Origin of the sequence: Spinactinospora alkalitolerans (assembly GCF_013408795.1) — a bacterium.
In the GTDB taxonomy this organism is placed as follows: Bacteria; Actinomycetota; Actinomycetes; order Streptosporangiales; family Streptosporangiaceae; genus Spinactinospora; species Spinactinospora alkalitolerans.
Genome location: NZ_JACCCC010000001.1, coordinates 1,769,042 through 1,825,754, shown reverse-complemented (window position 1 = coordinate 1,825,754; position 56,713 = coordinate 1,769,042). Strand labels below are relative to the sequence as shown.

48 protein-coding genes and 5 tRNA genes (2 of these 53 cut by a window edge) are annotated in these 56,713 nt (G+C 72.3%); 23 read left to right on the top strand and 30 right to left on the bottom strand.

Annotated elements, in window-relative coordinates; genetic code table 11:
• From pgsA to HDA32_RS08125, 4 genes are all read right to left on the bottom strand, one after another.
• A protein-coding gene (gene pgsA, locus HDA32_RS08140; protein WP_179642613.1) for a phosphatidylinositol phosphate synthase crosses the window boundary here: on the bottom strand, positions 1–176 show its beginning. 448 nt of this gene lie to the left of the window's left edge; only the first 176 of its 624 coding nucleotides appear in the window; it begins with the start codon at positions 174–176; its stop codon lies off the left edge, out of view.
• Positions 177–344: 168 nt separating this feature from the next.
• A complete protein-coding gene (locus HDA32_RS08135) occupies positions 345–899 on the bottom strand; it encodes an HIT family protein (RefSeq protein WP_179646545.1) in 555 nt (184 codons plus the stop codon).
• A 165-nt stretch (positions 900–1,064) separates the two neighbouring features.
• On the bottom strand, positions 1,065–1,874 hold the full coding sequence (locus HDA32_RS08130; protein ID WP_179642612.1) for a TerC family protein: 810 nt from the start codon (positions 1,872–1,874) through the stop codon (positions 1,065–1,067).
• Between the two features lie 136 nt (positions 1,875–2,010).
• A complete protein-coding gene (locus HDA32_RS08125; RefSeq protein WP_179646544.1) occupies positions 2,011–3,657 on the bottom strand; it encodes a DUF885 domain-containing protein in 1,647 nt (548 codons plus the stop codon).
• A 295-nt stretch (positions 3,658–3,952) separates the two neighbouring features.
• Between HDA32_RS08125 and HDA32_RS08120 the strand changes: the two genes are divergently transcribed.
• Positions 3,953–4,618 (top strand): cyclase family protein, encoded by a 666-nt coding sequence (locus tag HDA32_RS08120; RefSeq protein WP_179642611.1) that lies wholly within the window; start codon positions 3,953–3,955, stop codon positions 4,616–4,618.
• 40 nt (positions 4,619–4,658) lie between these two features.
• On the opposite strand, the gene thrS is transcribed toward HDA32_RS08120, so the two are convergent.
• A complete protein-coding gene (gene thrS / locus HDA32_RS08115; protein ID WP_179642610.1) occupies positions 4,659–6,632 on the bottom strand; it encodes a threonine--tRNA ligase in 1,974 nt (657 codons plus the stop codon).
• Between the two features lie 434 nt (positions 6,633–7,066).
• Between thrS and HDA32_RS08110 the strand changes: the two genes are divergently transcribed.
• A complete protein-coding gene (locus HDA32_RS08110; protein WP_312863088.1) occupies positions 7,067–7,339 on the top strand; it encodes a PGPGW domain-containing protein in 273 nt (90 codons plus the stop codon).
• A 183-nt stretch (positions 7,340–7,522) separates the two neighbouring features.
• On the opposite strand, the gene HDA32_RS08105 is transcribed toward HDA32_RS08110, so the two are convergent.
• Positions 7,523–7,596: transfer RNA gene (locus HDA32_RS08105), tRNA-Val, on the bottom strand.
• 438 nt (positions 7,597–8,034) lie between these two features.
• Between HDA32_RS08105 and HDA32_RS08100 the strand changes: the two genes are divergently transcribed.
• Positions 8,035–8,454, top strand: a complete 420-nt coding sequence (locus HDA32_RS08100) for an SsgA family sporulation/cell division regulator (protein ID WP_179642609.1) — start codon at positions 8,035–8,037, stop codon at positions 8,452–8,454.
• A gap of 424 nt (positions 8,455–8,878) precedes the next feature.
• On the opposite strand, the gene HDA32_RS08095 is transcribed toward HDA32_RS08100, so the two are convergent.
• Positions 8,879–9,721, bottom strand: a complete 843-nt coding sequence (locus HDA32_RS08095) for an aminotransferase class IV (protein ID WP_179642608.1) — start codon at positions 9,719–9,721, stop codon at positions 8,879–8,881.
• A gap of 367 nt (positions 9,722–10,088) precedes the next feature.
• On the opposite strand from HDA32_RS08095, the gene HDA32_RS08090 reads away from it, so the two are divergent.
• The 5 genes from HDA32_RS08090 to HDA32_RS08070 all read left to right on the top strand — a co-directional run bounded on the left by HDA32_RS08090 (position 10,089) and on the right by HDA32_RS08070 (position 11,056).
• Positions 10,089–10,520, top strand: a complete 432-nt coding sequence (locus HDA32_RS08090; protein WP_179642607.1) for a roadblock/LC7 domain-containing protein — start codon at positions 10,089–10,091, stop codon at positions 10,518–10,520.
• Positions 10,521–10,663: 143 nt separating this feature from the next.
• Positions 10,664–10,736: transfer RNA gene (locus HDA32_RS08085), tRNA-Gly, on the top strand.
• A 40-nt stretch (positions 10,737–10,776) separates the two neighbouring features.
• Positions 10,777–10,849 (top strand) — tRNA-Gly (locus HDA32_RS08080).
• A 46-nt stretch (positions 10,850–10,895) separates the two neighbouring features.
• Positions 10,896–10,970, top strand: a tRNA-Cys gene (locus HDA32_RS08075).
• Positions 10,971–10,981: 11 nt separating this feature from the next.
• Positions 10,982–11,056, top strand: a tRNA-Val gene (locus HDA32_RS08070).
• Here HDA32_RS08070 and HDA32_RS08065 read toward each other — a convergent pair.
• The 5 genes from HDA32_RS08065 to HDA32_RS08045 form a co-directional block, all read right to left on the bottom strand.
• Positions 11,027–11,248, bottom strand: coding sequence for a fumarylacetoacetate hydrolase family protein (locus HDA32_RS08065; protein ID WP_179642606.1), 222 nt, complete (start codon positions 11,246–11,248; stop codon positions 11,027–11,029). The two genes, HDA32_RS08070 and HDA32_RS08065, sit on opposite strands and share 30 nt — an antisense overlap.
• Positions 11,249–11,378: 130 nt before the next feature.
• A complete protein-coding gene (locus HDA32_RS08060; protein WP_376766944.1) occupies positions 11,379–13,679 on the bottom strand; it encodes a rhamnogalacturonan lyase in 2,301 nt (766 codons plus the stop codon).
• 403 nt (positions 13,680–14,082) lie between these two features.
• Positions 14,083–15,387, bottom strand: coding sequence for an SGNH/GDSL hydrolase family protein (locus HDA32_RS08055; RefSeq protein ID WP_179642604.1), 1,305 nt, complete (start codon positions 15,385–15,387; stop codon positions 14,083–14,085).
• 24 nt (positions 15,388–15,411) lie between these two features.
• Positions 15,412–16,143: a polysaccharide deacetylase family protein gene (locus HDA32_RS08050; RefSeq protein WP_312863087.1), complete on the bottom strand. Its 732-nt coding sequence runs from the start codon at positions 16,141–16,143 to the stop codon at positions 15,412–15,414.
• 106 nt (positions 16,144–16,249) lie between these two features.
• A complete protein-coding gene (locus HDA32_RS08045) occupies positions 16,250–17,281 on the bottom strand; it encodes a LacI family DNA-binding transcriptional regulator (protein WP_179642603.1) in 1,032 nt (343 codons plus the stop codon).
• Positions 17,282–17,448: 167 nt separating this feature from the next.
• On the opposite strand from HDA32_RS08045, the gene HDA32_RS08040 reads away from it, so the two are divergent.
• Positions 17,449–18,585, top strand: coding sequence for an endo-1,4-beta-xylanase (locus HDA32_RS08040; protein WP_179642602.1), 1,137 nt, complete (start codon positions 17,449–17,451; stop codon positions 18,583–18,585).
• A 95-nt stretch (positions 18,586–18,680) separates the two neighbouring features.
• Here the strand turns inward: HDA32_RS08040 and HDA32_RS08035 are convergent, their stop codons facing one another.
• Positions 18,681–19,472 (bottom strand): carbon-nitrogen hydrolase family protein, encoded by a 792-nt coding sequence (locus HDA32_RS08035; RefSeq protein WP_179642601.1) that lies wholly within the window; start codon positions 19,470–19,472, stop codon positions 18,681–18,683.
• A 138-nt stretch (positions 19,473–19,610) separates the two neighbouring features.
• On the opposite strand from HDA32_RS08035, the gene HDA32_RS08030 reads away from it, so the two are divergent.
• The gene (locus HDA32_RS08030) at positions 19,611–20,240 is read left to right on the top strand and encodes a GntR family transcriptional regulator (RefSeq protein ID WP_179642600.1); all 630 of its coding nucleotides are present in this window, start codon (positions 19,611–19,613) and stop codon (positions 20,238–20,240) included.
• A 47-nt stretch (positions 20,241–20,287) separates the two neighbouring features.
• Here the strand turns inward: HDA32_RS08030 and HDA32_RS08025 are convergent, their stop codons facing one another.
• Positions 20,288–21,640, bottom strand: coding sequence for an MFS transporter (locus HDA32_RS08025; protein WP_179642599.1), 1,353 nt, complete (start codon positions 21,638–21,640; stop codon positions 20,288–20,290).
• Positions 21,641–21,726: 86 nt separating this feature from the next.
• Between HDA32_RS08025 and HDA32_RS08020 the strand changes: the two genes are divergently transcribed.
• Positions 21,727–22,419, top strand: coding sequence for a DUF2848 domain-containing protein (locus tag HDA32_RS08020; RefSeq protein ID WP_179642598.1), 693 nt, complete (start codon positions 21,727–21,729; stop codon positions 22,417–22,419).
• An 85-nt stretch (positions 22,420–22,504) separates the two neighbouring features.
• Here the strand turns inward: HDA32_RS08020 and HDA32_RS08015 are convergent, their stop codons facing one another.
• Positions 22,505–23,134 (bottom strand): TetR/AcrR family transcriptional regulator, encoded by a 630-nt coding sequence (locus tag HDA32_RS08015; protein WP_179642597.1) that lies wholly within the window; start codon positions 23,132–23,134, stop codon positions 22,505–22,507.
• Between the two features lie 133 nt (positions 23,135–23,267).
• Here HDA32_RS08015 and HDA32_RS08010 point away from each other — a divergent pair, with 133 nt between their 5' ends.
• From HDA32_RS08010 to HDA32_RS08000, 3 genes are read left to right on the top strand one after another with little or no spacing between them, the layout of a single operon-like run.
• Entirely contained in the window at positions 23,268–24,419 is a 1,152-nt protein-coding gene (locus HDA32_RS08010; protein WP_179642596.1) for an acyl-CoA dehydrogenase family protein, read from the top strand.
• An 8-nt stretch (positions 24,420–24,427) separates the two neighbouring features.
• Positions 24,428–25,960 (top strand): long-chain-fatty-acid--CoA ligase, encoded by a 1,533-nt coding sequence (locus tag HDA32_RS08005; RefSeq protein ID WP_179642595.1) that lies wholly within the window; start codon positions 24,428–24,430, stop codon positions 25,958–25,960.
• Between the two features lie 3 nt (positions 25,961–25,963).
• The gene (locus tag HDA32_RS08000; RefSeq protein ID WP_179642594.1) at positions 25,964–27,139 is read left to right on the top strand and encodes an acyl-CoA dehydrogenase family protein; all 1,176 of its coding nucleotides are present in this window, start codon (positions 25,964–25,966) and stop codon (positions 27,137–27,139) included.
• Positions 27,140–27,200: 61 nt separating this feature from the next.
• On the opposite strand, the gene HDA32_RS07995 is transcribed toward HDA32_RS08000, so the two are convergent.
• Together HDA32_RS07995 and HDA32_RS07990 are read right to left on the bottom strand one after the other, a co-directional pair.
• The gene (locus tag HDA32_RS07995; RefSeq protein WP_179642593.1) at positions 27,201–27,575 is read right to left on the bottom strand and encodes an FKBP-type peptidyl-prolyl cis-trans isomerase; all 375 of its coding nucleotides are present in this window, start codon (positions 27,573–27,575) and stop codon (positions 27,201–27,203) included.
• 78 nt (positions 27,576–27,653) lie between these two features.
• The gene (locus tag HDA32_RS07990) at positions 27,654–28,706 is read right to left on the bottom strand and encodes a YeiH family protein (protein WP_179642592.1); all 1,053 of its coding nucleotides are present in this window, start codon (positions 28,704–28,706) and stop codon (positions 27,654–27,656) included.
• Between the two features lie 82 nt (positions 28,707–28,788).
• Between HDA32_RS07990 and HDA32_RS07985 the strand changes: the two genes are divergently transcribed.
• Positions 28,789–29,700: a LysR family transcriptional regulator gene (locus HDA32_RS07985; protein WP_179642591.1), complete on the top strand. Its 912-nt coding sequence runs from the start codon at positions 28,789–28,791 to the stop codon at positions 29,698–29,700.
• Between the two features lie 680 nt (positions 29,701–30,380).
• On the opposite strand, the gene manA is transcribed toward HDA32_RS07985, so the two are convergent.
• A complete protein-coding gene (manA, locus tag HDA32_RS07980) occupies positions 30,381–31,580 on the bottom strand; it encodes a mannose-6-phosphate isomerase, class I (RefSeq protein ID WP_179642590.1) in 1,200 nt (399 codons plus the stop codon).
• A gap of 218 nt (positions 31,581–31,798) precedes the next feature.
• Between manA and HDA32_RS07975 the strand changes: the two genes are divergently transcribed.
• Positions 31,799–34,840: an alpha-mannosidase gene (locus HDA32_RS07975; RefSeq protein WP_179642589.1), complete on the top strand. Its 3,042-nt coding sequence runs from the start codon at positions 31,799–31,801 to the stop codon at positions 34,838–34,840.
• 201 nt (positions 34,841–35,041) lie between these two features.
• Positions 35,042–36,418: a GntP family permease gene (locus HDA32_RS07970; protein WP_179642588.1), complete on the top strand. Its 1,377-nt coding sequence runs from the start codon at positions 35,042–35,044 to the stop codon at positions 36,416–36,418.
• 84 nt (positions 36,419–36,502) lie between these two features.
• Here HDA32_RS07970 and HDA32_RS07965 read toward each other — a convergent pair whose 3' ends face one another.
• Entirely contained in the window at positions 36,503–37,207 is a 705-nt protein-coding gene (locus HDA32_RS07965; RefSeq protein ID WP_179642587.1) for a FadR/GntR family transcriptional regulator, read from the bottom strand.
• A gap of 134 nt (positions 37,208–37,341) precedes the next feature.
• Here HDA32_RS07965 and HDA32_RS07960 point away from each other — a divergent pair, with 134 nt between their 5' ends.
• Positions 37,342–37,857: a gluconokinase gene (locus tag HDA32_RS07960; protein ID WP_179642586.1), complete on the top strand. Its 516-nt coding sequence runs from the start codon at positions 37,342–37,344 to the stop codon at positions 37,855–37,857.
• Here the strand turns inward: HDA32_RS07960 and HDA32_RS07955 are convergent.
• The 3 genes from HDA32_RS07955 to HDA32_RS07945 all read right to left on the bottom strand — a co-directional run bounded on the left by HDA32_RS07955 (position 37,854) and on the right by HDA32_RS07945 (position 42,025).
• Positions 37,854–38,603: an IclR family transcriptional regulator gene (locus HDA32_RS07955; protein WP_312863086.1), complete on the bottom strand. Its 750-nt coding sequence runs from the start codon at positions 38,601–38,603 to the stop codon at positions 37,854–37,856. The genes HDA32_RS07960 and HDA32_RS07955 overlap by 4 nt on opposite strands.
• A 201-nt stretch (positions 38,604–38,804) precedes the next feature.
• Positions 38,805–39,383, bottom strand: coding sequence for a sarcosine oxidase subunit gamma (locus HDA32_RS07950; RefSeq protein ID WP_179642584.1), 579 nt, complete (start codon positions 39,381–39,383; stop codon positions 38,805–38,807).
• Between the two features lie 167 nt (positions 39,384–39,550).
• Positions 39,551–42,025, bottom strand: a complete 2,475-nt coding sequence (locus HDA32_RS07945; RefSeq protein ID WP_179642583.1) for a GcvT family protein — start codon at positions 42,023–42,025, stop codon at positions 39,551–39,553.
• Between the two features lie 254 nt (positions 42,026–42,279).
• Between HDA32_RS07945 and purU the strand changes: the two genes are divergently transcribed.
• Positions 42,280–43,161, top strand: a complete 882-nt coding sequence (purU, locus tag HDA32_RS07940) for a formyltetrahydrofolate deformylase (RefSeq protein ID WP_179642582.1) — start codon at positions 42,280–42,282, stop codon at positions 43,159–43,161.
• Between the two features lie 61 nt (positions 43,162–43,222).
• Here the strand turns inward: purU and HDA32_RS07935 are convergent, their stop codons facing one another.
• Complete coding sequence (locus tag HDA32_RS07935; protein ID WP_179642581.1) at positions 43,223–44,425, bottom strand: glycine cleavage T C-terminal barrel domain-containing protein; 1,203 nt, start codon at positions 44,423–44,425, stop codon at positions 43,223–43,225.
• Between the two features lie 261 nt (positions 44,426–44,686).
• Here HDA32_RS07935 and HDA32_RS07930 point away from each other — a divergent pair, with 261 nt between their 5' ends.
• Both HDA32_RS07930 and HDA32_RS07925 read left to right on the top strand, forming a co-directional pair.
• A complete protein-coding gene (locus tag HDA32_RS07930) occupies positions 44,687–45,058 on the top strand; it encodes a methylenetetrahydrofolate reductase C-terminal domain-containing protein (RefSeq protein ID WP_179642580.1) in 372 nt (123 codons plus the stop codon).
• A gap of 1 nt (position 45,059) precedes the next feature.
• Positions 45,060–45,998, top strand: coding sequence for a methylenetetrahydrofolate reductase (locus tag HDA32_RS07925; RefSeq protein WP_179642579.1), 939 nt, complete (start codon positions 45,060–45,062; stop codon positions 45,996–45,998).
• Positions 45,999–46,056: 58 nt separating this feature from the next.
• Here HDA32_RS07925 and HDA32_RS07920 read toward each other — a convergent pair whose 3' ends face one another.
• From HDA32_RS07920 to HDA32_RS07905, 4 genes are read right to left on the bottom strand one after another with little or no spacing between them, the layout of a single operon-like run.
• Positions 46,057–47,385 (bottom strand): MFS transporter, encoded by a 1,329-nt coding sequence (locus HDA32_RS07920; protein WP_179642578.1) that lies wholly within the window; start codon positions 47,383–47,385, stop codon positions 46,057–46,059.
• Complete coding sequence (locus HDA32_RS07915; RefSeq protein WP_179642577.1) at positions 47,382–49,088, bottom strand: amidohydrolase; 1,707 nt, start codon at positions 49,086–49,088, stop codon at positions 47,382–47,384. The genes HDA32_RS07920 and HDA32_RS07915 overlap by 4 nt, the downstream gene beginning before the upstream one ends.
• A 43-nt stretch (positions 49,089–49,131) precedes the next feature.
• Complete coding sequence (locus tag HDA32_RS07910) at positions 49,132–50,820, bottom strand: urease subunit alpha (protein WP_179642576.1); 1,689 nt, start codon at positions 50,818–50,820, stop codon at positions 49,132–49,134.
• Positions 50,817–51,395 carry an urease subunit gamma gene (locus HDA32_RS07905; RefSeq protein ID WP_179642575.1) on the bottom strand — a complete coding sequence of 193 codons (579 nt, stop codon included), beginning with the start codon at positions 51,393–51,395 and terminating at the stop codon, positions 50,817–50,819. Before HDA32_RS07905 ends, HDA32_RS07910 begins: the two co-directional genes overlap by 4 nt.
• A gap of 182 nt (positions 51,396–51,577) precedes the next feature.
• Between HDA32_RS07905 and HDA32_RS07900 the strand changes: the two genes are divergently transcribed.
• Positions 51,578–52,807: an RsbRD N-terminal domain-containing protein gene (locus tag HDA32_RS07900; protein ID WP_179642574.1), complete on the top strand. Its 1,230-nt coding sequence runs from the start codon at positions 51,578–51,580 to the stop codon at positions 52,805–52,807.
• Positions 52,808–52,912: 105 nt separating this feature from the next.
• Here the strand turns inward: HDA32_RS07900 and HDA32_RS07895 are convergent, their stop codons facing one another.
• Positions 52,913–53,461 carry a TetR/AcrR family transcriptional regulator gene (locus HDA32_RS07895; RefSeq protein WP_179642573.1) on the bottom strand — a complete coding sequence of 183 codons (549 nt, stop codon included), beginning with the start codon at positions 53,459–53,461 and terminating at the stop codon, positions 52,913–52,915.
• Positions 53,462–53,574: 113 nt separating this feature from the next.
• Here HDA32_RS07895 and HDA32_RS07890 point away from each other — a divergent pair, with 113 nt between their 5' ends.
• On the top strand, positions 53,575–55,122 hold the full coding sequence (locus HDA32_RS07890; protein ID WP_179642572.1) for an MFS transporter: 1,548 nt from the start codon (positions 53,575–53,577) through the stop codon (positions 55,120–55,122).
• Between the two features lie 60 nt (positions 55,123–55,182).
• On the opposite strand, the gene HDA32_RS07885 is transcribed toward HDA32_RS07890, so the two are convergent.
• Positions 55,183–56,124, bottom strand: a complete 942-nt coding sequence (locus tag HDA32_RS07885; protein WP_179642571.1) for a LysR family transcriptional regulator — start codon at positions 56,122–56,124, stop codon at positions 55,183–55,185.
• 308 nt (positions 56,125–56,432) lie between these two features.
• Positions 56,433–56,713 carry the final stretch of a GntR family transcriptional regulator gene (locus HDA32_RS07880; RefSeq protein ID WP_179642570.1) on the bottom strand. The gene runs 418 nt beyond the window's last position, so the window shows 281 of its 699 coding nt (coding positions 419–699); its start codon lies beyond the right edge, outside the window — the gene reads right to left on this strand; it ends in the stop codon at positions 56,433–56,435.

Here is a 56,713-nt window from a genome sequence, read left to right as displayed (position 1 = left end):
GTGATGACGACGGTGCCGACGTAGAGGTCGCCGCGCGGATAGAAGAACAGGGAGCCGGCGACGACGCCGACGGTACCCACGAGCGTGACCATGTTCGGGGTGACGCCGAGCCGTGCCAGACCTCTGCCGACGGGTTGCAGCACCCGGGCGGTCACAGGACGCAGGATTTTCAACATGGCTTCTCAAGATCGTAGAGCGCTCGAACCGCTGCGGGGACGAGCATCCGCCGCTTCACGGAATGGACTTCCCCACGAGCGGCGCCGAAACGGCCGGTCCGGTGGGGATGCGACCCGGACCTCATCCCCGGGCGGCCCGCCGGAACGCGCGGGCGGCCTCCGCTGCCGTCATCGGCTCTCGGGCCAGTGCTCGGCGAGCAGGTCGCGCGTCTGGCGCAGGAGCTGGGGAAGCACCCTGGTCTGCCCCACCACCGGCATGAAGTTGGTGTCGCCGCCCCAGCGCGGAACGATGTGCTGATGCAGGTGGGCGGCGATCCCGGCGCCGGCGACGGAGCCGAGGTTCATGCCGACGTTGAATCCCTGCGGGCCCGAGGCCGAGCGCAGCGCGGTGATGCCGGCCTGGGTGAGGGCGGCGAGCTCGGCGACCTCGGCCCCCTTGAGCTCGGTGTAGTCGGCGACGTGGCGGTAGGGGCAGACCAGCAGGTGGCCGCTGTTGTAGGGGTAGAGGTTGAGCACGGCGAAGACCGCCTTGCCCCGCGCCACGACGAGCCCCTCCTCGTCGGGCTGCGAGGGCACGTGGCAGAACGGGCAGCCGTCCTCGGGGGAGGAGCCGGTGGGCTTGTTCTCCCCTTTGATGTAGGCCATGCGATGGGGTGTCCACAGCCGCTGGAACCCGTCGCCGACACCGGCACCGCCCTGGGCCTCCTGCTCCGCGCCGCCCATTCGCTCGCTCACCTCTCCTCGACGACCGCCCCCGCCGCGCGGGGAGCATGGTGACGGACCCCGCTCCGCCCGCGACCGCCCCGATCGCGGCTCATAGGCCAGCATAGGAGCTCGGGCCGCCCCGCGCCTGCGGGACGGCCCGGTGCGCCGTGTGAGGTCGGTCGGTCAGTCGGCGACGGGCTGCCTGTCGTCCTGCCTGCCGCCGTCCGCGGGCCGCTGCTCCTCGCTGTAGCGGCTGCTGAGCTTGACCGGCGCGGCCTGGTCCTGCTCGCTCCGCTTCCGCTTGCGGCGCTTGCTCGCCATCAGGTTGAGGACCTCGACGAACAGGGAGAAGCCCATCGCGGTGTAGATGAGGGCCTTGTCGATGTGGAAGCCGAGGCCGTCGGCCACCAGGGTCATGCCGATGAGCAGCAGGAACGCCAGCGCCAGCATCTTGACGGTGGGGTGGTTCTGCACGAACCGGCCCAGCGGGCCCGCGGAGACCAGCATGACGATCACCGCGATGACCACGGCGGCGACCATGACCCAGATGTTGTCCACCATGCCGACGGCGGTGATCACCGAGTCCAGCGAGAACACCAGGTCGAGCAGCACGATCTGGGTGACGACGACGCCGAAGGCCGCCTTGACCTTGGAGCCGGCGTGGTTCTCCTCGCCCTCCAGGCTGTCGTGGATTTCGTAGGTGGCCTTGCCGATGAGGAAGAGGCCGCCGATCAGCAGGATGAGGGACTGGCCGGTGAACTCGAAGCCGAAGACCGAGAACAGCGGTGTCGTGAGGCTCATGATCCAGGAGATCGAGGCGAGCAGCAGCAACCTGGTGATCAGGGCCAGCGCGATGCCCAGGTTGCGGGCCTTGGTCCGCTGCGACTCAGGGAGCTTGCCGGACAGGATCGAGATGAAGACGAGGTTGTCGATCCCGAGCACGATCTCCAACGCCAGCAGCGTCAGAAATCCAACAATGAGGTCGGTGGGCATGGGGGTTCGTCAGCTCCGGGAAGAGGTGGGTCGCGGCGGTCGCGGCAATGGCCACAGAAATCTAGGGAACGCCGGATAAGCATCGCATAAACGCGCATCGGCACGCGGGCCGGTGCGCCGGAGCTCCGGCCGGTCCCTAGACGCCGAGCAGCGCGCGCAGGTGGCGGGGCGAGGGCGAGGCGTGCGCGAGCATCTCGTCGTGGACGGCGCGCTGCCCCGTCCGGGGCCGGGCCGCGCTCAGGTCGCGCGCGATGCCGTTGACCTCGCGGTAGCCGACGTAGTATGTGGAGAGCTGGGCGCTGGTGAGCCGGGCCCTGCGCCACTTCCCCGCGGCCTCGCCCTCCTCCTGGTGGCCGCGCTCGACGAGCAGGTCCATCGCCTCGGCCTCGGTGATCGAACGGGTGTGCGTGCGCACGTCCAGGATCGCGTTGAGGATCATCCGCAGCCGCATCTTGAGCTGCACCAGGCGCAGCGGCAGGTCTCCGGCGTCGTCCCAGCCGGCGTAGGCCAGCAGCTCCTCGGTGTAGACGGCCCAGCCCTCGATGAAGGAGCCGCTGGGCATCGCCTGGCGGACGCGGGTGCCGCCCCGGTAGCGGGCGGCGTGCGCGAGCTGGAGCGCGTGCCCCGGCACGCCCTCGTGCGCCATGAGGTTGCGCAGCATGTGGCCGTTGTACTCGCGGTAGAACGACGCCTGCCGCTCGGTCGACCAGTCGGCGGGAGGGGGTGCGACGGCGATCAGGGTCGGCTCGCCGGTGGCCGGGCTGAGCGGGCCGGGCGGATCGCAGTAGGCGACCGCGACGCCGCGCCGGGACTCCGGCATGGGGATGATCCGCACCGGGTCGTCGAGCACGCTGACCAGGTCGAGTTCGGCCGTGCGCGCGAGGAGGCGCTCGAACGCCTGCTCGCACAGCGGCCCGATGTCGTCGGCGCCGGTGGCGGCCTCGGCCGCGAGCCGGTCCAGGACCTCGCGCACCTGGCCCCGATAGCGGGGCCGGCCGTCGTACTCCGCGGCGACCTCGGCGATCTCCTCCTCGGTGGCGATGAGGTCGCTCTCGGCGCGGGTCAGCAGCGTCTCGGGGGACAGCTCGGAGTCGAGGGTGTACCAGAGCTGGGCGGCGTACTCCCGTTCCCCCAGACGGGGGTCTGCGGTGGCGGAGTCCAGTTCGGCCTCCAGCCATTCGGCGTGGGAGGCCAGGGCCTCGCGGGCCGCGTCGCGGGCCGGCTCGACCTTGGCGCGCAGGCCGGGTTCGGCCTCCAGCAGCGCGTCGAGGTCGGCGCCCAGCAGCGAAGCGGCGCCGCGGGCCTGGGCGATCGCCGTCTCCACGTGCACGCGCGGCATGCCCGGGCCGTTGCCGAGGACGTCACGCGCCACGGCGAGGAAGCCGGGGACGGCGCGGCAGCGCGCAGCCAGCGCCTCCAGCCGGTCGCCGACCGGGAGGGCCTCGCGGGCGATCAGACCGTAGAGCGCGTCGCCCGGCAGGTGCCGGAGGGGGTCCCAGGTGTGCGGACGCAGCTCGGTGAGCCGCCACAGGTCGGCGCTGACCCGGGTGCGCAGCGTCTCCAGGTCCACGTGGTCGGCCGGGGGCAGCATCGCGTCGTCGATCTCGTCGAGCGCGCCCAGGGCGTCGGTGAGCACCCCCGCGCGGCGGACGTCGGCGTCGGGCGAGTGGTCGCTGAGGCGGTCGCGGAACCGGTGGTCGCCGAGCTCGTCGGCCCACTCGGGAGCGTCGGCGAGCAACGTGTCGAGCACCTTGCCGGCCACGTCGCGGAACCGGTCGGTCATGGCGTTGGCGCCCGGGTCGGGCTGCTGGGGGCCGGGTGTGGAAGTCATCGCCCTTCATCGTGCCCCGTCACGGGGCCGGATGCACCTCGCTCGCGCGTCGTCTGCGAACTCCCCGGTGCCGACGGTCGCCTTGAATGGCCCGAGAAGGCCGATGTGAAAGGCTTGGCCCCCCAAGAGGCGGGCGACACGGCGATGCTCTCTCCGAGCCCTCCGACGGTCTCGCCCCGTCCCCCTCTCCGCCGACGGTTCAAGCGAATCACCGCAGGGAACGACCGGATCGCTCGATGGGAGCTCCATGCGCATCAGCCGGATCATCGATCTCAGCCGTTCGATCGGCCCCGGCACCCAGGTCTATCCCGGTGACCCGGTCCCCCGGCTCTCCCCCGCCGCGACGGTCGCCGAGGACGGCTACAACCTGCTGCACGTGTCGATGGGGTCGCAGAGCGGCACGCACGCCGACGCGCCGCGCCACTTCTTCGACGGCGGCGCGCGCATCGACGAGCTGCCGCTGGAGCTGTTCACCGGTCCGGCCGTCGTGGTGGAGGCGGCCGGCCGCACCGACCGCTCCCCCATCACCCGGGCCGACCTGGAGCCGTGGGATCCGGAGTTCGGGCCCGGCGCCGTCGTGCTGCTGCGCACCGGCTGGTCCCGCCACTACGGGACGCGGCGCTACTTCGCCCACCCCCATCTGACCGGGGAGGCCGCCCGCCACCTGGTGGACGCGGGCGTGCGGACCATCGGAATCGACGCCCCGAACCCGGACCCGACGCCGGACGAGGACCATCCGAGCCAGGCGTGGCCGGTCCACCGCGCGGTCCTGGGCGCGGGCGGCGTCATCATCGAGAACCTCTGCGGCCTGGAGCGGATCGACTTCCCCGCCCCGCTGTTCAGCGCTCTGCCCATCGCCCTGGAGGGGGCCGACGGCGCGCCGGTGCGGGCGGTGGCGATGCGGATGGAGTAGGCCACCCGCACCGCCTCGCGGGACCCGGGCCCGAGGTCGGCTAGCGCCGCTCGCGCACGGCGGTCACGATCTCGGCGACCGCGTCGTCGATGGGGACGCCGTTGTTCTGCTCCCCGTTGCGGTAGCGGAAGGACACCGCGTCCTTGCCGGCGTCCTCGTCGCCCGCCAGGAGCATGAAGGGGACCTTCTGCTTCTGGGCGTTGCGGATCTTCTTCTGCATGCGGTCGTCGCTGCCGTCGACCTCGACGCGGATGCCCTCGGCGCGCAGCCGCTCGGCCACCCGCTCCAGGTAGGGCACGTGCTCGTCGGTGATCGGAATGCCCACGACCTGCACCGGGGCCAGCCACGCCGGGAACGCGCCGGCGTAGTGCTCCAGCAGCACCGCGAAGAACCGCTCGATCGAGCCGAACAGGGCGCGGTGGATCATCACCGGGCGCTGCCGCGAGCCGTCGGGGGCCTGGTACTCCAGGTCGAACCGCTCCGGAAGGTTGAAGTCGACCTGGATGGTCGACATCTGCCAGGTCCGGCCGATGGCGTCGCGCGCCTGCACCGAGATCTTCGGGCCGTAGAACGCCGCGCCGCCCGGGTCCATGACCAGTTCGAGCCCCTGCTTCTCCGCCGCCTCGCGCAGCACCCGGGTGGCCTCGTCCCAGATCTCGTCCGATCCGATGGACTTCTCCGGATCGCGGGTGGACAGCTCCAGGTAGAAGTCGTCCAGGCCGTAGTCGCGCAGCAGGTTCAGGACGAAGGTGAGCAGCGAGTCCAGCTCGCCGGCCATCTGGTCGGGGGTGCAGTAGATGTGCGCGTCGTCCTGGGTGAAGCCGCGCGCGCGGGTCAGGCCGTGCACCACGCCGGACTTCTCGTACCGGTACACGGTGCCGAACTCGAACAGCCGCAGCGGCAGCTCGCGGTACGAGCGGCCCCTCGCCCCGAAGATCAGGTTGTGCATGGGGCAGTTCATGGGCTTGAGGTAGTAGTCCTGGCCCTCGTCGAGCTGCATGGGCGGGTACATGCCCTCGGCGTACCAGTCGAGGTGGCCGGACTTCTCGAACAGCCTGCCCTTGGTGGCGTGCGGGGTGTAGACGAACTCGTAGCCCGCCTCCTCGTGCCGCTTGCGCGAGTAGTCCTCCATGACGCGGCGGACGACGCCGCCCTTGGGGTGGAAGACGGCGAGCCCCGACCCGATCTCCTCGGGGATCGAGAACAGGTCCAGCTCGGCGCCGAGCCTGCGGTGGTCGCGCTTCTCGGCCTCCTCCAGGAAGGTGAGGTAGGCCTTGAGGGCGTCCTTGGACTCCCATGCGGTGCCGTAGACGCGCTGCAGCTGCGGGTTCTTCTCGCTGCCGCGCCAGTAGGCCGCCGCCGAGCGCATCAGCTTGAACGCCGGGACGGCCCTGGTGGTGGGCAGGTGCGGACCGCGGCACAGGTCCTTCCAGCACAGCTCGCCGGTGCGCGGCTGGAGGTTGTCGTAGATGGTCAGCCCGCCTGCGCCGACCTCGACGCCGGCGCCCTCGGCGGCGTCGCCGGCGCCGCCCTTGAGGCCGATGAGCTCCAGCTTGTAGGGCTCGTCGCGCAGCTCCTCGCGGGCGTCGTCGTCGGAGACTGCGCGGCGGGAGAACCGCTGCCCCTGCTTGACGATCTGCTGCATCCTCTTCTCGATGCGCTTGAGGTCGTCGGGGGTGAAGGGCTCCGCGACGTCGAAGTCGTAGTAGAAGCCGTTGTCGATGGGCGGGCCGATGCCCAGCTTGGCCTCGGGGAACAGCTCCTGGACGGCCTGGGCCATGACATGGGCGGTCGAGTGGCGCAGGATCGCGCGGCCGTCCTCGGAGTCGATGGCGATCGCCTCGACGGCGTCGCCCTCGGCGACCTCGTGGGCGAGGTCGCGGGGCTCCCCGTTGACCCGGGCGGCGATGACGGTCCGGCCGTCGGCCTCAAGGGCGTCGCCGGCCGTCGTCCCCGCCGCCACCACACGCTCGGTTCCGGCGAGGGTGATATGCAGCTCAGGCACTGCGGACACGGTGACTCCTCAAGGGTGTGGGATGGTCGTGCGCGGTTCCCTCGCGCGCCGCCGCTCCTGCGGCGCGGGGTCCCTTCGATGCTATCGGGGTTCGGGCACGCGCTCACCCGGACCGGTCCGGTTCCGCGCGCCTCCCCGCCCGATCGGGGCCCGTCGGCCACGGGAGGCGCCGTGCGGGTGGCGAAACCGAGAAAACGGGGGTGGACCGGCACCCCAGATCATGATCGGATGGAACCGTTCCCGGAAATCAGGTCGTCCGGAAAGGTCGGGCGACGCGTGACTCGTCTGAGACCAGCTCTTGATCAGGCCGATATTGTGAGCTCATGTCACCGAGCCCCGTAACCGACACGAACCCACCGGACCCGGCGGCATCCCCCACGAAGCGCAGGCCCAACCGCTGGCGGCGGCTCCGCGCCCGCCTCCGGATCTGGCGCATGCGCATGCACTCGCATCCGGTCCTGCACTGGACCTGGCGCACCGCCGTCGCCGTGGTCGGCGGCTTCACCCTGCTGGCCGGAATCATCATGTGCGTGACCCCCGGGCCGGGGATCGGCGGGATCATCCTGGGTCTGGTGATTCTTTCCACCGAGTTCGCCTGGGCGCGCGGCCTGCTGCGGCGCGCCCGCCGCTACGCGCACAACGCCAAGGAGACCGCCGTGCGGACGCGGCGTCGGCGACGGGCCCGCAAAGGGCTGTCCCGCGGTTAGCCACGGCCGGATCCGGATAGCGGATGGGGAAAATCCACGGCGGCGAGTAGACCGAATGCCCTCGCTCCGCTCGCCTCGGGCTCGCGTCCTTCGGCGGGTCGCCGATCGGCCGCGGGGCCGAAACCCGGAGGGGCAAAGAAGAAGGGACCGATTCCGTGGTTTGGAACCGGCCCCTCGGGAGTGTGGGCGATACTGGACTCGAACCAGTGACCTCGTCGGTGTGAACGACGCGCTCTAGCCAACTGAGCTAATCGCCCCGGCGGTTTCGCCCTGTTTGGCGGGCGAACAAGAAAAACTCTAGCGCATCCGACGGAGTGGATGACGCACTCGCACCACACGGGAGAAGATCAAGGGATGTGATCGACGTCTCACTCGCTGGTCAGCGAGGTCGTCTCGCGGTACACAAACGTGAAACCCCCTCACATGAGGGCGGTGCGGAGACGGCGCCGCCGTGCGGCCGCCGACCTTCGACCGTGCTGGTGACGCGGCACACAGATCAACTGGAAATTCTTGGTTTCCGCAGCTCATTAAAGTTACGGAGGGCTGAGGCGATGCGGCGGGCCGCCGCCTCGCGGCCCGAGAGAAGAAGCCCCACGGTTGCGCTTCATGGAAACATCGACCGGCCGCGCCGGAAGCGGGTGAAACCGCAACCCACCCGCATAGCGCGAAGCCGGACGAGAAAAGGTTTGGCGAACATGAACAGTAGCGACACCACTGCCACCGCCGAGCTCGGCCTTCGGCTCGTCGTCCCCGATCGCACGGCGGTCCCCCTGGTCGCACGGCTCGACTACACCGCGAACGACCCCTACGCCATCAAGGTGGCCTTCCACGTCGGCGAAGACGAGCCGGTCGAGTGGATCTTCGCCAGGGAACTGCTGACGGTCGGCATCGTGCGCCCGGTCGGCGAAGGCGACGTCCGGGTGTGGCCGTCCAAGGGCGACGGCGAGCGGACCATCAACATCTCGCTGTCCTCGCCGTTCGGGCAGGCCCAGTTCGACGCCGCGATCTCCCCGCTGGCGGAGTTCCTGCACCGCACCTACGAGATCGTGCCGGCCGGGCAGGAAGCGGACTACGTCGACCTCGACGCGGAGATCGAGCAGCACCTCTACCAGTGAGACCCGGTGCCGAAGGCGCCCGGTGACAGCGGAACACAGCCCGACCGGTCACTCGGAAGACATGGGGTGATCGAGCGATCCGCCGTGCCCAAGGCAGGGGGAGCATGCCCAGGACCTCGGTGATGGCCTACCCAACCGCATAACCACCAAACGCCCTCCGCGTGGTGATTCGGGAAAATGCCGCGACCGCTGGAAGTCGCGGCATTTTTCGTTCCCCGGTCCCGCCCCCGCCCCGCGAACGCGGCGGTCAGAGCACGATGAGCGCCCCACCTCACACCAGGTCGCTGACGGGAGTCGGGAGGACTGCGGCCGCAGTCCTCCTGTTCACCAGCGCATGACCCCGGGAAGGCTGCCGTCAGCCCACCAGGCCCGCACAGCCACAGCAGGGACCGGAAGACAATCCCGGCCCTCTCCCATCAGCGGTCTAGGGGTCGATGTCGGCCGCGCTGTGCTCGGCGAAGACCGCCGCCGCCTTGCGGGTGACCGGGCCGGGCGCCGCGGGGAGCGCTCGACCGTCGATGGCCCGGATCGACTGGACGTCGCGGCCGGTCGAGGCCAGGAACGCCTCGGAGGCATCGGCCAGCGCCGACATCGGCAGGTCCGCCTCCTCGCCACCGGACCACTCCAGGACCAGCTCGCGGGTGATGCCGGCGAGCGGCCCGGCCGACAGCGGCGGGGTGACGAGCCGGCCGTTGACCACGACGAAGATGTTGCTGCCCGTGCCCTCGCACAGGTTGCCGGCGGTGTTGGCGAAGATCGCCTCACCGGCGCCGCGCTCCCCCGCGTACTGGAGGGCGAGCACGTTCTCCGCGTAGGAGGTCGTCTTCAGGCCGGTCAGCGCCCCGCGCTCGTTGCGGGTCCACGGCACCACGGCGACGTCGACCGTCGGCGCCGGAGCCGGGAAGTCCGCGATGGCGACGATGCAGGTGGCCTCAACCCCGCTGCGGTCGGAGCCCAACGGGCCCGGTCCGGCGGTCACCGTGATGCGCACCCTGGCCGGGTCCGCCTTCGGGTTGGCCTCCAGCGCCAGGCGCACGCCCTCGGCGATGCGGCCCGTGTCGGGCGCGTCCAGCCCGAGCCCCTCCGCCGAACGGGCCAGTCGGCGCAGGTGCCGGGTGAGCGCGAACGCCCGTCCCCCCACCGCCTTGACCGTCTCGAAGACTCCGTCGCCCACCGTGATCCCGTGGTCGAACACGGAGATCCGGGCCTCCTCGGCCGCGACCACCCGGCCCGTGCCGTACCCGGCACCGGCGATCCACACCCGCATGTCTCTCATCCCCCTCGTGAAAGATCGATTCGACCGTGCCTCGATCCTGCCACCGCCGAGCAGGTCGGCGGGGTGTTCGGCGCGGTCCGGCCCGGATGTTCTGACCGGCACCGGCCGGGTCCGGTGCCACAGCGTGATACCGGGGGTACGGTAACGGACCAACACGGCGCACCTCGTCCGCGGCGGCCTTTCCACTCCTTGAAAACGCGTGCCGGAACCGGCCGGATAAGTTACGAATGACTATCATCTGGGCAACACTTGGACGCACGCCAGACGGTCGCGCGACCCGCCCGAGTACCCCCCGAGTGAATCGCCCCCTCTCTCCCCCTCCCTCCCTATTCCACAGACGAAACAGATCAAGAGAGCCATGACCACACGGAGCACCGCCCCCGGCGAACTGAGCTGGTTGCTCGACGACCTCCTCACCCGCGCGGAGGGCACGCATCACGCCATCGTGCTCTCCACCGACGGGCTGCTGATGGCCTCGTCGAGTGGGCTGGAGCGATCCGCCGCCGAGCACCTGGCGGCCATCGCATCGGGCCTGCAGAGCCTGGCCGGCGGCGCCAGCAGGCAGTTCGCCGCCGGCAACATCCGGCAGAGCATCATCGAGATGGACCGGGCGTTCCTGTTCGTCGCCGCGGCCGGCGAGGGCGCCTGCATGGCCGTGCTCGCCGATTCCGAATGCGACGTCGGCCTGGTCGCCTACGAGATGAACATGGTGATCCAGCGCGTCGGCCAGTACCTGACCGCTCCGCCCCGTCCGGACATGCCGAACACGCCGGCCCACGTCGAACGCTGAATCCGCGCCGCCGGGGCCGCCGCGGTGCGCGGCGGCCCCGGCCCGCGATTGAAGTTTGTCCGAGCGCCGGAATCCGCTAGAGTTCTTAATCAGCAGCGAGGACGGCGCTCCGGGAGCTCCCGGAGGGGCCCGGCATTCGCCGCGCGGACGTGGCTCAGCTGGTAGAGCATCACCTTGCCAAGGTGAGGGTCGCGGGTTCGAATCCCGTCGTCCGCTCGAAGCAGGAACGTGGCATGGACCCCCGTATCCATGGCATGCGGACGTGGCTCAGCTGGTAGAGCATCACCTTGCCAAGGTGAGGGTCGCGGGTTCGAATCCCGTCGTCCGCTCGGAGAAGCCGCATGGGTGTCACTCGCAGGACTCAACGGTGCTCGTGGCGGAGTGGCCGAGTGGCTTAGGCAAGGGACTGCAAATCCCTGTACACGGGTTCGATTCCCGTCTCCGCCTCCAGGTTTCGACCTGGGCGATTAGCTCAGTGGGAGAGCGCTACCTTGACACGGTAGAGGTCACTGGTTCAATCCCAGTATCGCCCACCAGTAGTGCCGCAGGTCAGAGGACTCCTCTGTTTTTGTGGACTGCGGCTCGGCTCCCAGCGGGAGACATCGAGGATCGGACGTCGTCCCGGTGCCCTCCGGAGTGCCGGCGCAGATCAAGTCGCCCGGCTCCAGGACCATGACACGGCTGAGGTAGCGGACGAGCCAGGCGGGGCCGATGCGCATGAGGTACATGAAGGCTCCTGTTTGATCATCAGCGTCTCGACAGCGCACATGATCGCCCCAGGCCGTTCTGCTGTCCGGGGAACAGCGAAACCCGTGGCCGGAACGGTGATCCGACCACGGGCCGAGGTTGAACAGCGAGCTAGCGGCCGGCGTAGACCGCGTCGGGGACGGGCACCCGCGACCAGTCGGTGTCCGAGGCCAGATAGAAGCTCGGATGCGCCGGCTGGTTGTAGGCCGTCTGCTGCCCGGCGATGCCGACCCGGTACTGCGGGTCGTGCATGAGGGTGTAGAGCTTGCGGTCGGTCACCGCGGTCGAGGTGTAGATCCGGATCGCCTCCGAATCCTCTGTGCGCAGCAGCAGCTCCTCGCGCCAGTCACCGAAGACGTCGGCGACCAGGGACGGGTTGCCCTTGGTCCCGTTGTTGGTCAGGGTGCCTTCGGCGGAGAGCAGCGTGCCCTCCTGCCGGTCGTCGACCGTGGGCGCCTCCTGCCCGTTGACGATCTGCGTGGTCATGTCCGGCGCCCAGCGGATGCTCATGTTCGTGCCGGGGGCGTCGCGGCCCAGGAACTCTCCGTCAGCCGTCCACAGGCCCGCGTCGGTCTCCTGGTCGGGCGGCATGGACGACCAGGCCTCCACGCCGGAAGTGCCGGGGTCGATGTCGCCGACCATCCCGCGCCCGGTGTCGACGCCGGTGTATCCGCCGAACAGGACCTCGCCGGTGGCGGCGTCGCGCATCGCGAACCCGTAGGGCGCATAGGCGCCGCCCTCGTGGACGCCCCAGATCTCCATGCCGTCCCGGTCGGGGTCGAAGTCACCGACGTGCAGGGCGTCGCCGTGGCCCAGCTTGACCCGCTCGCCCGGTACCGCGCTGTCGGGGTGCCCGGTGCCGTAGGAGGAGTACAGCAGCGAGCCGTCGTCGTCGATGGTGGCCGCGCCGTAGACGATCTCCTGCCTGCCGTCGCCGTCCACGTCGGCGGAGCTCATCTGGTGGTTGCCCTGCGTGGTCAGCGTGCCGAACTCGGGGTCGGTGCCCTCGACCCCGTGCGGGGCGTCGTTGAACGGGTTGGCCATCGGCGCGTGCCCGCTGTCGACGAACCACTGCTCGGTGAGGTTCTCGCCGTCGAAGCGGTAGGCCGCCAGGGTGGCGCGCGTGTAGTAGCCGCGGGCGAACACCGCCGACGGGTGCGTGCCGTCCAGGTAGGCCGCCCCCGAAAGGAACCGGTCGACGCGGTTGCCCGGTTCGATGCGCGACATCGCGTAGTCCCCCCACATGAGGCCGTCGTCGCCGCGCGCGGGCCGGTAGTCGACCGTGTCCAGCTCCGCGCCGGTCGCGCCGTCGAACACGGTCAGGTACTCCGGCCCGGTGAGGACGAAGCCCTCGAACTCGCGCAGCCGGTTGCGGTCGCTGCGGCCGGGCGCGTAGGTGTCCATGAAGTGGTCGGCCAGCGCCTCGGCGTCCTCGCGGGAGAGCGGGTAGTCGTAGGCCGGCTCGATGCCGAAGGCCTCCTCCAGGGTGGCCGGCCAGTTCCCGGCCACGACCTCGGGGTGCTCGTGCCAGTCGCGGAACATCTGCACGACGTGGTCGTAGTAGTCATCGGCGCTCATGCGGTGGTCGTCGCTGTGGGAGTGGCCCGCAGCGACGTCCTCGGCCGGCATGGTGATGTGGTCCTCGGACTCCACCTCGCCGTCCTTGCCGTAGGTGATGGTCCTGGTGCCCGGGGCGGTCTTGAACATCAGCTCCGAGCGGCCGTCGCCGTCGAGGTCGTAGACCAGGAACTGCGTGTAATGCGCGCCTGAGCGGATGTTGACGCCCAGGTCGATGCGGTGCAGCAGGGTGCCGTCGCGGGTGTAGGTGTCGATGTAGGTGTTGCCGGTGTAGCCGACCTGGGAGACGTCTTTGGAGTTGGTCGGGTCCCACTTCACGATGTACTCGTAGCGGCCGTCGCCGTTGACGTCGCCGACGCTCATGTCGTTGGCCGTGTAGCCGTATTCCTCACCGGCCGGGGTGGCTCCGCCCTCCGGCTTCTGCAGCGGCAGGTCGTGGTGGTTCTGCGGCCAGACCGCGGCCGACGTGTCGGTGCCGTCGCGCCCTCCGGCGACGACGCGGTACTCGGCGTCGGCCGAGCCCTCGGTGTCGAGGTGGTTGGTGCTGTCGGTGACGGTGGCGATGCGGCGGCCGTCGCGGTAGACGCGGAAGGCCGGCGATTTCAGGCCCGCCGGAGTGGCGGCGTTGACCTCGTGGCCCAGCAGCCGCCAGCTCAGGAAGACGCCCTCCTCGGTGGGGACGGCGACCAGCCCGCGGTCCAGGTCCTCCAGTTGGGCGCCGTCCGCGTGGCCGCGGTCGTGGCCGGACGGGTCGGCGTGAGCCGCTCCGGCGCCGGTGACCGCGAGGGCGGCCGCGCACGCACCGGCCGTCAGCGTTCGGAGGACGAGGCGCAATGGAAACTGAATCGTTTTAACCTGCCCCAAGGGAACCTCCCGGTTCTCGGTGTCGGGGTGGGGTCGGGGGAATCGATCAGCGCACCGCGGGCGCCCGGCGACGCGCGTATCGAACGGTCCGCTCGAATGAGACGGAAAGCGTTTTCCGACAGGGTAGCGGAAAAGAGTCCGGCACGGCCAGCAGGTGGTCGGCATCGTGATGGCACGGACGGCAGGGTTCGGGCTTTATCCGGTCCGGGCGGAACCGGCGGGCCCCGGACGCGCGGCGCAGCGCCCGTTCGCCGCTGCCGCCCACCGACGGCACCGCGGGTCAGAGCAGACCTCCGACCCGCGGCGAACGCGATACCGCAGCGTTTCCGGGCTCTGACGGCCCCTGATCCTCGTCGCCGTACCCGTGGGGCCCTTACCCGCGTCCCCCGGAGCGGAACAGCTGAGTGGGGATCGCCTCCGCCATGGCCGCCATACCGGCGTCGTTGGGGTGCAGGTGGTCACCGCTGTCGTACTCGGGCCGCAGGCGCAGCGGGTCGTCCGGGTCGCGCAGCGCCTCGTCGAAGTCGATGACGGCGTCGTACTCCCCGCTCGTGCGGATCCACTCGTTGACCGCCTGCCGCTTGGCCTCGTTCTCCTCGCTGTGGAACCCGAGCGTGTCGCCCTTGAACGGCAGGATGGTGCCGCCGTAGATCCGCAGATCCGCGGCGTGCGCGCGGGTGATGAGCTGGCGGTGCGCGCCGATGATCTCCTCGGCCGTGACGGTCTCCGAGAGCGGGGCCGAGGTTCCGGGATGGCCGAGATCGTTCACCCCGAGCAGGACGATGGCGTGGCCCGCGCCCGGCTGCGCCAGCACGTCCCGGTCGAAACGGCGCAGAGCGCTCTGCCCGAAGAACGCCGCGTAGTCCTCGGCCTCGCTCCCCTCGGGCGGGTTGGGATCGTGCAGGAGCCGGTTGCCCGCGATCCCCGAGTTCAGCACGCCGGTGTGCCGCAGGCGTTCGGCGAGCAGGTCGGGCCACCGGTGGTTGGCGTCGACCTCGGTCTCGGAGCCGTCGGTGATGGAGTCGCCCAGCGCCACGACCGCCCCGGTGCTCCTGCCGCGGGCGCGCACGCTGACGCCCGAGAGGAAGTGCCACTGGGTGAGCGTCTCGGTCGCCTCGACGGCCGCGTCACCGGTGACGTTGCCGGCGGCCACCGCGTTCTCCTGGTAGGAGAAGGCGTGCAGGGTGGTCACGGGGGTCTTCTCCGGCAGGTAGACGCTCACGACCAGGTCAGAGCGCGGGGGCAGCGCCAACCGCACCGGATCGCTGACCATCGGTGCGCCGGCCGGGACGGTCACCGACGTGCGGCCGCCGAAGGTGACCGTGCGGTCGGTGGCCGGGTCGATGCCGGTTCCCGACGTGCCTGATCGGCGCGCCACGTGCACCTCTCCGATGCGCAGCGGCGTCTCGCCGAACTCGTTGGTGAGCCGCAGGCGCAGCCGGTCGCCGCCGATGCTGGTGTGGACGATCTGCCGGACGGTCTCATCGTGCAGGACCGGGGTCGCCGTGGGCAGCGTGGCCGTCGGCACGGTCGCCCAGGTGCCGACCCAGGTGCCGCCGCCGCGGGCGTTGTCGGTCTCGGGGCCGTCCGCGGCGCTGGTGGCGGTCCAGCCGCAGAGCAGAAGCAGCGCGCTCACCACGACGGTGGCGGAACGCCACCGGGGGCGGATGCGGGCCATGGTCATCTCCTGAGCCACCGGTGACTACCCGCGCCGGGCGGGACGGGCGAAGTGCCACCCGTCGGACTTCAGCCCCGGAACGACGCCGGCCACGGCGGCGACCGTCTGGCTGCGGTCGCCCCCACCGTCGTGCAGGAGCACCACCGACCTCGGCGTGACGCCCTCCTCCAGGCGCCGGACGAGCTCGTCGGTGCCGGGCGGAACCCAGTCCTCGACGGCCAGGCTCCAGCCCAGTGGCTGCATGCCCAGCTCGGCCGCCACCTCGGGCGTCCGCCCCCAGGCGCCGTAGGGCGCCCGGAAGTAGGGGATGCGGGCGTGCGGCACCGCCTCGCGGATCGCCGCGTTGGTCGCCAGCAGGTCCGCACGGATGTCCTCCGGCGGCCAGGTGCTCATGTCGTCGTGGTTCATCGTGTGGTTGCACAGCGTGTGCCCGTCCGCCGCGATCCGCCGGACGATCTCGGGGTGCTGTCGCACGTGCTCGCCCCACAGGCAGAACACGGCCTTGACGCGGTGCTCGCGCAGCACGTCGAGCAGCCGGGGCGTGTTGCGCGGGTCGGGCCCGTCGTCGAAGGTGAGGGCCACGGCCCGGCCGCCCCGCTGCGTCGAGTCGACGATGTCGGGGGTGGCGGGTCCGTTGGGGCCCGGCGGGGTCGGGTGGGCCTGCGCCGGGGTCGCGGCGCAGAGGGCGAACCCGATGGTGAGCAGGAGTGCGGGGAGGCGGCCCCGCATCCGAGAACGTCCGCGAGTGGTCGTCACACAGGCCTCCTTGGCCGCGGCGATACTTCCGGAAGATTCCGGAATGCAAAGGCAACCTAAGGAGTGCCGGGCCGCGGTGTCAACGGCCTCGGCGCGGATCGTGCCGTCAGCCTCCGGCCGCCGCGGGCGGCGCAGCGCTGCTGTCCCGGATGACGAGTTCGGTCGCCAGCTCGATCCGCGGGCTCTCGATCGCCTCGCGCCGCACGAGCCGGTGCACGGTGCGCACCGCGAGCCTGCCCATCTCGGCCAGCGGCTGGCGCACCGTCGTCAGCGGTGGTGAGGACCAGCGGGTCTCCGGCAGGTCGTCGAAGCCGATCACGCTGACATCGCCGGGTACACGCAGGCCGCGCAGGCGCAGGGCCTCGTAGACCCCGAGGGCCATCTGGTCGCTGGCGGCGAACACGGCCGTCGGCGGCTCCCCGAGGTCGAACAGCTGCTCGGCCGCGCGGAAGCCGGACTCGTAGTCGAACTCGCCCGGCACGACCAGCTCGCCGTCGAAGTCCAGGCCCGCGGTCTCCAGCCCGGCCCGGTAGCCGTCGAGGCGGGCCCGGCTGCACCACAGTTCGGGGCGGCCCGCGACGAAGGCGATGCGCCGGTGCCCGAGGCCGATCAGGTGGTCGGTCGCGCTGAGCCCGCCGGCCCAGTTGGTGCAGCCGATCGTGGGCACGGCCAGGTCGGGCACGCCGACCGGGTCGATCACGACGGCGGGGAGGTCCAGGTCCTCCAGCTCCGTGCGCAGGGCGGAATCCAGGTCCGTGGTCACGAGGATGGCGCCGTCGCTGGTGCGCGAGCGGACGTTGCGCAGCCACTGTCGGGTCGAGCTCGCCCGCCGGTGGATGGCCGACACCACGATGCCGCTGCCCGCCGCGTGCGCGGCGTCCTCGACGCCGCGGATGATCTCGACCGCCCACGGGCTGTCCAGGTCGTTGAAGACGAGGTCCAGCAGGCCGACCCGCTCATCGGCCCGACTGCCGCGGCGCCGGTAGCCGTGGACGCGCAGCAGGGTCTCGATGCGCTCGCGGGTGTTCGGGGCCACGTCGCCCCGCCCGTTGAGAACGCGCGAGACCGTCGGCGCGGAGACGCCCGCCTCCGCGGCGATGGCGGAGATGGTCACGGCTCGGATCGGGATGTCGGCCACTGCTCCTCCTTTGTACCCACCCAGAGTACGAGCGCGGGAGACGACTGCGATCGCGCGGGGATCCGGACGGGTATTGACGCCCCGCCTGACTTGCGCTTATCGTCCATCGTCTCCACACCCGGAACTTTCCGGAAGTTATCACCGGCTGACCGAATGGGAGTCCCCCTATGAAACCCATCCGCTTCGTCACCACCGCGTTCGCCACGGCCGCCCTGTCCCTGCCGCTGGCGGCGGTGCCGGCCACCGCCGATCCGTCCTCCGACCACCAGGCCGCGCCCCACTCCAACGCCAGGTTCGACCGGCTGCGCTGGGCCGCCCCCGAGGGCTTCGTCATCGGCACCGCCGTCGCCGGCGGCGGCCACCACGTCGACCAGGACTACCCGGACCCCTTCACCTCGGACAGGCGGTACCGGAAGATCCTGGCGCGCCAGTTCAGCTCGGTCTCCCCCGAGAACCAGATGAAGTGGGAGTACATCCACCCCGAGCGGGACCGCTACGACTTCGAGACGGCCGACGCCATCGTCGACTTCGCCGAGCGCAACGACCAGGTCGTGCGCGGGCACACGCTCCTGTGGCACAGCCAGAACCCGGCCTGGCTGGAGGAGGGCGACTTCTCCGACGAGGAGCTGCGCGCCATCCTGCACGACCACATCACGACCGTCGTCGGCCGCTACTCCGGTCGGATCCAGCAGTGGGACGTGGCCAACGAGATCTTCGACGAGCAGGGCGACCTGCGCACCGAGGACAACATCTGGATCCGCGAGCTCGGGCCGGGCATCATCGCCGACGCCTTCCGCTGGACGCACGAGGCCGACCCGCAGGCGGAGCTGTTCTTCAACGACTACGGCGTCGAGGGCGTCAACGCCAAGAGCGACGCCTACTACGCGCTCGCCCAGGACCTGCTCGCCCAGGACGTGCCGGTACACGGGTTCTCCACGCAGGCGCACCTGAGCCTCCGGTACGGCTTCCCGAGCGACCTGGAGGAGAACCTGCGCCGGTTCGACGAGCTCGGCCTCGCCACGGCCGTCACCGAGCTGGACGTGCGCATGGACGTGCCGGAGAGCGGGCAGCCGACCGACGCACAGATGGACAGGCAGGCCGACTACTACCGGCGGGCGCTGTCGGCGTGCCTGGAGGTGGAGGGCTGCGACTCCTTCACGATCTGGGGCTTCACCGACAAGTACTCCTGGGTCCCGGTGTTCTTCGAGGGGGAGGGCTCGGCGACGGTGATGACCGACGACTACACCCGCAAGCCCTCCTTCTTCGCCCTGCAGTCCCCCCTGAAGGACGCGCAGCGGCGCTAGGAGATCCGGTCACCGCGGCCCGACCGCGGTGGACGACCGAGCCCCGCGCCGGACCCGCAGCCGCCTCATCGGCGGCGGGTCCGGCGCGCGCAGGTTCACAGGCGCGCGTTGGCGAGGACCGGGATCGCGGTGCGGACGGCGCTGACGCGGTCGGCGTCGATGTCGGCCACCAGGACCGACGGGGCCGCGTCCAGCCGGGCCGCCACCGTCCCGTCGGGCGCGACCACGGTGCTGTGGCCGATGCCGCGGGGCGCCGACCCCGTGACCGTCTCGCCCACTGCGGCCGGGTCGGCCTGTCCGCAGGCGAGCACCCACGCGGTGGAGTCCAGGCCGCGTGCCCGGGTCAGCAGCTCCCACTGTTCGCGCTTGCCCTCCCCCGCACCCCACGCCGCGCACACGATGACCGCGTGCGCGCCGTTGCGGGCCAGGCGGCGGAAGAGCTCGGGAAACCGCACGTCGTAGCAGGTCGCCAGGCCGAACCGGAATCCGTCCAGCTCGAACGAGACCGGAATGCGGCCCGGCTCGACCGAGTCGGATTCGCGGTGCCCGAAAGCGTCGTAGACGTGGATCTTCTGGTAGGTGGCGGCGACCCCCGGGCCGGCGGCGAGCAGGATGTTGCGGACCCGCCCCTCCGGGCCGGGGGTGAACATTCCGGCGACGACGGCGACGCCGTGGCCATGGGCGATCCCGGTCACCCGGGAGGCCCACGGCCCGTCCACCGGTTCGGCGACCTCGGCGAGGTCGGAGCCGAAGTGCGCCATGGCCGCCTCGGGCAGGACCGCCAGGCGGGCGCCCGCGGCCGCGGCCTCCTTGACCGCGGCCTCGATCAGCCCCAGGTTCGCGGCGGGGTCGGTGGACGAGGCGATCTGGCACAGTGCCACGCGCATGGAAGATTCCCTCCTCGGTTGTCCCCGGATCCGGGGCGGTACGATGAATCAGGCAGTGCGTACACTTGGTATACAAGACGGTAAACGCGCTGGTGTGCGAAGCAGTGAACGTGTTCGACGTACAAGAAGGTTGAGGCGTTGGCGGCATCGGGGCGGGACCGTGCGTACGAGTTCCTCAAGGACACCTACATCTCCTCGCCCCAGCATCAGGGGCGCTTCATCAACGAGCAGGAGGTCGCCGACCGGATCGGGGTGTCGCGCACTCCGATCCGCGAAGCGCTCTTCCGGCTGGCCGCGGAGGAGCTGGTCCAGCTCATCCCCAAGCGCGGCGCCTACATCGCCCCCGTGACCGGGCGCGAGCTGAACGAGCTGATGGAGCTGCGCGGGATGGTCGAGCGCCACGCGGCGCACAAGACGCTGGCCTCCGGGTCGGCCCCCGTGGACCGGATGCGCGCGGCGCTGGAGCGCCAGGCCGAGTTGAGCTCTCCCGAGCAGGCGCGCGAATTCATCGACTGGGACCACCGGTTCCACTCCGAGCTGATCGCTGCCACCCGCAACGACCTGCTCATCAAGTTCTACGACGGGCTGCGCGAGCGCCAGGTGCGCGCGGGCATGGCCGCCATGTTCTCCACCGGGGACCGCTACGGCTCGGTCCTGCGCGAGCACCGGGCGATCCTGGACGCGCTGGACGCCGGCGACGGCGCGGCGGCCGACGTCGCCATCGGGGCCCACCTGGACGCCACGCTGCGGGTGCTGCTGGACTCGTAGCCGGCCGCGCCCCGCCCGGTGCCGCGGCACGGGAGCCGACCGCGCGCTCACCGCACCGCGGCGGCCGCCGCGGGCTCGCCGACCACGGTGCCGTCCTCCTCCTCGGGCGCGGGGTCACGCCCCAGCAGCAGTCCGGTGAGGGTCAGCACGACCGTCAGGGCGATGTAGCCCGCGAGGGGCACCCAGCTGTCGTACCTGGCGAGCAGGTAGGTGAACAGCAGCGGCGCGACGGCACCGCCGATCAGGCCGGCGAGGGTGTAGGCCAGTGAGCTCCCCGTGCTGCGCAACCGCGGGTGGAACTGCTCGGCGACGAAGGCCGCCTGCGGTCCGTACATGACCGAGTGCGCCAGTAGGCCGACCACGATCCCGATCGCCAGGAGGGCGAACGAGCCGGAGGCGATCATGGGGAAGAAGACGGCCGACCAGACCGCGGCCCCCACGGCCCCGATTCCGTAGAGCAGCCTGCGGTTCACGACGTCGGAGAGCCAGCCCGACAGCGGGATCAGCGCGACCTGGCACGAGGAGCCGATGAGCACCGCGGCCAGGACGGTTCCGGACTCCATGCCGAGTTCCTGGGTGGCGTAGGTGATGACGAAGACGGTGAACATCGCGTAGACGACATCGGGGGCGACCCGGCTGAGCACGGCGGCGGTCAGGGGCCGGGCCTGCCGGGTGAGGACCTCCCGGACCGGTGCGGCGGGACGCTCCCCCTGCCGTTCGATCGCCCGGAAGACCGGCGTCTCCTCCAGCCGTGCGCGGATCCACAGGCCGAAGAGGACCAGCACGCCCGAGAGCAGGAACGCGATCCGCCAGCCCCAACCGAGGAACTGCTCCTCGCTCAGCACCAGGCCGAGAAACGCGAGCACGCCGTTGGCCATCAGGTTTCCGGCCGGCGGACCGATCTGCGCGGCGGAGGCGAAGAATCCGCGCCTGCGGGGGTCGCCGAACTCGCTGGAGAGCAGGACGGCGCCGCCCCACTCGCCGCCGACGCCGACGCCCTGGGCGAACCGCAGCAGGACCAGCAGGACGGCCGCCGTCGAGCCGATGTCGGCGTGCGTGGGCAGCAGGCCGATGGTGAACGTGGCCGCCCCGATCAGGACCAAGGTGCTGACCAGGACCTTCTTGCGGCCGATCCGATCGCCGAGGCGCCCGAAGACGATTCCGCCCAGCGGCCGGGCGATGTAGCCCACGGCGTAGGTCGAGAACGCCAGCATGGTCGCGGCCAGCGGGTCGTGGCTCGGGAAGAACAGCTGGCCCAGGACCAGGGCGGAGGCGACCGAGTAGATCGCGAAGTCGTACCACTCCAGTGCGGTGCCGGACAGGCTGGCGAAGAACGCCCGCACCACGGCACCGCGTTCGATCCCTCCTTCGCCGACTCCGGGGTTGCCCTGCGCTGCCATGTTCTGCACCTCTCTTCGCGGTGAACCGGACGCCACTGCTTATACTGCTTGTATACAGCTCGTATGCGCAAGTGCGGAGGCGGAACATGACACCGTTGAAATTCGAACTCGACAACGGGACGGTCGTCGAGACCACGGTCCGGACGCTGCTCAATGGGGGCTACGCCGGGCGCAGCCAGGACGACGTGCGGGCGCACGTCCGCGAGCTGGCCGAGCTCGGCGTGCCGGCCCCGACCGAGACCCCGGCCCTCTACCCGGTCTCCCCCTATCTGGCCCAGCAGACGGGCACGGTGGCCGCCCCGCACGAGCACACTTCGGGCGAGGCCGAATGGGCGCTCGTCGTCGCCGGCGATCGCCCCGAGGACCTGCTGCTGACCGTGGCCTGCGACCACACCGATCGGGCACTGGAGGTGCACGGGGTGGCCTGGAGCAAGAACGCGGCCCCCGACGTGCTGGGCTCCCGCGCGTGGCGGCTGGTCGACGTCGCCGACCGGATCGACGACCTCACCCTGACCGCCTGGGTCGGCGCGGAGAAGGCCGACACCGAGATCCAGCGCGGAACCCTCGCCGAGTTGCTCCCTCCTCGGTACTGGGTCGGGGTGCTGGAGGAGCGCGGACTGCTGCGGCCTGGAACGGTCCTGCTCTCAGGCACCATCCCGATGCACGGGCAGGTGGACCAGTTCGCCGGCGCGTGGCGCGTCGAACTGGGCGACCCCTCGACCGGCGGCGCCCTCGGCGTCGCCTACGACGTGGAGCGCCTTCCGGAACCGATCGGCTGAACCGCACGGGCACCCGCCCCGCGACGCCCCCTGCGGCCCCGGCGCGTGCGCCGGGGCCTTCGTGTCTCCCGCAGCCGCCCCGCCGCTAGTCCGGCAGGTGCGCGAGCCGTGCTTCCAGGCCGTCCAGGAAAGCCGAGAGGGCGAGGCCGAAGCTCTCCTCGTCGATCTCGGCGGCGTGCTCGGAGAGCCGGTGGGCCTGCGACAGGTTGGGATAGCGGTTCACGTAGACGCGGACGTCGTCGTCGAAGCCCCGGGAGAAGGAGCTGATCGCGGCGCCGACGACGAGGTACTTGGTCGCCGCGCCGATCATGGTGGCCTGGCGGGCCGGCCAGCCGGCGCCGGTCAGGCCGCCGTGGACCGCGTCGGCGCGGTGCAGCGAGACCTCCCTGCGCCCCGGGCCCATCGCGATGAACGGGACCATGTGGGGGTGCGCGGCCAGGGCCGCCCGGTAGGAGCGCGCCCAGACGGTGAGGCCGTGCCGCCAGTCGCCGCCGGTGAAGCCCGAGACGTCAACGTCCTCCATGATCTCGTTGGCGATGTCCTGCAGGAGCTCGTCCTTGGTCCGGTAGTGGCTGTAGAGGGAGGCCGCCTGGACGTCCAGCTCCGCGGCGAGCTTGCGCATGGACAGCCCGTCCAGCCCGTCGCGGTCGACGAGCGCCAGCGCGGCCCGCCTGATGCGCACCGGGCTCAGGATCGGCGTCTTCGGTCGAGCCACTCGTTCGTCCCCATTCCCCGTTGTCGGCGTGCTCCTCCAGTATCGGGCAGTCTCGGGCAGCCCTCGCCTTGCCAAACGATGATCCCAGGTCCTACGCTCCAAACCAAACACTGTTAGGTTTAGAGGAGGGCGAATGGATCTTCGGCTGTCCGAAGAGCAGGCCCAAGTCCGGGATCTGGCGCGCGACTTCGTCGCCAAGGAGGTCCTGCCGCACGTCCGCGAGTGGGACCGGGCCGAGGCGGTCGACCGGGGCATCGTGCGCAAGCTCGGCGAGGTGGGGTTCCTCGGGCTGACCGTCCCCGAGGCCTACGGCGGCTCGGAGGGCGACCACCTGGCCTACTGCCTGGTGACGGAGGAGCTGGGCCGGGGCGACTCCTCGGTGCGCGGCATCGTCTCGGTGTCGCTGGGGCTGGTCGCCAAGACGATCGCCGCGGCGGGCGACGAGGAGCAGAAGGCCCATTGGCTGCCCCGGCTCACCTCGGGCGAGGCCGTGGGCTGCTTCGGCCTCACCGAGCCCGACACCGGCTCCGACGCCGGCAACCTGTCCACCCGCGCCGAACGCGTGGGCGGCGACTGGGAGATCACCGGCGCCAAGACCTTCATCACCAACGGCACGTGGGCCGACGTGATCGTGCTTTTCGCCAGGACCGGCGGTCCCGGCCCCAAGGGCGTGACCGCGTTCCTCGTCCCCGCCGACTCCCCCGGCCTGGAGCGCCGCGAGATCCACGGCAAGCTCGGGCTGCGCGGGCAGGCCACCGCCGAACTCGCCTTCGACCGCGTGCGGGTCCCCGACTCCGCCCGGCTCGGCGAGGAGGGGCAGGGCTTCCGCATCGCGATGTCGGCGCTGCACAAAGGCCGGATGTCGGTGGCGGCCGGGTGCGTGGGCATCGCGCGCGGCGCGCTGGAGGAGAGCCTGCGCTACGCCGGGGAGCGGCAGCAGTTCGGCAGGCCCATCGCGGGCTTCCAACTGGTCCAGGAGATGCTCACCGAGATGGCGGTGGAGACCGACGCCGCACGGCTGCTGACCTGGCGGGTGGCCGACCTGATCGACCGGGGCGAACCGTTCGCGACCGAGGCCTCCATGGCCAAGCTCTACGCCAGCGAGGCGGCGGTGAAGGCGGCCAACCTGTCCATCCAGGTGTTCGGAGGCTACGGCTACCTCGACGAGTACCCGGTCGGCAAGTTCCTGCGCGACGCCAGGGTGATGACCCTGTACGAAGGCACCAGCCAGATCCAGAAACTCCTCATCGGCCGCGCCCTCACCGGCGTCAACGCATTCGCATAGGAGCCGGCATGCACCTGTCCCTCGCCAGTGTCCTGGCCGAGTCCGCCCGCTGCCACCCCGACCGGGTGGCCCTCGTCGACGGCGAGGCCCGCCTCACCTACGCCCAGATCTGGACGGAGTCGCTGCGCCACGCCTCCGCACTGCGCGAGCTGGGCATCGGCCCGGGTGACCGGGTCGCCCTGCTCGCCGGCAACGTCGCCGACTTCGTCCGCTGCTACTACGGCGTGCTCGCCGCCGGCGGCACGATCGTGCCCGTCCCGCCCATGCTGACCCCCGCCGAGGCCGCGCACCTCGTCTCCGACAGCGGGGCACGGCTGGTCATCGGCTGGGGCGACTACGCAGACCTCGCCGCACGCGCGGCGCAGCAGGCCGGCGTCCCCGTGCGCACGGTGGGCGTCGCCGACTCCCCCGACGCCCTGGAACCGCTCGTCGAGCGGTCGGCGCCGCTGGCCGCCGCCGTCTCCCGCGAGCCCGACGACATCGCGGTGATCTTCTACACCAGCGGCACCACCGGCCGCCCCAAGGGCGCGCTGCTCAGCCACCTCAACCTGGTCATGAACGCCACGGTCAACGCGTTCGACAGCCATCCGATGCAGCGGGGCGACGTCGTGCTCGGCTGCCTGCCGCTGTTCCACACGTTCGGCCAGACGGTGGCGCTGAACACCACGTTCCGGGCCGGCGCGACCCTCGTCCTGCAGCACCGGTTCGATCCCGACCAGGCCATCGCGCTGATGCGCGCCGAGAACGTCAGCAACTTCCTCGGCGTCCCGACGATGTTCGTCCACCTGGCCGAGGCCGCGCAGCGGCACCGGGAGCTCCCCTCGCTGCGGATCTGCATCTCCGGCGGCGCATCGCTGCCGGTGGCGGTGCTGCACCGGTTCGAAAAGGCGTTCGGCACCGAGGTCTACGAGGGCTACGGCCTGTCCGAGACCTCGCCCACCGCCAGCGTCAACCAGCCGGCGTTCGGCGCGCGCGCCGGGACCGTGGGACACCCGATCTGGGGCGTCGAGGTGGAGATCGCCGCGGCCGGGATCGACGACCGCATCGAGCTGCTCGCGCCCGGCGAGCAGGGCGAGATCGTGGTCCGGGGGCACAACGTGTTCGCCGGCTACCTCAACAACCCCGAGGCGACCGCCGAGGCCCTGGTCGAGGGCTGGTTCCGCACCGGCGACATCGGCGTCAAGGACGGCGACGGCTTCATCAGCATCGTCGACCGCAAGAAGGACCTGATCATCCGCGGCGGCTACAACGTCTACCCGCGCGAGATCGAGGAGGTCCTCTCCGAGTACCCGGACGTGGCCCAGGTCGCGGTGATCGGAGTGCCGCACCGCGAGCTCGGCGAGGAGACCTGCGCGGTGGTGGTGCCCGCCGCGGGTGCCGAGATCGTCGCCGAGGAGCTGCTGGCGTGGGGGCGCGAGCGGCTGGCCGGGCACAAGTACCCGCGGCGGGTCGAGATCGTGGCCGAGCTGCCACTGGGCCCCAGTCACAAGGTGCTCAAGCGTGAGCTGCGCGCCCGTTTTCACCAGGAAGGCCGGGAATAGGACATGGTCGACTTCGCACTGACCGAGGAACAGCGGGAGATCCGCAACTGGGTGCGCACGTTCGTCGAGCGCGAGATCATGCCGCTCGAAGCGGAGGTGCTGCGCCGCGAACGGCGCGGCGAGGCGCACGGGCTCACCGGCGCGGAGCTGCGCGAGCTGCAGTCGCTCGCCAAGAAGTCCGACTTCTGGGGCGTGCAGACGCCGACGGAGTACGGCGGCATGGGCCTGGATCCGGTCAGCGCCGCGCTGATCGAGATCGAGCTGGGCCGCTCCTTCGTGCCGTTCCGCTTCGGCGGCGACGCCGACAACATCCTCTACCACGCCAACGCCGAGCAGCGCGAGCGCTACCTCGTCCCCACGATCGCCGGTGAGCGCAGGTCCTGCTTCGCGATCACCGAGCCCGGCGCCGGATCCGACGCCAAGGCGATCCGCGCCCGCGCGCACAAGGACGGCGCGGAGTGGGTGATCAACGGGGAGAAGACCTTCATCACCGGCGGCAACGAGGCCGACTTCACCATGGTGTTCGCGGTGACCGATCCGGAGAAGGGCGCCAACGGCGGGGTCACCTGCTTCCTGGCCGACCGCGAGGCCGGCTGGCGCTCCGAGCCCATCGACACCATGGGCGAATGGGGTCCGGCGTCACTGGTGTTCGAGGACGTGCGGGTACCCGAGGCCAACGTGCTCGGCGAGGTCGGCCAGGGCTTCGCGCTGGCCATGAAGTGGATCGGCAGGGGCCGCTACCTGCTGCCGGCCCGCGCGCTCGGCGGCTGCGAGCGGCTGCTGGCCATGGGCGTGGAGTACGCCAAGACGCGCGAGACGTTCGGGAAGCCGATCGCCGAGCGCCAGGCGATCCAGTGGATGATCGCCGACTCCCAGGTGGAGATCGAGGCGCTGCGGCTGCTGGTGCTGCATGCCGCCTGGCAGGTCACGGCCGACCGCGACTCCCGGCACGCCCAGTCCATCGCCAAGCTCTACGGCGGTGTGAAGGCCAACGAGATCGTGGACCGGGTGCTGCAGATCCACGGGGGCATGGGCTACACCAGGGAGCTGCCCATCGAGCGCTGGTACCGCGAGCTGCGGCTGCTGCGGATCTATGAGGGCACCGACGAGATCCAGCGCCGCACGATCGCCCGCGACCTGCTGAAGGGGCACGTCACGGTGGGTGCGACACTGGGCTGAACCGCGTCGGCGCCCCGCGGGAGCGGGGCGCCGACGGGCGCGGGGACCGGCGGGACCGGGATCAGTTGACGCCGACCAGGTCCACCACGAAGACCAGGGTCTCGCCCGGCTTGATGACGCCCCCGGCACCCCGGTTGCCGTACCCCAGGTGCGGCGGGATGACCAGCCGGCGCCGGCCGCCCACGCGCATGCCCAGCACGCCCTGGTCCCAGCCCGCGATGACCCGGCCGGCGCCCAGCGGGAAGCGCAGCGGCTCGCCGCGGTTCCACGAGGCGTCGAACTCCTCCCCGGTGGAATGGGCGACGCCGACGTAGTGGACGTTGACCGTGGAGCCGTGCGCGGCCTGGGCGCCTTCACCGATGGTGACGTCGGTGATCTCCAGGCCGGCCGGCGGCGGGCCGTCGATGAAGTCGATCTCGGGACGCTCAAGCGCCATGGGTGGAACCCCTTGTCGTGGTCGTGAACGAGCTCTTCAGCGTAGCGGGGACACCGGGCGGTCGGAGCCGCGAGGCGCTCAGAACAGCGCGGTGACGCCGACGTAGCCGGTCCCGAGCACGAGCAGCGTCGCGGCCGCCCCCAGCAGCAGGCTCGGGCCGCTCGTCCGGACCAGCCGGGCGAGCCGGACGGAGGTGCCCATCGCGAACAGGCCGGCGCACAGCAGCGCGTTCTGCGCCACCTCGATCGGGGCGAGCACCGGCTCCGGCAGCACGCCCAGGGCGCCGACGGCGACGGCGCCGAGGAATCCCGTGACGAACAGCGGGACGATCGGGGGCCGCCCGCCGGCGGACCGCGCCCCTTCTGAGCGGCGCAGCCACAGGTTCACCCCGACGATCAACGGCGCGAGCAGCACCACCCGGGTCAGTTTCACCACCACCGCGGGCGCCAGCGCCGCGCCGCCCGCGATACCGGCGGCCGCCACCACCTGGCCGACCTCGTGCACGCCCGCGCCGGCCCACACCCCGAAGGCCGCCTCGTCCAGCCCGAGCGGGCCCCGCAGCAGGGGCAACGCGAACACGGCCGCCGTGCCGAAGATCGTGACCAGCGCGACGGCGGTCATGACGTCGTCCTCCTCGGCGTCGAGCGCGCCGTTGACCCCCGCCACGGCCGAGGCGCCGCAGATGGAGACGCCCGAGGCGATGAGCAGGCTGCGCCGGACCCCGATGCCGAGCAGACGTCCCATGAGCACCGTGCCGAAGAACGTCACGGTCGCGGTGGCCATGACCATGACCAGGACCGGCGCTCCGAGGCCGAGCACGTCGGGCAGCGCGAGCTGCAGTCCGAGCAGCACGATCCCCGCGCGCATCGGGGTCCTCGTCGCGGCCCGCAGCCCGGGAACGAAAACCGGGCGGACGAGCCCGATGTTGGCCAGCACCGCGCCCAGCACCAGCGCGGCCATGAGCGTACCGGCCGCGGGGAGCAGCGCGTCGGCGCCGAAGGCCGCGGCGACGCCCGCCGCCGTCAGAACCAGTCCGGGCAGCGGGGATTCCGCGGTGAACGCGCGGCGGCAGCGGCTCCCGCGCCCGGCCGCCGCTGCGGGGCGCGCGTCGTCACGTTGATCGGTGGTCATGGCGCCCAGCCTGGCCGGACCGTGCAGCCGCCGGTAGGGGGCGATTCCGCACCATCCCATACAGTGACCGCATGAGGCGCGCATGAGGCGGAACTGGCCCGACCTCGCCAGCCTGGAACTGTTCCTGCTGGTGGGGTCGTACGGGAGCATCGGCAGAGCCGCCGCCGAGATGGGGCTGACCCAGGCGTCGGCGAGCCGGCGGCTGGACACCCTGGAACGCGAACTGGGGGTGCCGCTGCTGGTGCGCGACACCACCGGTTCGCGGCTCACCCCGCAGGGCCGGGCCGTGCTGGAGCGGGCCGGCGACGCGGTCGCGGCGGCCGAGGAGCTGCTGGAGGGGGTGGCCGCTCTGCGGCGCCGGCGGCGGGCCGTGCTCGGGGTCGCGGCCAGCATGACGGTCGCCGAGTACCTGATGCCCGGCTGGCTGGCGGCGCTGCGCGCGGCCGAGCCCGGCATCGAGGTGGGGCTGCGGGTGGTGAACTCCGAGGACGTCGGCGATCTCGTGCACGACGGCGCGGTGGACCTGGGCTTCATCGAGTCGCTGGATCTGCCGCGCGACCTCGCGGCGGCCGGGGTCGGCACGGACCGGCTGGCCGTGGTGACCGCACCGGGGCACCCGTGGGCCCGCAGGGGGCGGCCGGTGGCGGTCGGGGAGCTGGCCGCGACTCCCCTGGTGATGCGCGAACGGGGTTCGGGAACCCGGACGACGCTGGAGCAGGCGCTGGCCCGCACGGCCGGAGTCGAACCGGCGGCCCCCGCGCTGGAGCTCCCCTCCAACGCCGCGGTGAAGGTGGCCGTGACCAGCGGGGCCGCGCCCGCGGTGCTGAGCGTGCTGGCGGTGACCGGTGAGCTGGCCGATGGCCGGCTCCGGGAGGTGCCGGTCAGCGGCGTCGACCTGCGCCGCCCGCTGCGCGCGGTCTGGCCGCGCCGGTTCCGGCTCAGCGCCCCGGCCGCGCACCTGGTGCGCATCGCGACCGCGCCGCAGCCGCGCTGAGGCCGTCCGCCACTGGAGGTCTCGCCGGCCTTGAACCCGGATCTCACCGAGGTCTGCAACTTCAACCCGAGTTTTGACCTCGGCCCCGGGACGGAGTAGGCGCGCGGGCGGGCCCCTCCACCTCGACCCCAGGGGGTCGTGAAGGCCCAGCCCCAGGAGGGAGGGCGTGCGGGTGGGCGATTCTCTCGCGTGGCCGAAGGCCCGAAGACGGAAATCGCCCTCCCCGCGCGCGAAGCGCACGCCGACGCCGTGGACGCGGGACGGCACCATGGTTTCGGCCCGGCGCCCAAGGGCGGCGGCGTGCGTTCAGTCTTTGGGTGGGGGTTCACGCTCCTGTGGCCGGTGTCTCACGCCCTCGGTGGCCGAGGCGAGCGGGCACGGCGGCCCGCCGCCGTGGGCGCGCGCCGAAACCCCGGTCGCGTCCTGGCGCCCACGGTGGCGGCGTGGGCGGCGCGGCGCCGGGGCGATCCCTTGATGGGCCTTCGGCCACGCGAGAGGATCGCCCGGTCACCGCGGGCTCCGTCCTTCGGCTGAGGCTTCACGACCCCCTGAGGCCGGGGACGGCGCGCACCGTCGCCCGGTCACCGCGGATCCCTCCTTGGGCTGAGGCTTCACGACCCCCGATGGTCGAGGTTGAAACTCACGTTCAACGGCGGAACCGCCGCGGCTCGGGCCGAGTACTACCAGCACCCTCCGGTGGTGGCGGCCACCAGATGCGCGTCGCCCTCGACCGCCACGGGGCCGTCGGCGGCGGAGACGAACGCCGACTCGCCGCGGCGCAGCACCAGTTCCCCGCCGGAGTCCGTGCGCAGCACGGCCGAGCCCTCCAGCGCCAGGACGATGGTCGGCGCGCCGCCGGGCAGGTGCGCGGCCGCGCCGCCCGGTCCGATGACCGAGAGCGCGAAGTCGGCGACGCCGGGGCGGAAGTCCAGTCGGCCGTCCTCGGCGACCGGGCGGGCGTAGGGGATCGGCAGCACTGCGAAGTCGACGACGGCGAGCAGCTCCGCGGAGTCGACGTGCTTGGCGGTCAGTCCGGCGCGCAGCACGTTGTCGGAGCCGGCCATGATCTCCACGGCGGTGCCGCGCAGGTAGGCGTGCACGTTGCCGGCGGGCAGGAACAGCGCCTCGCCCGGCCGCAGGGTGATCCGGTTGAGCAGCAGCGCGGCGGCGGCCCCCGGGTCGCCGGGATAGCGCCCGGCCAGCTCCACGACCGTGGCGGCGTGCGGCCCCGCGGGGTCCCCGCTCTCCAGGCGGGCGGCGAACTCGGCGACCAGGTCGGCGACCAGGGCGTCCCGATCACGTCCGGACAGGGTGAGCAGCCGGGTCATGGCCGCGCGCAGGGCGGCGCGCCGGTCCCTCGCGGCCAGGTCGGCGCGCAGCGCCTCGGCGAGGTCGCAGCCGAATCCCTCCAGGTCGGCGCGGGCCTCGGCGGGATCGCGGAAGCCGCACAGCGCCTCGAACGGTTCCAGCGCGAGCACCAGTTCCGGTTTGTGGTGGGGGTCCCGGTAGTTGCGGTCGGGCGCGTCGACGGCGATCCCCGCGGCCTCCTCGGCCGCGTGGCCGGCGCGGGCCCGCGCGGCGTCGGGATGGACCTGCAGCGACAGCGGCGCCTCGGCGGCCAGCACCTTCAGCAGGAACGGCAGCCGCTCCCCGAAGCGGGTGACGGTCCGCTCCCCCAGCGCGTCCTTGGGGTCGGCCGCGATGACGTCGCAGAAGGGGACCTCCCCGTCCTCGGTCACCAGCCTGCTGGGCGCGCCGGGGTGGGCGCCCAGCCACAGTTCCGCCTGCGGGGTGCCGTCGGGTTCCCGCCCCAGCAGGCGCGGGATCGCCGTCGTCGACCCCCACGCGTAAGGGCGCACCTGGTTGATCAGCCTTCGCATCCGTCCCGCTCTTTCGTCCCGTCCGAAAACCATGCGCCGACCGCACCAGTCTCCCGGGCGGACCGCCGCCGTGTCACCGGTGCCGGCACCACTCATGGAGGTGGTGCCGGCACGACCCCGGACGGACGCGGGGGCATCGGCACCTTTGTCCAAACCCTTGACGAAGTCCGCACCCCCTGGAAGCGTACGCCAGAGGCCGCAGACGAACGGAGCGTTCGATGCACGACGACCGCAGGCTGGTGGAGGACCGTCTCAACCGGGTGCTGGGCGAGCGGATCTGGACGGCGGTGTATCGGGACGCGGTCCCGCTGCGCGTGGAGCGCTGGAACGCGCCGGGCGAGCCGGTGCCGGTGCGCGAGGCGCTGGCCGCCGAGTACGCTCCGGCCGCCGTCGGCGACGCCTGGGGACCGCCGTGGGGGACCACCTGGTTCCGGCTGTCGGGGCGGGTGCCCCGGGAGTGGGCCGGGCGCACCGTGGAGGCGGTCATCGACCTGGGGTTCCACCCCGACCGGCCGGGCTTCTCCGCCGAGGGCCTGGTGCACGCTCCGGACGGCACGGCGATCAAGGGCCTCAACCCGCGCAACGCCTGGGTGCGGATCGGCGCGCCCGCTCGGGGCGGCGAGGAGGTGCTGCTGCACGTCGAGGCCGCGGCCAATCCGCTGATCCTGGGCCCGGACGGCTTCCTGCCCACTCCGCTCGGCGACGCCGACACGGCCGGCGACGCGCCTCTGTACCGGCTGGCCCGGACCGACCTCGCGGTGTTCGACGAGGAGGTCTGGGGGCTCGCCATGGACCTGGAGGTGCTGGGCCAGCTGATGCGGGAGCTGCCGCTGGAGGAGCCGCGCCGCTGGGAGATCCTGCGGACGGTCGAACGCGCCCTGGACGCGCTGGACGTCAACGACGTCGGCGGCACCGCCCCGGCCGCCCGCGAGCGCCTGGCCCCCTCGCTGGCCGCCCCCGCGCACGCCGGCGCGCACCGGATCTCCGCCGTCGGGCACGCCCACATCGATTCGGCCTGGCTGTGGCCGCTGCGCGAGACGGTGCGCAAGGTGGCGCGCACGGCGGCCAACGTCATCTCGCTGATGGACGAGCACCCCGGCCTGGTCTTCGCGATGTCGCAGGCCCAGCAGCTGGAGTGGCTCCGCGACCACCGGCCCGACGTCTACGCCCGGGTCAGACGGAAGGTGGTGGAGGGCCGGTTCGTTCCGGTGGGCGGCATGTGGGTGGAGTCCGACACCAACATGCCCGGTTCCGAGGCGCTGGCGCGGCAGTTCTGCTTCGGCACGCGCTTCTTCCGCGACGAGCTGGGGGTGCGGACCCGCGAGGTCTGGCTGCCCGACTCCTTCGGCTACTCGGCGGCGCTGCCGCAGCTCGTGAAGCTGTCGGGGGCGCGGTGGTTCCTCACCCAGAAGATCTCCTGGAGCCAGACCAACCGGTTCCCGCACCACACGTTCTGGTGGGAGGGCATCGACGGCACCAGGGTCTTCACGCACTTTCCCCCGGTGGACACCTACAACTCCGAGCTGACCGGCCACGAGCTCGCGCACGCCGTGCGCAACTACCGGGAGAAGGGCCGCGCCACGCGCTCCCTGGTTCCGTTCGGGCACGGGGACGGGGGCGGCGGCCCCACCAGGGAGATGCTGGGCCGCGCCGACCGGCTGGCCGACCTGGCGGGCTCGCCCCGGGTGCGGGTGGAGTCGGCGGCGGACTTCTTCGCCAAGGCCGCCGAGGACTATCCCGACGCGCCCGTGTGGCTGGGCGAGCTGTACCTGGAGTTCCACCGGGGCACCTACACCAGCCAGGCCAGGACCAAGCAGGGCAACCGGCGCAGCGAGCACCTGCTGCGCGAGGCCGAGCTGTGGGCGGCCACGGCGGCCGTGCGCACCGGGGCCGACTACCCCTACGAGCGGCTGGAGCGGCTGTGGAAGCTGGTGCTGCTCAACCAGTTTCACGACATCCTGCCGGGCTCCTCGATCGCGTGGGTGCACCGCGAGGCCGCCCGCACCTACGCCGCGATCGCCGAGGAGCTCACCGGGATCATCGAGGCGGCCCAGCGGGCCGTCGCCGGTGACGTCTCCGGCGGCGGGAGCGTGGTGTTCAACGCCGCTCCGCACGCCCGCGGCGGGGTGCCCGCGCTCGGCGCCGCGCGACCGGTCCCCGAGGGGCCCGACGTCGCGGTCGACTCCGGTGCGCGGGGCCACGTGCTGGACAACGGGCTGCTGCGCGTCACCGTCGACGGGCGCGGCCTGGTGACCTCGGTGCTGGACCTGGCCACCGGCCGCGAGGCGCTCGCCCCCGGCGGCCCCGGCAACCTGCTGCAGATCCACCCCGACCTGCCCAACGCCTGGGACGCCTGGGACGTGGACTCCTTCTACCGCAACAGCGTCACCGACCTGACCGGGGCCGAGGAGGTGGCGGTGGTGCTGAAGGGCCCGGACGCCGGCGCGGTCTCGGTCACGCGGGCGTTCGGATCCTCCAGGGTGACCCAGGTGCTGACGCTGCGGCGCGGGGCGCGGCGGCTCGACGTCGACACCGAGGTCGACTGGCACGAGCGCGAGACCTTCCTCAAGGCCGCGTTCCCGCTGGACGTGCGCGCCGAGAGCGCCGCGTCGGAGACGCAGTTCGGCCACCTCCACCGGCCCACCCACACCAACACCTCCTGGGACGCGGCCAAGTTCGAGACGTGCGCGCACCGCTGGATCCACGTGGGCGAGCCGGGGTACGGCCACGCGGTCGCCAACGACTCCACCTACGGCCACGACGTCTCCCGGACCGTGCGCGAGGACGGCGGCACGACCACGACGGTGCGGCTGTCGCTGCTGCGCGCGCCCCGGTTCCCCGATCCGGAGACCGACCAGGGCGTGCACCGGCTGCGCTACGCGCTGCTGCCCGGTGCCGGCATCGTCGACGCGGTGCGCGAGGGCTACCGGATCAACCTGCCCGAGCGCGTCGTCGCCGGCGACGCCGAGGTGGCCCCGCTGGTCACCGTCGACGACCCCGGCGTGGTGGTGGAGTCGCTCAAGCTCGCCGACGACCGCTCCGGCGACGTCGTGGTGCGCCTGTACGAGGCCCGCGGCGGCCGCGCCCGGGCCAGGCTGGGCACGTCCTTCCCCCTGGGCCGGGCGACGGCGGTGGACCTGCTGGAGGAGCCGCTGGCCGAGGCCCCCGTCCTCGACGTCGACGACGAGGGGGCCGCGTTCTCCCTGCGCCCGTTCCAGATCCTGACGCTGCGGTTGACGAGGGACCGGCCGACGATGTGACCCGGGTCACTACCATGGTCGGCAGTCCCTCCGCCGCCGCCCTGCGCGGTGCGGCGGGGCGGTCGGCCGCGCCCGGCGATAACAATTCGAAACACGGAGGCTCACAAAGCCTCACAAATGGTATTACCATTGCCGCAGTCATCCCGGCTGCGCCATTGGCGACGCGGACCGGGTCGCCCACCCCCTTGTTCGGAGGCACTGGTGGAAGCCATCGAGCCCGCCTACGGCACGGTGCCGTTGCTGTTGATAGCGGCGGCGGCGGTCGCCGTTCTGCTGTTCCTCGTCATGAAGGTGAAGCTGCACGCCTTCGTGTCCCTGGTGCTGGTCAGCCTGCTGGTGGCGCTGGCCACCCGGATTCCCCTGCCCGACATCGTGCCGACCCTGCTCGACGGCTTCGGCGGCACCCTGGCCAGCGTCGCACTGCTGGTCGGACTGGGCGTGATGATCGGGAGGCTGCTGGAGATCACCGGCGGCGCCGCGGTACTCGCCAACACCCTGATCAGAGCCTTCGGCGAGAAGCGCGCACCACTGGCGCTGGGCGTGGCCTCCCTGCTGTTCGGCTTCCCGATCTTCTTCGACGCCGGGCTGATCGTCATGCTCCCGGTCGTCTTCAGCGTGGCCCGCCGCCTGGGCGGCTCGGTGCTGCTCTACGCCCTGCCCACCGCGGGCGCGTTCGCGGTCATGCACGCCTTCGTGCCCCCGCACCCGGGTCCCGTGGCGGCCGCCGACCTACTCGGCGCCAACATGGGCATCACGCTCCTGGTCGGCCTGGTGATCGGCCTGCCGACCTGGTACCTGGCCGCCTACCTGTTCTCGCGCTTCGCCGGCCGCCGCTGGGAGCTCCCGGTCCCCGACGACTTCACCGCGGACGGGGAGCTCAAGTACGAGCGTCCGCCGCACGTCCTGCTCGTGCTGTGCGTCCTGCTGCTGCCGATGCTGCTGATCTTCGGCAACACCGGGATCAGCACGCTGGTCACGACCGGCGCGGTGGACGAGGGCCAACTCTGGGCGCAGATCCTGATCCTCATCGGCCAGACCCCCGTGGCGCTGCTCATCACCGCCATCGTGGCCATGTTCGCCCTGGGCGCGGGGCGCTTCTCCCGGGAGCGCGTGGACGAGATCGTCAACGGCGCGCTGGGCCCGGTCTGCTCCATCATCCTGATCACCGGCGCCGGCGGCATGTTCGGCGGCGTTCTGCGGGCGAGCGGCATCGGCGAGGCCCTGGCCTCCAGCCTGGAGACCACCGGCCTGCCGGTCATCGTCGCGGCGTTCGTGATCGCGCTGGCGCTGCGCGTGGCGCAGGGATCGGCCACGGTCTCCCTGACCACGGCCGCGGCCCTGGTGGCTCCGGCCGTCGCGGCCACCTCGGGGCTGTCGACGCTGGACCTGTCGTTCATCGTGATCGCGATCGCCTGCGGCTCCACCGCACTGTCCCACGTCAACGACTCGGGCTTCTGGCTGGTCGGCCGCTTCTTCGGCATGGACGTCAAGACCACGCTGAAGACCTGGACCCTGATGGAGACGCTGATCGGCGTGATCGGCTTCGCCTTCGCCTTCGTACTCAGCCTGGTGCTCTAGAGATTCGGGGGCGAGGGGGGCGGCTCGCGTGGAGTCCGCGCGTTGACCGCACTCCTCGCCCATGGTCCCAGGGCTCAGGCCCCTCTAGTCGACCGACCGGAGCGCGTCGACGACCTCGTCGACGATGGCGCGCATGGCGGCCTCCGCCACATCGGGGAGGCCGCCGTGGATGGCCGAGGCGACGTGGGCGTGCAGGCGCAGCGCCTCGGGCCGGGGGTGGTGCGGCATCAGGTCGTACTCGGTGCGGCCGGTGAGCACCTCGGCCACGACCCCGGACAGTCCGGCGAACATCTCGTTGCCGGACAGCTCCAGGATGAGCCGGTGGAACTCGATGTCCAGGAGCAGGAACGCCTCCAGGTCGCCGGCCGCGCCGGTGGCGGCCATCCGCTCGTTGATCCGCACGATGTGCTCCCGCTGGGCCGGTTCGGCCCGGCGGGCCGCGGCGGCCGCGGCCGGCGGCTCGACGGCCGCGCGCAGCTCGGTGAGCGAGCGCAGCTGGTCGTTGCGGCCGGGACCGGCCAGCCGCCAGCGGATCAGCTGCGGATCGAAGACGCTCCACTCCTGCGCGGGCCGGACCCGGATCCCGGTGCGCGGCCGGCTGACCACGAGCCGCATGGACTCCAGCACCCGCACGGCCTCGCGGGCCACGGTCCGCGACACCCCGTAATCGCGCTCCAGGCGTTCTAGCGTGAAGACGTGTCCGGCCGCGTACTCGCCCGCGGCGATGGCGGGCCCCAGGTCGGCCAGCACGCGGTTGTGCAGGGTGCGGTGATCCGCGTCAGCGGCCATGGGGCTCCTTCGTGCGCGCGCCGACCGGGACCGGGTCGGGGCGGGTGGGACTGGCGTGGCACATTAGTAACACTATTGGATTGGATCGTCCCGTTCGATCACATCTTCACGGACGGGACGCGGAAGGTGGGAACATGCATTTCGTCTTCATGGGCGTCTCCGGCAGCGGCAAGAGCACGGTGGCCATGCGCGTCGCCGAACGGCTCGGGCTGCCCTACGCGGAGGCGGACGTGTTCCACCCCGAGGCCAACATCGGCAAGATGTCCAGCGGCACGCCGCTGACCGACGCCGACCGCACCCCGTGGCTGGAGTCGCTGGCGGCCTGGATCGCCGAGCAGGAGCGGACGGGAGCGTCCACGGTCATGGCCTGCTCGGCGCTCAAGCGCGCCTACCGCGACATCCTGCGGACCGGGGCGCCCGGGGTCTGCTTCGTCCACCTCGACGGCTCCACCGAGCTCATCGCCTCCCGGCTGAGGGAGCGCTCCGGCCACTTCATGCCGACGGGCCTGCTCACCTCCCAGGCGGCCACCCTGGAGCCGCTGGCCCCCGACGAGGACGGCGTCACCATCGACATCGCGCCCAGCGCCGAGGAGATCACCGAGGAGGCCGTGCGCATCGTGACCGAAGCCCTGGGGACCGCGCGCCGCTAACGCATCTCCATGTGCCCCATGCGGGTGGAGATCTCCGCGGCGGCCTTGGCGACGGTCCGGCCGACCTCGTCGAGCAGGTCGCTCTCCATGCGGTAGGAGGGGCCGGACGCGCTGACCGCGGCGATCACCTCGCCGCTGAGCCCGCGGATGGGGGCGGCGACCGCGTTGAGCCCGAACTCCAGCTCCTCGGTCGCCGTCGCGTACCCGCGCTCCAGCACCTCGTCGAGCTGGGCGCGCAGCGCTTCGGGGTCCGTCACGGTGTTGGGGGTGACCTCTTCGAGGGGGCCGCGCAGCAGTCGGCGGAGCTCGGCGTACTCCATGTGGGCCAGCAGCACCTTGCCGCTGGAGGTCGCGTGCAGGGGGTTCTGCCGACCGATCCAGTTCTGGCTGACCACGGCCGAGGCTCCGCGCACCTGGTCGATGTTGACCACGGTGCCGCCGCTGCGGATGGCGACGTTGACGGTCTCGCCGATCTCGGCGGCGAGGTCCTCGCACACCCGGCGGCTCTGCTGGGTGAGGTCGAGTCCGGCCGCCATGGTGCCGGCGAGCCGGATGATCCCGAAGCCCAGCCGGTACTTGCCGCGCAGGCCGGGCTGCTCCACCAGCCCGCGCCGTTCGAGCGCGCCGACCAGCCGGAAGGCCGTGGACTTGTGCACCCCGAGCTCGGCGGCGATCTCGGTGACCCCGGCCTCGCCGTGCCGGGCCAGGATCTCCAGCACCGTGACGGCCCGGTCCACCGACTGCACCGGTGCGCCCCTGTTCGCCTCCGCGCCACCACCCGACTCCCGCTGTGGCCCCCGTGACTCGGATCCTGCTCGTCCGGCCGATCCGTCACGGGGTGCGTGGTCGTTGTTGGTAGCCATGAAAACCACGATAGTGGCCGACCCTTGGCGGAACCTGGACAGTGCGGGCGCCGCGCGCACCGCAGGCGCCGCCGGGGCGGCCGGTCAGGAGCGGCGCCCCCGCGCCGTCTCCAGCAGCCGGTCCAGCACGTGGCCGGCGCGGTCGGCGGGGACGAGGACGCGGTAGGACGGGGACGGGCCGGGGCGGTGCAGGCCGACGCGGACGCCGGCCAGGGTGGTCGGGGCGTAGCGGCCGGGCGCGAAGGCCCGAGGGCGCGGGGGCGGGGCGCAGTCACGGGCGAGGACCCCCTCGGCCCCGGGGCCGCACAGCTCCAGGACCGCGTACCGGGCGGAGACGTCGACGACGCTGCCGCACACCGCCCCGTACTCGCCGCCCAGCGCGCAGGCCAGGCCGATGGCCAGGCCGCGCCCCGTGGCGGACTCGTCCACGACGAGGTAGCGGCCGGGGCCGTGCCACAGCACGTGCGGCCGGCCGTCGCCGCAGGCCCGGCCGGGGCCCGGCAGGGCGCAGCTGAGGAACTCCGCCGCCATCCGGGCGGCCGGCGCCGCCTCCTCCGGATCGACCCGGAGCTCCACCTGCGCGTACGGCGGCAGTTCGCGCACGGACACCGCCGCGTCCGGACCGGCGCCGCGGGTGAGCGGGGCGCGTGCGGATGGGTTCATGGTCGCGGCCTTTCTCTGGTGTCCCTCACGGATGGTTCCTCATCGGGCTTTGACCGCCGCGTTCGCGGGGCGAGACGGGGGTTTCAGGGCCCGGACCCGCTGTGCCGCCGGCGGCCTGCGCGCACTGCGGCAGCCGCCCCCGCGCGAACCCGGTCGTCGGACATCAGTCAGCCGCGCAGCCTGAGCATCTGCGGGTCGAAGAGCGGTTCGGCGGCGACCAGGGCCGGGACGCGCCGGGAGAAGTAGCCGATCTCCAGCTCGACCCCCGGTTCGGCGTGCTCGGCCGGCAGCCAGGCGTAGGCGATCCCGGTGCCGACCGTGTGGCCGTAGCCCGCGCTGGTGACGTAGCCGATGGCGGATTCGGCCCCGGGGACGCACACGGGCTCGCCGCCCATCACGGTGTCGGCGGGATCGGCGATGGTCAGGCAGGCCAGGCGGCGCTTGACCGCCTCGGGATCGCGTCCCTCCAGTGCGGCGCGGCCGACGAAGTCGTCCTTGGCCATCCGCACCGCGAAACCGAGCCCGGCCTCATAGGGGTCGTGCTCGTTGGTCATGTCCGCGCCGTAGGCCCGGTAGCCCTTCTCCAGGCGCAGGGCGGTGAACGCGCCGCGCCCCGCCGCGATCGCCCCGAGCGGGCGGCCGGCCGCCCACAGCGTGTCCCACAGCCGCAGGCCCAGGTCAGTCGTCGTGTACAGTTCCCAGCCGAGTTCACCCACGTAGGACACCCGCAGCGCCAGCACCGGCACGTCACCGACGTGGAACCGGGCGCAGCGGAAGTAGCGCAGGCCGTCGTTGGACAGGTCGTGGTCGGCCAGCGGCTGCACCAGGTCGCGGGCGAGCGGCCCCCACACCCCGATGCAGGTGGTGCCCGGGGTGGCGTCGCGGACCTGGACGGTGCCGTCGGCGGGCAGGTGGCGGCGGAGCCAGTCGAGGTCGAGCGGGCTGTTCACGCCCACCTGGAACTCCTGCTCGGCGACCCGGGCGACCGTGATGTCGCCGCGCAGCCGGCCCGTCTCGTCCAGCAGCAGGCAGTAGGTGACGGCGCCGGGCTCCCGGTGCGCGTTGCCGGTCGTCATGCGGTCCAGGAACGCCGCGGCCCCGGGGCCGGTGACCGCCAGCCGCATCAGCGAGGACATGTCGTACAGCGCCACCCGCTCCCTGGTGACCTGGGCCTCCGCGCCGATGATCGGGGACCAGTACCGCGCGGCCCACTCCCCCGGCGCGGGGATGTCGCGCCCTTCGGTCAGGTGCGCGTTGGCCTCGTACCAGTGCGGCCGCTCCCAGCCCGACGCCTCCAGGAGGTACCCGCCGAGTTCGGCCTGGCGGGGGTGGAACGGGCTGGTCCGCAACGGGCGGGGCTCCTCCATCGGCTGCAGCGGGTGGAGGGCGTCGTAGACCTCGATGAAGTTGCGGCAGCCGCGCTCCCGAACGTAGCCGGGGGCGAGTTGGTGCGGCTGGAACCGGTTGACGTCGCAGCCGTGCAGGTCCAGAGTCGGGGCGCCGTCCACGATCCACTCGGCCATCGCCCGCGCGACGCCGGCCGAGTGCGTGATCCAGACGGCCTCGGCCACCCAGAAGCCGGCGACCTCCGGCGACTCCCCCATGAGCGGCATGTTGTCCGGGGTGAAGGAGAACAGTCCGTTGAAGCCCTCCTCGACCTCGGTCCCGCCGAGCGCGGGCAGCAGCTCCCGGCTGTCGGCCCAGGCCGGGGCGAAGTCATCGGGGGTGAAGTCCAGCATGGAGGGCATGGGCCGGTCGGTCGCCGTGGCCGGGGTGCCGATCGCGTCGGCGTCGACGGGCATGGGGCGGTGCCCGTAGTAGCCGATGCCGATCCGGTCGAAGCGCTCCCTGTAGTACAGGTCGCGCTCCTGGTACCGCAGAATCGGGTGGTCGGCCTCGGCTCCGGCCCCGGCCAGCGCGGGCACCCGACCGGTCCAGGCGAACTGGTGGGCCAGCGGGACCAGCGGCAGCGTCATTCCGACCATGCGGGTGATCCGCGGTCCCCACATCCCCGCGCACGTCACCACCAGGTCGGCGGGAATGCGGCCCTGGTCGGTGCGCACCCCGGTGACGCGCCCGCCGGTGACCTCGATGTCGAGCACCTCGTGCTGCGGCAGGAACCGGGCACCGCGCCACACCGCGGCCTCGGCCTGGGCCCTGGCGGCGAGCACGGCGTCGGCCAGGCCGTCGGTGGGCGTGTGCAGGCCGCCGAGCACCCGCTCGGCCTCGACGAGCGGGTGCAGCCGGGCGCACTCGTCCGGGTCGAGCACCCGCCCCGGGATCCCCCACGCGTTCGCCCAGCCGCCGCGCCGGTGCAGCTCGGCCAGGCGTTCGGGGGTCGCGGCCAGTTCCAGCCCGCCGACCCGGTTGAAGCAGGGCCGGTCGGCCACGCGCAGCGCGCCGTACTTGGCCACGGTGTAGCGGGCGAAGTCGGACATGACCTTGGCCGCGTTGGTCTGGAAGACCAGCCCCGGCGCGTGGGAGGTCGAGCCGCCGCAGGAGTAGAGCGGCCCCTGGTCCACGACGGTGACGTCGGTGTACCCGCGCGCAGTGAGCTCGTCGGCCAGCGCGCATCCGACGATGCCCGCACCGATGAGGACGACCCGGGGCGCGGTTCGAAGGGCGGATTCGGAGGTCGGCATGGCACTCCACCTTCGCCGTCGAAGTTTCTTTCAGCGCAACAAAGCGCGAGTTACGCAACAGCGTCCGTCGCGTGCGCACACCTGTCAAGAGGATCGGGCGAGTCCGGATCCGGCGAGTCGCGCGTCTTGACGAACCCGGGATGTCCGACGCACTGTCTCTGATAGAAGAACACGTTGCCCATTACGCAACCTTGGTGCAACGCAGATGTCTCACCCGGCCGCCTTTGCGACCGTCCGACTGCGAGGAGGCGCCCATGTCCGGCGGAGCCACCGAACCGATCCGGGGACGCGACCACGTCCTCACCCTCGACTGCCCCGACCGGCCCGGCATCGTGCACGCGGTGGCGGAGTTCCTGGTGCACCACGACGCCAACATCACCGAGAGCCGGCAGTTCGACGACCCCGACACCGGGCGGTTCTTCATGCGCGTGCAGTTCGAGACGCCGGACCCGCGGCGCAGCGCCGGGGAGCTCGCCCAGGGGTTCGGCTGGGTCGCCGAGGCCTTCGGCATGTCCTGGCGCCTGGTCGACGCCGCGGTGCGCACGCGCGCGCTGATCCTGGTCTCGCGCTACGAGCACTGCCTCAACGACCTGCTGTTCCGCCGGCACATCGGCGCGCTGCCCATCGACGTCGCGCTCATCGTCTCCAACCACCCCGACGCCGCCGACCTGGCCGCGTCCTACGGGTTGGACTTCCGGCACGTCCCGGTGACGCCGCAGACCAAGCCGGAGGCCGAGGCCGAACTGATGGGCCTGGTCGACGAACTGGGCATCGACCTGGTGGTGCTGGCCCGCTACATGCAGATCCTCTCCCCCGAGCTGTGCAAGCGGCTGGAGGGCCGGGCGATCAACATCCACCACTCGTTCCTGCCCGGCTTCAAGGGGTCGCGGCCCTACCACCAGGCGCACGCCCGCGGCGTCAAGCTGATCGGGGCGACCGCCCACTACGTCACCCCCGATCTGGACGAGGGGCCGATCATCGAGCAGGACGTGATCCGGGTGGACCACTCGATGGGCGCCGCCCACCTCGCCGCCGTCGGCCGCGACGTGGAGTCCCAGGTGCTGGCCCGGGCCGTGCGCTGGCACAGCGAACAGCGCGTCCTGCTCAACGAGGGGCGCACCGTGGTGTTCGCCTGAGCGGGCGCGCGGTCGGGGAAAGGGGCGGTCCGCGGCGGACCGCCCCTTGGCGCCGATCGGGTCAGCCGGCCACGAGCCGGTGCAGATCCTGCTTCGGCACGAACTTCTTGGGGTCGACGAAGGGCTTCTCGACGACCGTGGCCGAGACGAGGCCGTGCTGCGTCCGCACGCTCAGCTCGGTGCCGAGCGCCGAGGCCTCGACCGGGACCATGGCGAACCCGATGTTGCGCTCCAGCTTCGGCGAGAAGCAGGCCGAGGTGACCTTGCCGATCACCTCGCCGCCGGGACGCGAGACCGGGAAGACGTCGATCATGGAGCCGTCGTTGTAGGAACCCAGCGGCGGCCCGCTGATCTCCACCCCCGCCAGCTTGCGGCTGATGCCGGTGTCGCGGATGCGGGTGAGCGCCTCCTTGCCGACGAAGTCGGCCTCCTGGTCCAGGTCGACCATCCAGCTCACCTCGTAGCCGTAGCCCACCTCGAACGGGTTGGTGTCCAGCCCGATGTCGCTGCCCCAGGCGAGGATGCCGCCCTCGATCCTGCGGATGTGGCAGGGGCCGATGACCTGGATGCCGTGCGGGGTGCCGGCCTCGATCACCTTGTCCCACAGCGTCATCGCGTCGCGCGTGGCGTTGCGCAGGTAGATCTCGAACCCCAGTTCCGAGGTGTAGCCGGTGCGCGAGACCACCACGTCGAGGCCGTCGAGGTCGTACTCGGCGCAGAAGTAGTACGGGATGTCCAGCACGCGCTCGCCGAACAGGTCGACCATGACGTCCCTGGACTTGGGCCCCTGCACCTGGAGCGGGCCGACGTCGGCCTCGCGGATCGTGACGTCCAGTCCGCTGTTGTAGGCCAGCCCCTGCGCCCACAGCAGCACGTCGCTGTCGGCCAGGGACAGCCAGAAGTGGTTCTCGCCCAGGCGCAGCAGCACGGGGTCGTTGATGATGCCGCCGTCAGGGGCGGTGACGAACACGTACTTGCACTGCCCCACCTTGCACTTGGTGAGGTCGCGCGGCACCAGCATGTTGGTGAAGGTGAACGCGTCCGGTCCGGTGATCTCCACCTGGCGCTCCACGCCGACGTCCCACAGCGTCACTCCGTTGAGCAGGTGCCAGTACTCGGCGACCGGGTCGCCGTAGTGCCTCGGGTGGTAGGTGTGGTTGTACACGCTGTACTTGGCCACGCCGTGCCGGCGCGACGCGTAGAAGTACGGCGACTTCCTGATCCGGCTGTAGAGCAGGATCTCCGGGTTCTCGATGACGGTCATGGGGACCTCCATCACTCGATACGCAACGCGATTCGCTATGCGCAACAGAGCGTCTCCCGCCGCGGTTCGGGGTGTCAAGGGGTGACATGCCAAGTTAGTTTCGTGTAGCGCAACGGACATCTGTTGACGCAACGGAACGGCCGGTTTTACGCTGCAATCCAGCCAAAAAGTTTTTCTATAAGCATCGTGTTTCTTATAGCGCAACAACTGAGATCCGCGCGACCCCTCGGTCACGCAGGACTCGGAAAGCGGGGCGGACCCATGGTCAAACTGCTGGCGACCATCGAACACGCCGTCAAGAAACCCATCTGGGACTGCCGCATGTGCGGCCAGTGCGTTCTGCACTCCACCGGCCTCACCTGCCCCATGACCTGCCCGAAGACGTTGCGCAACGGCCCGTGCGGCGGAGTGCGCGAGGACGGGCGCTGCGAGGTGCGACCCGAGATGCGCTGCGTCTGGCTGAAGGCGCAGACCCGCTCGGAGCGGATGCCGCGCCCCTGGCGCGAGGAGTTCGACGACCTGCGCCCGCCCGTGGACGGGCGACTGCGCGGCACGTCGTCCTGGCTGAACCTGCTGACCGGGCGCGACCGGGTCACCCCGCAGGGCTGGGACGCCGGCGAGCGGGAGGCCTGAGGTGCCGGGCCTGGCCGAACTCCTCGGTGCGGCCACCGCCTCCCGACCGGTCATCACGGCGGAGCTGCCCGCGGTCGACGGAGGCGGGCCCGACGCCGTGCGGGCGCACGTCACCCGCCTCGCCCCGCACGTCGACGCGATCAACGCCACCGACAACCCCGCCGCACACGCGCACGCGGCCAACCTGGCGATCGCCATCGCGGTGCGCGAGCTCGGCGTGGAACCGGTGCTGCAGGTGGTGTGCAGGGACAAGAACCGGCTGGCCCTGCAGGCCGACATCGTCGGCGCCGCGCTGCACGGCATCACCTCGATCTGCTGCCTGACCGGCGACGACGTGACCGCCGGCGACGAGCCGGAGGCCAAGCGGGTCTTCGACCTGGACGCGCCCCAGCTCATCCGGACCGCGGCGACGCTGGCCCGCGGCAGCTACCTGTCGGGGCGCCCGCTCACCCCGGCTCCCCCGCTGTTCATCGGTGCGGTGGAGAACCCAGCGGCGCCCCCGTTCGAGTACCGGGTGCGCCGGGGGTTGAAGAAGGCCGCGGCCGGTGCGCGGTTCCTGCAGTTGCAGATCTGCTACCGGCCCGAGCGGCTGGCCGACTTCGCCGAACTGGCCGAGCGCACCGGCCTCACCCGCAAGGTCGCGCTGCTGCCGACCATCTGCCTGGTACGGGGGGCCCAAGCGCTGCGGTTCATGGACGCCAACGTGCCCGGCGTCTACGTCCCGGCCGATCTGATCGAGCGCGTCGAGCGCGCCTCCGACCAGCGCGAGGCCGCCTACCGGATCGCGCTGGAGCAGGCCCGGCACGCGCTCGCCCAGCCCGGTGTGCGCGGGCTGCACATCGCCGACTTCCGGCGTGACGACACGCTGGCCCGGCTGCGCGCCGACCTCGGCCTCCCGGCCGTCCGCCCGCTCCCGGACGGCTCGTCCCTGGCGGTCTGAGCACGCGGAGTGGCGGGGCGGACCCGGCCCGCCGCCGGGCCGGCCGGATCCGGTCCGGTCAGGCCGTGGCCACCTCGTCCTTGACGCGCAGGCGCTCGCCGTAGAAGCCGCCGACGGCGGTGACCAGCGCCACCCCGATCAGCAGCAGCGCCGCCGACCACGACCGGCCGCCGCTGGTCTCCAGTAGCGCCGTCGCCGCGAACGGCAGGAAGCCGCTGAGCGCACCCGCGATGTTGTAGGCCAGCGCCACGCCGCTGTAGCGCAGCCGGGCCGGGAACAGCTCGGTGAGCAGCGCGCCCGTGACCGCATAAGCGATCGAGAGCACGCCCACCCCCGCGGTGACGGCCAGGATGATCAGCAGCGTGCTCCTGGTGTCGACCAGCCAGAAGATCGGGAAGGCGCAGACGGCCGTGGCCAGGCCGCCCCACAGGGTGACCCGCCCGGGGCCGAGCCGGTCGGCGAGCCGGCCCACCAGGATCAGCACCACGATCTGGACCGCGGCCGCCACCAGCGTGGCGTTGACCATCACGCTGCGGGAGACGTCCAGGGTGCCGGCGCCGTAGCTGATCATGAACGTGGTCATGATGTAGAACCCGCCGACGCCGAGGAACGCCGCGGCGATGGCCACGACCAGCCGGCCCCACGCCTGCCGGAAGACGTCCAGCGCCGGGACCTTCGCCCGCTCGTCCTGCTTGACCAGCTCGTCGAAGAGCGGCGACTCCTCGACCCTGCGGCGGATGTAGACGGCGATGATCAGCAGCGGGAACGCCGCCAGGAACGGCAGCCGCCAGCCCCACGAGTCGAAGGAGTCCGCAGGGAGCAGCAGCACCAGGGCGAAGGCGCCCGAGGACATCAGCGTGCCCACCGGCGAGCCGATCTGCGGCAGCACGGCGTAGCGGCTGCGGCGCTCCGGCGGGGCGTGCTCCACCGCCAGTGTCACCGCGCCGCCCCATTCGCCGCCCACCGCGATGCCCTGGAGCAGCCGCAGCAGCGCGAGCAGGACGGGTGCGGCGATGCCGATGGCCGTGAAGTCGGGCAGCACGCCGATCAGGCCGGTGGCCACGCCGATCATCACCACGGTGATCAGCAGCGCCGGGCGTCTGCCGATGCGGTCGCCGACCCAGCCGAAGACGACCGCGCCGACGGGCCGGGCCACGAACCCCACGCCGAACGTGGCGAAGGCGGCCAGCGTGGCCGCCGTGGGATCCAGCGCGGTGAAGTACAGCCGGTTGAAGACGATGGCGGCCGCGGTGCCGAAGAGGAAGTAGTCGTACCACTCCAGCGCGGTGCCGACGAACGCGGCGAACGCGATGCGCCGGGCCTCCTTGTCGGTCACCACCGGCTTCGCTTTGCCCGGCGGACCGCCGGGCCGGTCGTGCTGGGTCATCGTGTCGCTCCTGTGTCGGGGCCGCGCGGTCGCGGGCCTTGGGGGATCGGGCCGTCCACCGCCAGGCCGTGCCCGGCGAGCAGGTCTGCGCCGTGCACGCACTCCCCGGCCACGAACGTGGCCAGGACGCCGATTCCGCCGATGCGCCCGCTGTCGACCTCGACGGGGTCGTCGGCGAGCAGCACGAAGTCGGCGTGCTTGCCGGGGGTGATGCTGCCGCGGCGGTGCTCGTCGTGGCTCGCCCATGCGGCGTCGATGGTGTAGGCGCGCAGCGCCTGCTCGGGCCCGACCCGCTCGTCGGGCCCGAGCACGATCCCGGCGCTGCTGCGCCGTTCGACCATGGACTGCATGCCCAGCAGCGGGGCGCCCGGCGCGACCGGGCGGTCGGAGCTGCCCGGCACCCGCAGTCCCGCGTCGAGGAAGGACCGGTGCCGGTACAGCCACGGGGTGCGCTCGGGGCCCAGCGCCTCGGCCATGGTGTCGCCCACCGCGTGCAGGAAGCGCGGCTGCGGCACCGGCACGGCGCCCAGTTCGGCGTAGCGGGCCAGCTGGTCGGGGCGGACCACTCCGGAGTGCTCGATCCGGTGCCGGACGTCGCGGCGCGGCGCGGCCCGCCCGGCCTCGGCGAACGCGTCGAGGGCGAGGTCGACGGCGCTGTCGCCGATGGCGTGCGCCGCGACCCGCCAGCCGGCGCGGTGCGCGTCGACGACGAGCGCGCGCATCTCCTCGGGCCCGGCCTGGAGGTACCCGGATCCGTGGGCGTGGCCGCAGAACGGCTCGGTCACCGCGGCGGTGCGGCCGATCAGGGAGCCGTCCAGCCAGATCTTCATCGGCCCCAGCCGCAGCCGGTCGTCGCCGAACCCGGTGCGCAGGCCCAGGTCCAGGCCGACGTCGATGCCGTCGTCGGCGTGCGAGCGCAGCGGGTGCAGGTTGTCGCCGGCCACCATGAGCTCGACCCGGACGCCCAGCGCGCCGCGGTCCCTGGCGAGCTGGTAGGCGGCGGCCTCGACGGGGCTGCGCCCGATGAGGCCGAGGCCGATCCCGGCCTCCACCACGTGGGTGAGCCCTTCGGCCGCGTAGACCGCGCTCGCCCTGCCGATGGCGTCGGCCAGTTCGGTCACCGGGTAGGGCATGACGAGCGCGGTGACCAGGCCCTGGGCCTGTTCCTGCAGCAGCCCCGTCGGGACGCCGTCGGCGTCGCGCACCACCACGCCGCCCTCGGGCACGTCCGCTCCGCCGCCGAGCACGCCGGCCAGCCGCAGCACCTCGCTGCTGACCGCGCACATGTGCCCGGAGCGGTGCTTGAGCCAGACCGGCCGGCCGCCGGCGGCCCGGTCGAGTCCGGCGCGGTGCGGGTGGGCGCCCATGGCGGTGTCGTCGTAGCCCGATCCCACGACCCATGCGTCGGCCGGCAGCCCGGCGGCGCGGCGCGCGACCGCGTCGTAGAGGGCCGGCAGGGTCGCCGCCCCCTCCAGGTCGAGCTCGTCCAGCGACTGGCCGAACCAGGCCATGTGGTTGTGGGCGTCGCCGAAGCCGGGGGCGATGACGGCTCCGCCGCAGTCGACGGCGGTGCGGGCCGGCAGGTCGGCCACCGCGTCGTCGAGGCCGGCGACGCGGCCGGCGAACACGCCGAGCGTGCGGGCCCGGGGGCGGTCGTCGTCGACCGTCCGGATCCGGGCGTTGAACAGCTTCAGGTCCAGCACGTGCGGTGGTCTTCCTCGGAAGGCGGCGGGCGGGTCGGGCCGGTCAGGCCAGGTTGTGCAGGCGGGTGAGCGGCAGGTCGGCGGCGTGGTGGATGCCGATGGGCCGGCCGTCCACGAGTACCGAGTCGGGCGTGGTGGGAACCCGGACATCGGGCACCGCGGTGTTGGCGACCATGTCGTGGCGGGTGAGCCCGCGGCTGTCGCGGATCGGGCTGTAGCGCACGCCTCGGGGCAGCGCCTCCCTGGCGGCGCGGTCGTCCAGGCAGGCCTGGGAGACGAAGACCCTGGACAGCCGGCGCGGGGCCCCGCCGAGGCCGCCGAAGTAGGGCTTCATCATCCGCGGCTGGGTGAGCCGGGTGGACCCCGAGCCCGAGCCGGAGACCCCCCACGCGACGAAGCCCGACTTCAGCACCAGCTCCGGCTGGGCGCCGAAGGAGGCCGGCCGCCACAGCACCATGTCGGCGATGCTCCCGGGCCGCAGCGCCCCGACCTCGTGCGCCATGCCGTGCGCGATGGCCGGGTTGAGGGTGATCTTGGCCAGGTAGCGCAGCACCCGTTCGTTGTTGACGACGCCGGGCCCGGCCTGCCCGGCCAGGTGCGCCTGGACGTGGGCCACCTGCCAGGTGCGCCGCGCCGTCTCGGCGATGCGTCCCATGCCCATGGAGTCGGAGTTGACGATGCTGATCGCGCCGAGGTCGTGCAGCGCGTTCTCGGCCGCGATCGCGTGTTCGCGGACCCGGCTCGCCGCGATCGAGACGTCGCTGTCCAGGCCGTGGTGGCCGCGGTGCACGGTGAGTGTCATGGGCAGCAGTTCGGCGACGGTGGCCGGGGTCAGCGGCAGTGTGGGCGTGGTGGAGGAGGTGAGGACGTGCGGTTGGCCGACGATCTCCAGCAGGTCGGGGTGGCCGCCGCCGCCCTCGACGTGGTAGGCGTGCACGGTGCGGCCGCGGGTGGCCAGGAGCGTGTCGGAGAGGTAGCCGGACTCGTTCAGCGTGTCGGTGTGCAGGGCGACCGGCAGGTCGGCCTGCTCGGCGACGCCGAGGCAGGTGTCGACGATGCGCGGGGTCGCACCCCAGTCCTCGTGGATCTTGAAGCCGCCCGCGCCGGCCAGGACCGCGCGTTCCAGCAGCTCGGTCGAGGAGGAGGAGCCCCGGGCCAGGAACGCCACGTTGACGGGCGCGTCCCGCCAGCCCTCGATGAGGCTGTGCAGGTTGTTGGCGGGGTTGGCGCCGACGTCCCACACGCCGCCGATCCCCATGCCGACCAGGGAGGTGACGCCGGCCGCCAGCGCGGCGGGGACCACCTCGGGGCTGGAGAGGTGGACGTGGGAGTCGACGATGCCGGGAGTGGCGATCAGGCCCTCACCGGTGATCATCGCGGTGTGGGAGTCCACGACGAGCTCGACGCCGTCGGTGGTCTCGGGGTTGCCGGCCCGGCCGGTGCCGACGATGCGGCCGTCCTTGACGCCGATGTTGGTCTTGCGCACGCCGATGAGCGGGTCCAGTACGAGCACGCCGAGGACGACCATGTCCAGGGCGCTGTCGCGGGGCGCCCTGCCCGCGACGAGCAGGCCGTCGCGGGCGGTCTTGCCGCAGCCGCCCAGCAGCTCCTCGCCGGGCTCGGTGTCGTCGCCCTCCACGCGCACCCACAGGTCGGTGTCCGCCAGCCGCACCGTGTCCCCCGTGGTGGGGCCGTACAGGGACGCGTAGTCGCGCCGGGGCAGCCTGTTCATCGTTGACCTCCTCGCGCGACGATGGCCACGCTCTGCGCCTGGTCGGGCCGGAACTCCACGGAGCGGCCGGCCGGGACGTCCAGCCGGTGGCCGCGGGCGGCCTCCCTGTCGAACTCCAGGGCGCTGTTGGCCTCCTCCAGCGGGAAGTGCGAGGAGACCCAGATCGGGCGCCGCCCGCGGTTGGTGACGGTGATCCGCCGCCGCGCGCGGCCCGGGGCCAGCTCGACGTCGGCCTCGGCCGCGACGACGGCCCCCGGCCCGTCGGCCTCGGCCGGGCCGAACGGTTCGGGGACGTGGATCAGCGAGGAGCCGTGCGGGAACAGCGCCTCGACCTGGATGCTCGGGACGGCCGCCGGCACGCCGGGCAGGAGCCGCTCCGTCGGCACGAGCCGCCGGGCGCGGGCGACCACGTCCTCCAGGGCGGCGCCGTCCCAGGCCATCTCCAGGATCTCGTCGCAGACCAGGGCGATCGCCTCCGTCGCACCCAGCGGCGCGCCCCGCGCCAGTCGGCGCCGGGCGAGCTCGGCGGCGGTGAACAGCGTCAGCCGCTCCTGCTCGCGTGGCGTCAGGTGCATCGCCCGCTCCTCTTCCTCGTTGCGGTGCCCGTGCGCGCGCCCTGCGGCGGCACCGCCGTCCCGCGGCCGACGCGGGACGGCGCCGACGTGCGGCGTCGCACTCCGATGCACACCACGATGCCCCGCCACCGGGTGGGAGACAATGACGAAACACAGCGGAGTGCGGAGTGGATAATGGGCTAATGCACAATGAACGACGTTTTTCCGACGGCGCGCGGGATCCCGTAACCCCGGGGGAGGGCCACGGCGACCCGTTCGCCGCCCCCGTGCCCGAGGAGCTGCGCGTCCTGGTCCGCGACTGCATGGACGACCTCGACGAACTGGTGGAGGTCTTCGTCGCGGAGGTCGGCGCGTTCGAGGCCTACCGCTCCACGGTGCCGGCCGACGACCTGCGCGAGACCGCACGCGCCTCCCTCGAACTGCTGCTCCGGCTGGTCGGCGGGCTACCGGCGCCCGAACGGCTGCGCGAGGTCTCCGAGCGCCTCGGCCGCCGGCGGGTGCACCAGGGCGTGCCGCTGGAAGAGCTGCTGCAGGCCGTGCGGATGGACTTCCGGGTGCTGTGGACGGCGCTGCTGGAGCGGATCCGGCCGGCGGACCTGCCGGCTCTGACGCGCGGCGCGGTCCGGGTGTGGGAGGCCGTGGAGTTTCACACCGTGCATGTGCACACCGCCTATCTGGACGAGGTCGCCGTGCTCGCCAGGGAGCGGGAGCGCGAGCGCACCGTGCTCATGGGGCGGCTGCTGTCATCGGACGGGCGCGACCAGCAGCTCGTCGGCCAGGTGGCGACGGCGCTGCGGGTGGACGCGCATGCCGACTTCGCCGTGGCGGTGGCCCCGCCGGCCTGGCAGCGGAAGCTGCGCGAGGCGGCCGCGGCCGCCCGCGCGGCCGGTGCCGTGGTGCACCTGCACGACCACCGGGGTGCGCTGGTACTGGTGGCGGAGCTGTCCCGGGACCGGGGCGGGGTGCCGCCGCGGTGGCTGGAGTCCGTTCCGTGCGCGGTCGGGCCGGTGGCGCGCGGACTGGCCCGGGTCTCCCGCGTGCTGCGCGCCGCCGAGGAGCTGGCCGCGGCGCTGGACGAGGACGTGACCGGGGCGGTGACGCTGAGCGACGGGTGGACCGGCGTGGCGGCCGCGCGCCTGGACGAGATCGGGGAGCTGCTCACCGAGTCGGTGCTGTCGGGGCTGGCCGGGATCTCCGAGCACGAACGGCGGCGCCTGCTGGAGACGGTGGCCGCCTACTGCGACTCCGGTTCGATCACGGCGGCGGCGCGGGCCCTGTTCTGCCACCGCAACACGGTGCTCAACCGGCTGAACCGGTTCGCCGAGCTCACTGGCCACCACCCGACCCGCCCGCGCGAGGCGGCCACCGTCCTCATCGCCCTGGAGTGCGCGCGGCGGGCACCGGCCGCATGACCGCCGCCCGGCTACGCGGCGTTCGCGGCCGCGACGAGGACGAGCAGCAGCGCGGTGGCCGGGAGCCCCTCGAACAGACCCGCGAACCCGATCGTCGGACACCGGTCAGGTGCGGCGGCAGGCGTCGGCCTGCTCGATGAGCCGGTCCATCATCCGGCGCACCACCTCGGGGTCGGGCTGGGGCAGGCCGGCGATGGCCGTGAGGTAGAGGCCGTCCCCGACCAGCCGGATCGTCTCCGCCAGCACGGGGTCGTCGATCTCCTGATGCAGCAGCTCCGACCATTGGGCGAAGACGTGGTGGATGAGCCTGCGGGCCTCCTCCGAGACGTCCTCCTTGCTGCGCAGCGCCGCGATGATCGACCAGTAGAGCGCGGCCTCCTCCGAGGACTCCGGCAGGGATGTCCGCAGGAACCCCCGGACCACGCCGCCCTCGGTCTCGACCGCCTCGCCGAACTCCTCCTCCGCCCGGTCGGCGAGCCTGCGGACCAGGCCGGTCATCATGGCCGTCTTGGACGGGAAGTGGTAGAGCAGGCCGCCCTTTGACACGCCCGCCGCGGCGGCGACGGCCTCCAGCGTCACGGCGGAGCTCCCCTCCTCGATCAGGATGTCCTGGAGGGCGTCGAGGATGCGGTCACGCGTTGTAGAAGCACTCACGATTGACACTGTACCGGCCGGACGGTTTAGAATACTGCTCCGTATATTCATCCGCTCATCCCATGGCCATGCGGCCGCACACGGCCCCACCGACCAGAAGAAGCAGAGGAAAGATGAGTTCCGCCGTAGCCCGGACCCAGGCGACCCCGCACGGCGGCACGCCGAAGGCCGGGCCCCGCGAGTGGGGCGCCCTCGCTGTGCTGGCGCTGCCGGTGCTGCTGATCTCCGTCGACATGACGGTGCTCGGCTTCGCCGTGCCCGCCCTGAGCGAGGAGCTGGCCCCCACGGGCACCCAGTTGCTGTGGATCGTCGACATCTACTCGTTCGTTCTGGCCGGCCTGCTGGTCACCATGGGCACCCTGGGCGACCGCATCGGGCGCCGCCGGCTGCTGCTGGTCGGTTCGGCCGGGTTCGGCGCGGCCTCGCTGGTCGCCGCCTACGCCTCCAGCGCGGAAGTCCTGATCGCGGCGCGCGCCCTGCTCGGCCTCGCCGGGGCGACGCTGATGCCCTCGACGCTGTCGCTGCTCCGCAACATCTTCCTGGACCCCCGCCAGCGGCTGCTCGCCATCGCGGCGTGGGCCTCGATGTTCTCGGCCGGCTCCGCGCTCGGCCCGATCCTGGGCGGCTGGCTGCTGGAGCACTACCACTGGGGCTCGGTGTTCCTGATCAACCTGCCGGTCATGGCGCTGATCCTGGTGCTGACGCCGATCCTGGTCCGGGAGTCGCGCGACCCGAGCCCCGGCCGCTACGACCTCCCCAGCGTCGTGCTGTCGATGGCGGCGATCCTGCCGGTGGTCTACGGCGTGAAGAAGATCGCCGACGGCGGGCCGTCGGTCGCGTCGGTCGCCGCGATCCTCGCCGGCCTGGTGCTGGGCCACCTCTTCGTCCGCCGCCAGCTCCGCCTGGACGATCCCATGATCGACGTCCGGCTGTTTCGGATCCGGGCGTTCAGCGTGGGCGTGGCCACGAACCTGATGGTCGTGTTCGCGCTGGTCTCGTCGCTGTTCTTCCTGACCCAGTACCTGCAGTTGGTTCAGGGCATCAGCCCGTTGCGCGCCGGCGTGCTGCTGCTGCCGGGCCTGTCCCTGGCGGTGGCCGCGCACTTCGTCGCGGTCGCGCTGGCGCGCAGGCTGCGCATGGGCACCGTCATCGCGATCGGGCTGGCGCTGACCGCCGCCGGGTTCGCGCTGCTGGCCCGGTTGCCGCTGGACAACGGCACATTGCCGGTGGTCGTCGCGTTCGCGCTGATCGGCGCCGGGGTGGGCGTCTCCGACACGCTGACCAACGACGCGATCATGACCGCGGCCCCTCCCGCCCGCGCCGGCGCGGCCTCGGCGATCTCCGAGACCGCCTACGAGCTCGGGGCCGCGCTGGGCATCGCGGTCCTCGGCAGCGTGCTCACCGCCACCTACCGCCTGAACCTCGACCCGGTGCCCGGTGTGCCGGCTCCGGCCATGGCCGAGGCCCGCGAGACCCTGGGCGGCGCGGTGACGGCGGCCCGGGGGCTCGCGCCGGAGAACGGTCCGGCGCTGATGGAGGCCGCCCGGACGGCGTTCACCGACGGCATCCACGTCACGAGCCTCATCGGCGCGCTGATCGTGGCCTACGCGGCGGTGCAGGCCGGCGTCCTGCTGCGGCGCTCCGGGTCCCGCACGCGGTGACGGAGGAACGGTGGGCACGCCGGTGCCCGCCGCCCGGACGGCGGACAGCGGCTCCGGTCCCTAACCGGCCTGCTCCGACTCCGGTGGCGCCGGCGCCACCTCGTCGAGGCGGCGCTGCAGCGGGACGGTCCGGCCGAAGGCCAGGAACTCGCGCACCAGCAGCGGTTCCGGGTGGCGCTGCGGCAGTATCAGCCCGACCTCGGCCACAGGCTCCGGGTCGACCAGCGGCAGCGCCCGCATCCCCGGCGGCAGGCCGAAGGAGCTCAGCCAGGCGTGCGGAAGCACGCCGAACCAGCCGCCCTCGCGCACGTGGGCGTAGAGGCCCGGCACCGAGTTCGTCTCGGCCCGCACCCTCGGCACCGCGTCCAGTCCGCGCAGCACCGCGTCGACGGTCCGGCGGCACTCGTGGTCGGGGGTGAGCAGGCACAGCGGCAGGTGCGCGATCTGCTCCCAGCTCACCGCGGCGCATCCGGCGAACCGCCCTTCCACACCGGTCAGCAGCAGGTAGCGCTCGCGGTAGAGGGGCACCGCCATGCCGGGGACCGCGGGCGGGTCCGCGCCGAGGTAGGTGATCCCGCAGTCGATCTCGTAGTCGGCCAGCCCCCGGCGGATCTCGGGCGCCGGCATGTCCAGCACGCTCAACCGGACCCGCGGGTGCTCGATCCCGAAGGGGACCGTGACCATGGCGACCGCGCCGATGGCCGCGGGGACGACACCGATGCGCAGCTCCCCGGTGTGGCCGTCGCGCATGCTCCCGACGTCGGCGGCCAGCCCGTCACGCTCGGCGAGGATGCGGTAGGCCCAGCGCAGCACCCGCTCACCTTCGGGGGTGAACCCCTCGAACCTGTTGCCGCGGCGCACGATCGGCACGTCCAGCTCGGCTTCGAGCTTGCGGATTCCGGCCGAGAGCGCCGGCTGGGAGACGTGGCAGGCCAGGGCGGCGCGCGCGAAATGCTGCTCCCTGGCCAGCGCCGTGAGGTACTCCAACTGCCGAATCAGCATCCCGCTCCTCGCGCGCCGCGAGACCGGCGCCGGCGGACACGGCCGACCGGGGCCGGAACCGAGGGGCGGTCCGGCCCCGGCGCGCGCACCGCGGCATCCGGCCTCGGTGGAATCCGGCGCGGTGCGGGCCCGGCGCTCACCTCTGCTCACGTCTCAGTTGCAACGATGTTCCCGGACACCACCGAAGAGAGGTCGGTCACACATTCTGGTGTCTCAGAGCACACGGCGCCAGAGGGCTGCGGCACATTCGCGGCCGTCCGCGGCAGAACCGGGGGACCCCTCCGGGAGCGCGGCGCCGCCGGGCCGGTTCACTCGGCCGGAGCCGACTCCGATGCGGCCTGCTCGTGGTAGGTGCGCCGAGTGGTGTCGGTGTGCTCCCGCATCAGCCGCGCGGCCTCGTCCTCCCGGCCGGCGGCGATGGCGTCGATGATCTCGGCGTGCTCGTCCCAGGCGTCCTTGCCCCGCTGCCGGACGACCAGGGCGTGGTACCAGCGCACCCGGCGCGCGACCTGGCCGGCGAGTTCGGCGAGGACGCTGTTGCCGGACAGCTCGGTGATGCAGCGGTGCAGGTCGGCGTTTGCGTCGACCA

Coding starts and splice junctions, on each gene's coding strand:
- HDA32_RS08135 (WP_179646545.1), bottom strand. CDS start 899: ATGGGCGGCGCGGAGCAGGAGGCCCAGGGCGGTGCCGGTGTCGGCGAC.
- HDA32_RS08130 (WP_179642612.1), bottom strand. CDS start 1,874: ATGCCCACCGACCTCATTGTTGGATTTCTGACGCTGCTGGCGTTGGAG.
- HDA32_RS08125 (WP_179646544.1), bottom strand. CDS start 3,657: ATGACCGACCGGTTCCGCGACGTGGCCGGCAAGGTGCTCGACACGTTG.
- HDA32_RS08120 (WP_179642611.1), top strand. CDS start 3,953: ATGCGCATCAGCCGGATCATCGATCTCAGCCGTTCGATCGGCCCCGGC.
- HDA32_RS08110 (WP_312863088.1), top strand. CDS start 7,067: ATGCGCATGCACTCGCATCCGGTCCTGCACTGGACCTGGCGCACCGCC.
- HDA32_RS08100 (WP_179642609.1), top strand. CDS start 8,035: ATGAACAGTAGCGACACCACTGCCACCGCCGAGCTCGGCCTTCGGCTC.
- HDA32_RS08095 (WP_179642608.1), bottom strand. CDS start 9,721: ATGCGGGTGTGGATCGCCGGTGCCGGGTACGGCACGGGCCGGGTGGTC.
- HDA32_RS08090 (WP_179642607.1), top strand. CDS start 10,089: ATGACCACACGGAGCACCGCCCCCGGCGAACTGAGCTGGTTGCTCGAC.
- HDA32_RS08065 (WP_179642606.1), bottom strand. CDS start 11,248: ATGTACCTCATGCGCATCGGCCCCGCCTGGCTCGTCCGCTACCTCAGC.
- HDA32_RS08055 (WP_179642604.1), bottom strand. CDS start 15,387: ATGGCCCGCATCCGCCCCCGGTGGCGTTCCGCCACCGTCGTGGTGAGC.
- HDA32_RS08040 (WP_179642602.1), top strand. CDS start 17,449: ATGAAACCCATCCGCTTCGTCACCACCGCGTTCGCCACGGCCGCCCTG.
- HDA32_RS08035 (WP_179642601.1), bottom strand. CDS start 19,472: ATGCGCGTGGCACTGTGCCAGATCGCCTCGTCCACCGACCCCGCCGCG.
- HDA32_RS08025 (WP_179642599.1), bottom strand. CDS start 21,640: ATGGCAGCGCAGGGCAACCCCGGAGTCGGCGAAGGAGGGATCGAACGC.
- HDA32_RS08020 (WP_179642598.1), top strand. CDS start 21,727: ATGACACCGTTGAAATTCGAACTCGACAACGGGACGGTCGTCGAGACC.
- HDA32_RS08010 (WP_179642596.1), top strand. CDS start 23,268: ATGGATCTTCGGCTGTCCGAAGAGCAGGCCCAAGTCCGGGATCTGGCG.
- HDA32_RS08005 (WP_179642595.1), top strand. CDS start 24,428: ATGCACCTGTCCCTCGCCAGTGTCCTGGCCGAGTCCGCCCGCTGCCAC.
- HDA32_RS08000 (WP_179642594.1), top strand. CDS start 25,964: ATGGTCGACTTCGCACTGACCGAGGAACAGCGGGAGATCCGCAACTGG.
- HDA32_RS07995 (WP_179642593.1), bottom strand. CDS start 27,575: ATGGCGCTTGAGCGTCCCGAGATCGACTTCATCGACGGCCCGCCGCCG.
- HDA32_RS07990 (WP_179642592.1), bottom strand. CDS start 28,706: ATGACCACCGATCAACGTGACGACGCGCGCCCCGCAGCGGCGGCCGGG.
- HDA32_RS07985 (WP_179642591.1), top strand. CDS start 28,789: ATGAGGCGGAACTGGCCCGACCTCGCCAGCCTGGAACTGTTCCTGCTG.
- manA (WP_179642590.1), bottom strand. CDS start 31,580: ATGCGAAGGCTGATCAACCAGGTGCGCCCTTACGCGTGGGGGTCGACG.
- HDA32_RS07975 (WP_179642589.1), top strand. CDS start 31,799: ATGCACGACGACCGCAGGCTGGTGGAGGACCGTCTCAACCGGGTGCTG.
- HDA32_RS07965 (WP_179642587.1), bottom strand. CDS start 37,207: ATGGCCGCTGACGCGGATCACCGCACCCTGCACAACCGCGTGCTGGCC.
- HDA32_RS07960 (WP_179642586.1), top strand. CDS start 37,342: ATGCATTTCGTCTTCATGGGCGTCTCCGGCAGCGGCAAGAGCACGGTG.
- HDA32_RS07950 (WP_179642584.1), bottom strand. CDS start 39,383: ATGAACCCATCCGCACGCGCCCCGCTCACCCGCGGCGCCGGTCCGGAC.
- HDA32_RS07945 (WP_179642583.1), bottom strand. CDS start 42,025: ATGCCGACCTCCGAATCCGCCCTTCGAACCGCGCCCCGGGTCGTCCTC.
- purU (WP_179642582.1), top strand. CDS start 42,280: ATGTCCGGCGGAGCCACCGAACCGATCCGGGGACGCGACCACGTCCTC.
- HDA32_RS07935 (WP_179642581.1), bottom strand. CDS start 44,425: ATGACCGTCATCGAGAACCCGGAGATCCTGCTCTACAGCCGGATCAGG.
- HDA32_RS07930 (WP_179642580.1), top strand. CDS start 44,687: ATGGTCAAACTGCTGGCGACCATCGAACACGCCGTCAAGAAACCCATC.
- HDA32_RS07920 (WP_179642578.1), bottom strand. CDS start 47,385: ATGACCCAGCACGACCGGCCCGGCGGTCCGCCGGGCAAAGCGAAGCCG.
- HDA32_RS07910 (WP_179642576.1), bottom strand. CDS start 50,820: ATGAACAGGCTGCCCCGGCGCGACTACGCGTCCCTGTACGGCCCCACC.
- HDA32_RS07905 (WP_179642575.1), bottom strand. CDS start 51,395: ATGCACCTGACGCCACGCGAGCAGGAGCGGCTGACGCTGTTCACCGCC.
- HDA32_RS07900 (WP_179642574.1), top strand. CDS start 51,578: ATGCACAATGAACGACGTTTTTCCGACGGCGCGCGGGATCCCGTAACC.
- HDA32_RS07890 (WP_179642572.1), top strand. CDS start 53,575: ATGAGTTCCGCCGTAGCCCGGACCCAGGCGACCCCGCACGGCGGCACG.
- HDA32_RS07885 (WP_179642571.1), bottom strand. CDS start 56,124: ATGCTGATTCGGCAGTTGGAGTACCTCACGGCGCTGGCCAGGGAGCAG.